This window comes from Sphaerimonospora cavernae, from assembly GCF_042435035.1.
Lineage (GTDB): Bacteria > Actinomycetota > Actinomycetes > Streptosporangiales > Streptosporangiaceae > Sphaerimonospora > Sphaerimonospora cavernae.
On sequence record NZ_JBHMQT010000011.1, the window covers coordinates 1 to 54,429 of the forward strand.

58 protein-coding genes, 1 tRNA gene and 2 pseudogenes (1 of these 61 only partly in view) are annotated in these 54,429 nt (G+C 68.5%); 28 read left to right on the forward strand and 33 right to left on the reverse strand.

Annotation, left to right across the window (positions count from 1 at the left end; translation table 11 throughout):
* Window positions 1-58: 58 nt before the first annotated feature.
* From ACFHYQ_RS07570 to ACFHYQ_RS07590, 5 genes are all read right to left on the reverse strand, one after another.
* Window positions 59-850: an MBL fold metallo-hydrolase gene (locus ACFHYQ_RS07570; RefSeq protein WP_394300369.1), complete on the reverse strand. Its 792-nt coding sequence runs from the start codon at window positions 848-850 to the stop codon at window positions 59-61.
* Window positions 847-1,737 (reverse strand): NUDIX hydrolase, encoded by an 891-nt coding sequence (locus tag ACFHYQ_RS07575; RefSeq protein ID WP_394300370.1) that lies wholly within the window; start codon window positions 1,735-1,737, stop codon window positions 847-849. Before ACFHYQ_RS07575 ends, ACFHYQ_RS07570 begins: the two co-directional genes overlap by 4 nt.
* A 143-nt stretch (window positions 1,738-1,880) precedes the next feature.
* Window positions 1,881-2,348, reverse strand: a complete 468-nt coding sequence (locus ACFHYQ_RS07580; RefSeq protein WP_394300371.1) for a RidA family protein — start codon at window positions 2,346-2,348, stop codon at window positions 1,881-1,883.
* On the reverse strand, window positions 2,345-2,500 hold the full coding sequence (sp36, locus tag ACFHYQ_RS07585; protein WP_152990300.1) for a Sp36 family protein: 156 nt from the start codon (window positions 2,498-2,500) through the stop codon (window positions 2,345-2,347). The genes ACFHYQ_RS07580 and sp36 overlap by 4 nt, the downstream gene beginning before the upstream one ends.
* A gap of 67 nt (window positions 2,501-2,567) precedes the next feature.
* Window positions 2,568-3,542, reverse strand: a complete 975-nt coding sequence (locus ACFHYQ_RS07590; RefSeq protein ID WP_394300372.1) for a slipin family protein — start codon at window positions 3,540-3,542, stop codon at window positions 2,568-2,570.
* Window positions 3,543-3,705: 163 nt separating this feature from the next.
* Here ACFHYQ_RS07590 and bagA point away from each other — a divergent pair, with 163 nt between their 5' ends.
* Both bagA and bagB read left to right on the forward strand, forming a co-directional pair.
* Window positions 3,706-4,716, forward strand: coding sequence for an ATPase BagA (gene bagA / locus ACFHYQ_RS07595; RefSeq protein WP_394300373.1), 1,011 nt, complete (start codon window positions 3,706-3,708; stop codon window positions 4,714-4,716).
* Between the two features lie 37 nt (window positions 4,717-4,753).
* Window positions 4,754-5,902: an ATPase BagB gene (gene bagB, locus ACFHYQ_RS07600; protein WP_394300374.1), complete on the forward strand. Its 1,149-nt coding sequence runs from the start codon at window positions 4,754-4,756 to the stop codon at window positions 5,900-5,902.
* A 60-nt stretch (window positions 5,903-5,962) separates the two neighbouring features.
* On the opposite strand, the gene ACFHYQ_RS07605 is transcribed toward bagB, so the two are convergent.
* The gene (locus ACFHYQ_RS07605) at window positions 5,963-6,259 is read right to left on the reverse strand and encodes a WhiB family transcriptional regulator (RefSeq protein WP_394300375.1); all 297 of its coding nucleotides are present in this window, start codon (window positions 6,257-6,259) and stop codon (window positions 5,963-5,965) included.
* Window positions 6,260-6,517: 258 nt separating this feature from the next.
* On the opposite strand from ACFHYQ_RS07605, the gene ACFHYQ_RS07610 reads away from it, so the two are divergent.
* Window positions 6,518-8,728, forward strand: a complete 2,211-nt coding sequence (locus ACFHYQ_RS07610; protein WP_394300376.1) for a transglycosylase domain-containing protein — start codon at window positions 6,518-6,520, stop codon at window positions 8,726-8,728.
* A 138-nt stretch (window positions 8,729-8,866) separates the two neighbouring features.
* Here the strand turns inward: ACFHYQ_RS07610 and ACFHYQ_RS07615 are convergent, their stop codons facing one another.
* Window positions 8,867-9,322, reverse strand: a complete 456-nt coding sequence (locus tag ACFHYQ_RS07615) for a GatB/YqeY domain-containing protein (protein WP_394300377.1) — start codon at window positions 9,320-9,322, stop codon at window positions 8,867-8,869.
* 80 nt (window positions 9,323-9,402) lie between these two features.
* On the opposite strand from ACFHYQ_RS07615, the gene ACFHYQ_RS07620 reads away from it, so the two are divergent.
* The 4 genes from ACFHYQ_RS07620 to ACFHYQ_RS07635 all read left to right on the forward strand — a co-directional run bounded on the left by ACFHYQ_RS07620 (window position 9,403) and on the right by ACFHYQ_RS07635 (window position 12,831).
* Window positions 9,403-10,335, forward strand: coding sequence for a metallophosphoesterase (locus ACFHYQ_RS07620; RefSeq protein WP_394300378.1), 933 nt, complete (start codon window positions 9,403-9,405; stop codon window positions 10,333-10,335).
* A gap of 37 nt (window positions 10,336-10,372) precedes the next feature.
* Window positions 10,373-10,446 (forward strand) — tRNA-Pro (locus ACFHYQ_RS07625).
* A 380-nt stretch (window positions 10,447-10,826) separates the two neighbouring features.
* On the forward strand, window positions 10,827-11,660 hold the full coding sequence (locus ACFHYQ_RS07630) for a hypothetical protein (protein WP_394300379.1): 834 nt from the start codon (window positions 10,827-10,829) through the stop codon (window positions 11,658-11,660).
* On the forward strand, window positions 11,647-12,831 hold the full coding sequence (locus tag ACFHYQ_RS07635) for a helix-turn-helix domain-containing protein (protein ID WP_394300380.1): 1,185 nt from the start codon (window positions 11,647-11,649) through the stop codon (window positions 12,829-12,831). Before ACFHYQ_RS07630 ends, ACFHYQ_RS07635 begins: the two co-directional genes overlap by 14 nt.
* 99 nt (window positions 12,832-12,930) lie before the next feature.
* Here ACFHYQ_RS07635 and ACFHYQ_RS07640 read toward each other — a convergent pair whose 3' ends face one another.
* From ACFHYQ_RS07640 to fxlM, 8 genes are all read right to left on the reverse strand, one after another.
* Complete coding sequence (locus tag ACFHYQ_RS07640) at window positions 12,931-13,206, reverse strand: hypothetical protein (protein WP_394300381.1); 276 nt, start codon at window positions 13,204-13,206, stop codon at window positions 12,931-12,933.
* Window positions 13,207-13,229: 23 nt separating this feature from the next.
* A complete protein-coding gene (locus ACFHYQ_RS07645; RefSeq protein ID WP_394300382.1) occupies window positions 13,230-13,571 on the reverse strand; it encodes a DUF397 domain-containing protein in 342 nt (113 codons plus the stop codon).
* A complete protein-coding gene (locus ACFHYQ_RS07650; RefSeq protein ID WP_394300383.1) occupies window positions 13,568-14,725 on the reverse strand; it encodes a hypothetical protein in 1,158 nt (385 codons plus the stop codon). Before ACFHYQ_RS07650 ends, ACFHYQ_RS07645 begins: the two co-directional genes overlap by 4 nt.
* Window positions 14,726-14,727: 2 nt before the next feature.
* Entirely contained in the window at window positions 14,728-15,708 is a 981-nt protein-coding gene (locus tag ACFHYQ_RS07655; RefSeq protein ID WP_394300384.1) for a thiopeptide-type bacteriocin biosynthesis protein, read from the reverse strand.
* Window positions 15,690-16,901, reverse strand: a complete 1,212-nt coding sequence (locus ACFHYQ_RS07660) for a lanthionine synthetase C family protein (RefSeq protein ID WP_394300385.1) — start codon at window positions 16,899-16,901, stop codon at window positions 15,690-15,692. The genes ACFHYQ_RS07655 and ACFHYQ_RS07660 overlap by 19 nt, the downstream gene beginning before the upstream one ends.
* Window positions 16,898-20,023 (reverse strand): lantibiotic dehydratase, encoded by a 3,126-nt coding sequence (locus ACFHYQ_RS07665; RefSeq protein ID WP_394300386.1) that lies wholly within the window; start codon window positions 20,021-20,023, stop codon window positions 16,898-16,900. Before ACFHYQ_RS07665 ends, ACFHYQ_RS07660 begins: the two co-directional genes overlap by 4 nt.
* Window positions 20,024-20,126: 103 nt before the next feature.
* Entirely contained in the window at window positions 20,127-20,324 is a 198-nt protein-coding gene (locus ACFHYQ_RS07670; protein WP_055483755.1) for an FxLD family lanthipeptide, read from the reverse strand.
* A gap of 68 nt (window positions 20,325-20,392) precedes the next feature.
* Window positions 20,393-21,637 (reverse strand): methyltransferase, FxLD system, encoded by a 1,245-nt coding sequence (fxlM, locus tag ACFHYQ_RS07675; protein WP_394300387.1) that lies wholly within the window; start codon window positions 21,635-21,637, stop codon window positions 20,393-20,395.
* Window positions 21,638-22,054: 417 nt separating this feature from the next.
* Here fxlM and ACFHYQ_RS07680 point away from each other — a divergent pair, with 417 nt between their 5' ends.
* From ACFHYQ_RS07680 to ACFHYQ_RS07705, 6 genes are all read left to right on the forward strand, one after another.
* Window positions 22,055-23,437, forward strand: a complete 1,383-nt coding sequence (locus ACFHYQ_RS07680) for an NsdA family TPR-like regulatory protein (protein ID WP_394300388.1) — start codon at window positions 22,055-22,057, stop codon at window positions 23,435-23,437.
* A 31-nt stretch (window positions 23,438-23,468) separates the two neighbouring features.
* Window positions 23,469-23,945 (forward strand): SAM-dependent methyltransferase, encoded by a 477-nt coding sequence (locus ACFHYQ_RS07685; RefSeq protein ID WP_394300389.1) that lies wholly within the window; start codon window positions 23,469-23,471, stop codon window positions 23,943-23,945.
* Window positions 23,946-24,245: 300 nt separating this feature from the next.
* Entirely contained in the window at window positions 24,246-24,806 is a 561-nt protein-coding gene (locus ACFHYQ_RS07690; RefSeq protein WP_394300390.1) for an NUDIX hydrolase, read from the forward strand.
* A 200-nt stretch (window positions 24,807-25,006) separates the two neighbouring features.
* Window positions 25,007-25,567, forward strand: a complete 561-nt coding sequence (locus ACFHYQ_RS07695; protein ID WP_394300391.1) for an AAA family ATPase — start codon at window positions 25,007-25,009, stop codon at window positions 25,565-25,567.
* Window positions 25,568-25,689: 122 nt separating this feature from the next.
* Window positions 25,690-25,923 carry a hypothetical protein gene (locus ACFHYQ_RS07700; RefSeq protein ID WP_394300392.1) on the forward strand — a complete coding sequence of 78 codons (234 nt, stop codon included), beginning with the start codon at window positions 25,690-25,692 and terminating at the stop codon, window positions 25,921-25,923.
* 48 nt (window positions 25,924-25,971) lie between these two features.
* The gene (locus ACFHYQ_RS07705) at window positions 25,972-26,265 is read left to right on the forward strand and encodes a transposase family protein (RefSeq protein ID WP_394300450.1); all 294 of its coding nucleotides are present in this window, start codon (window positions 25,972-25,974) and stop codon (window positions 26,263-26,265) included.
* 378 nt (window positions 26,266-26,643) lie between these two features.
* On the opposite strand, the gene ACFHYQ_RS07710 is transcribed toward ACFHYQ_RS07705, so the two are convergent.
* The 4 genes and pseudogenes from ACFHYQ_RS07710 to ACFHYQ_RS07725 all read right to left on the reverse strand — a co-directional run bounded on the left by ACFHYQ_RS07710 (window position 26,644) and on the right by ACFHYQ_RS07725 (window position 29,048).
* On the reverse strand, window positions 26,644-27,318 hold the full coding sequence (locus tag ACFHYQ_RS07710) for an HAD family hydrolase (protein WP_394300393.1): 675 nt from the start codon (window positions 27,316-27,318) through the stop codon (window positions 26,644-26,646).
* Window positions 27,315-27,689: a hypothetical protein gene (locus ACFHYQ_RS07715; RefSeq protein WP_394300394.1), complete on the reverse strand. Its 375-nt coding sequence runs from the start codon at window positions 27,687-27,689 to the stop codon at window positions 27,315-27,317. Before ACFHYQ_RS07715 ends, ACFHYQ_RS07710 begins: the two co-directional genes overlap by 4 nt.
* Before the next feature lie 32 nt (window positions 27,690-27,721).
* Window positions 27,722-27,964 (reverse strand): annotated as a pseudogene (locus ACFHYQ_RS07720) (IS701 family transposase); the annotation flags it as partial.
* 145 nt (window positions 27,965-28,109) lie between these two features.
* Window positions 28,110-29,048 carry a helix-turn-helix transcriptional regulator gene (locus ACFHYQ_RS07725; protein ID WP_394300396.1) on the reverse strand — a complete coding sequence of 313 codons (939 nt, stop codon included), beginning with the start codon at window positions 29,046-29,048 and terminating at the stop codon, window positions 28,110-28,112.
* A 153-nt stretch (window positions 29,049-29,201) separates the two neighbouring features.
* Between ACFHYQ_RS07725 and ACFHYQ_RS07730 the strand changes: the two genes are divergently transcribed.
* The 4 genes from ACFHYQ_RS07730 to ACFHYQ_RS07745 all read left to right on the forward strand — a co-directional run bounded on the left by ACFHYQ_RS07730 (window position 29,202) and on the right by ACFHYQ_RS07745 (window position 32,248).
* Window positions 29,202-30,650: an MFS transporter gene (locus ACFHYQ_RS07730; RefSeq protein WP_394300397.1), complete on the forward strand. Its 1,449-nt coding sequence runs from the start codon at window positions 29,202-29,204 to the stop codon at window positions 30,648-30,650.
* Window positions 30,650-31,165, forward strand: coding sequence for an alpha/beta hydrolase (locus ACFHYQ_RS07735; protein WP_394300398.1), 516 nt, complete (start codon window positions 30,650-30,652; stop codon window positions 31,163-31,165). Before ACFHYQ_RS07730 ends, ACFHYQ_RS07735 begins: the two co-directional genes overlap by 1 nt.
* A 9-nt stretch (window positions 31,166-31,174) precedes the next feature.
* Window positions 31,175-31,696 carry a hypothetical protein gene (locus ACFHYQ_RS07740; RefSeq protein ID WP_394300399.1) on the forward strand — a complete coding sequence of 174 codons (522 nt, stop codon included), beginning with the start codon at window positions 31,175-31,177 and terminating at the stop codon, window positions 31,694-31,696.
* A 216-nt stretch (window positions 31,697-31,912) separates the two neighbouring features.
* Window positions 31,913-32,248, forward strand: coding sequence for a hypothetical protein (locus ACFHYQ_RS07745; protein WP_394300400.1), 336 nt, complete (start codon window positions 31,913-31,915; stop codon window positions 32,246-32,248).
* Between the two features lie 18 nt (window positions 32,249-32,266).
* Here ACFHYQ_RS07745 and ACFHYQ_RS07750 read toward each other — a convergent pair whose 3' ends face one another.
* Window positions 32,267-33,232, reverse strand: a complete 966-nt coding sequence (locus tag ACFHYQ_RS07750; protein WP_394300401.1) for an Acg family FMN-binding oxidoreductase — start codon at window positions 33,230-33,232, stop codon at window positions 32,267-32,269.
* Window positions 33,233-33,547: 315 nt separating this feature from the next.
* Here ACFHYQ_RS07750 and ACFHYQ_RS07755 point away from each other — a divergent pair, with 315 nt between their 5' ends.
* Window positions 33,548-34,168, forward strand: coding sequence for a hypothetical protein (locus ACFHYQ_RS07755; protein ID WP_394300402.1), 621 nt, complete (start codon window positions 33,548-33,550; stop codon window positions 34,166-34,168).
* Window positions 34,169-34,350: 182 nt separating this feature from the next.
* Window positions 34,351-35,601 carry a PP2C family protein-serine/threonine phosphatase gene (locus ACFHYQ_RS07760; protein WP_394300403.1) on the forward strand — a complete coding sequence of 417 codons (1,251 nt, stop codon included), beginning with the start codon at window positions 34,351-34,353 and terminating at the stop codon, window positions 35,599-35,601.
* 50 nt (window positions 35,602-35,651) lie between these two features.
* Here the strand turns inward: ACFHYQ_RS07760 and ACFHYQ_RS07765 are convergent, their stop codons facing one another.
* The 5 genes and pseudogenes from ACFHYQ_RS07765 to ACFHYQ_RS07785 all read right to left on the reverse strand — a co-directional run bounded on the left by ACFHYQ_RS07765 (window position 35,652) and on the right by ACFHYQ_RS07785 (window position 39,575).
* Complete coding sequence (locus tag ACFHYQ_RS07765) at window positions 35,652-36,029, reverse strand: CBS domain-containing protein (protein WP_394300404.1); 378 nt, start codon at window positions 36,027-36,029, stop codon at window positions 35,652-35,654.
* A gap of 108 nt (window positions 36,030-36,137) precedes the next feature.
* Window positions 36,138-37,517, reverse strand: coding sequence for an MBL fold metallo-hydrolase (locus ACFHYQ_RS07770; protein ID WP_394300451.1), 1,380 nt, complete (start codon window positions 37,515-37,517; stop codon window positions 36,138-36,140).
* 270 nt (window positions 37,518-37,787) lie between these two features.
* Window positions 37,788-38,498 (reverse strand): annotated as a pseudogene (locus ACFHYQ_RS07775) (sulfite exporter TauE/SafE family protein); the annotation flags it as partial.
* Between the two features lie 77 nt (window positions 38,499-38,575).
* Window positions 38,576-39,166 (reverse strand): rhodanese-like domain-containing protein, encoded by a 591-nt coding sequence (locus tag ACFHYQ_RS07780; protein ID WP_394300405.1) that lies wholly within the window; start codon window positions 39,164-39,166, stop codon window positions 38,576-38,578.
* Window positions 39,167-39,305: 139 nt separating this feature from the next.
* The gene (locus ACFHYQ_RS07785; RefSeq protein ID WP_204018257.1) at window positions 39,306-39,575 is read right to left on the reverse strand and encodes a metal-sensitive transcriptional regulator; all 270 of its coding nucleotides are present in this window, start codon (window positions 39,573-39,575) and stop codon (window positions 39,306-39,308) included.
* A gap of 167 nt (window positions 39,576-39,742) precedes the next feature.
* Here ACFHYQ_RS07785 and ACFHYQ_RS07790 point away from each other — a divergent pair, with 167 nt between their 5' ends.
* Window positions 39,743-39,916, forward strand: coding sequence for a hypothetical protein (locus ACFHYQ_RS07790; RefSeq protein ID WP_394300406.1), 174 nt, complete (start codon window positions 39,743-39,745; stop codon window positions 39,914-39,916).
* Window positions 39,917-40,038: 122 nt separating this feature from the next.
* Here ACFHYQ_RS07790 and ACFHYQ_RS07795 read toward each other — a convergent pair whose 3' ends face one another.
* From ACFHYQ_RS07795 to ACFHYQ_RS07805, 3 genes are all read right to left on the reverse strand, one after another.
* The gene (locus ACFHYQ_RS07795) at window positions 40,039-40,464 is read right to left on the reverse strand and encodes an archease (RefSeq protein ID WP_394300407.1); all 426 of its coding nucleotides are present in this window, start codon (window positions 40,462-40,464) and stop codon (window positions 40,039-40,041) included.
* A 240-nt stretch (window positions 40,465-40,704) separates the two neighbouring features.
* The gene (locus ACFHYQ_RS07800) at window positions 40,705-40,887 is read right to left on the reverse strand and encodes a hypothetical protein (protein WP_394300408.1); all 183 of its coding nucleotides are present in this window, start codon (window positions 40,885-40,887) and stop codon (window positions 40,705-40,707) included.
* A gap of 56 nt (window positions 40,888-40,943) precedes the next feature.
* Complete coding sequence (locus ACFHYQ_RS07805) at window positions 40,944-41,615, reverse strand: rhomboid family intramembrane serine protease (protein WP_394300409.1); 672 nt, start codon at window positions 41,613-41,615, stop codon at window positions 40,944-40,946.
* 175 nt (window positions 41,616-41,790) lie between these two features.
* On the opposite strand from ACFHYQ_RS07805, the gene ACFHYQ_RS07810 reads away from it, so the two are divergent.
* Complete coding sequence (locus ACFHYQ_RS07810; RefSeq protein ID WP_394300410.1) at window positions 41,791-42,306, forward strand: DoxX family protein; 516 nt, start codon at window positions 41,791-41,793, stop codon at window positions 42,304-42,306.
* 51 nt (window positions 42,307-42,357) lie between these two features.
* On the forward strand, window positions 42,358-42,972 hold the full coding sequence (locus tag ACFHYQ_RS07815; RefSeq protein WP_394300411.1) for a trimeric intracellular cation channel family protein: 615 nt from the start codon (window positions 42,358-42,360) through the stop codon (window positions 42,970-42,972).
* Here the strand turns inward: ACFHYQ_RS07815 and ACFHYQ_RS07820 are convergent.
* Entirely contained in the window at window positions 42,956-43,921 is a 966-nt protein-coding gene (locus ACFHYQ_RS07820) for a LysR family transcriptional regulator (protein ID WP_394300412.1), read from the reverse strand. The genes ACFHYQ_RS07815 and ACFHYQ_RS07820 overlap by 17 nt on opposite strands.
* Before the next feature lie 112 nt (window positions 43,922-44,033).
* Between ACFHYQ_RS07820 and ACFHYQ_RS07825 the strand changes: the two genes are divergently transcribed.
* Both ACFHYQ_RS07825 and ACFHYQ_RS07830 read left to right on the forward strand, forming a co-directional pair.
* Entirely contained in the window at window positions 44,034-44,927 is an 894-nt protein-coding gene (locus ACFHYQ_RS07825; protein WP_394300413.1) for an NAD(P)H-binding protein, read from the forward strand.
* Between the two features lie 30 nt (window positions 44,928-44,957).
* Entirely contained in the window at window positions 44,958-45,323 is a 366-nt protein-coding gene (locus ACFHYQ_RS07830; RefSeq protein ID WP_394300414.1) for a darcynin family protein, read from the forward strand.
* Between the two features lie 69 nt (window positions 45,324-45,392).
* Here ACFHYQ_RS07830 and ACFHYQ_RS07835 read toward each other — a convergent pair whose 3' ends face one another.
* Window positions 45,393-45,527: a hypothetical protein gene (locus ACFHYQ_RS07835; RefSeq protein ID WP_394300415.1), complete on the reverse strand. Its 135-nt coding sequence runs from the start codon at window positions 45,525-45,527 to the stop codon at window positions 45,393-45,395.
* 106 nt (window positions 45,528-45,633) lie between these two features.
* Here ACFHYQ_RS07835 and ACFHYQ_RS07840 point away from each other — a divergent pair, with 106 nt between their 5' ends.
* Window positions 45,634-46,578, forward strand: coding sequence for a TIGR01777 family oxidoreductase (locus ACFHYQ_RS07840; protein WP_394300416.1), 945 nt, complete (start codon window positions 45,634-45,636; stop codon window positions 46,576-46,578).
* A 260-nt stretch (window positions 46,579-46,838) separates the two neighbouring features.
* On the opposite strand, the gene dnaE is transcribed toward ACFHYQ_RS07840, so the two are convergent.
* From dnaE to ACFHYQ_RS07855, 3 genes are all read right to left on the reverse strand, one after another.
* Window positions 46,839-50,423, reverse strand: a complete 3,585-nt coding sequence (gene dnaE / locus ACFHYQ_RS07845) for a DNA polymerase III subunit alpha (RefSeq protein ID WP_394300417.1) — start codon at window positions 50,421-50,423, stop codon at window positions 46,839-46,841.
* 486 nt (window positions 50,424-50,909) lie between these two features.
* The gene (locus ACFHYQ_RS07850; RefSeq protein ID WP_394300418.1) at window positions 50,910-51,440 is read right to left on the reverse strand and encodes a hypothetical protein; all 531 of its coding nucleotides are present in this window, start codon (window positions 51,438-51,440) and stop codon (window positions 50,910-50,912) included.
* A gap of 156 nt (window positions 51,441-51,596) precedes the next feature.
* Window positions 51,597-51,857, reverse strand: coding sequence for a lantibiotic dehydratase (locus ACFHYQ_RS07855; protein WP_394300452.1), 261 nt, complete (start codon window positions 51,855-51,857; stop codon window positions 51,597-51,599).
* A gap of 69 nt (window positions 51,858-51,926) precedes the next feature.
* Between ACFHYQ_RS07855 and ACFHYQ_RS07860 the strand changes: the two genes are divergently transcribed.
* The 3 genes in view from ACFHYQ_RS07860 to ACFHYQ_RS07870 are tightly spaced (each overlapping or abutting the next) and all read left to right on the forward strand, a layout consistent with a single transcriptional unit that may run on beyond the window.
* A complete protein-coding gene (locus tag ACFHYQ_RS07860; protein ID WP_394300419.1) occupies window positions 51,927-52,760 on the forward strand; it encodes a CPBP family intramembrane glutamic endopeptidase in 834 nt (277 codons plus the stop codon).
* Complete coding sequence (locus tag ACFHYQ_RS07865; protein ID WP_394300420.1) at window positions 52,757-53,911, forward strand: sensor histidine kinase; 1,155 nt, start codon at window positions 52,757-52,759, stop codon at window positions 53,909-53,911. The genes ACFHYQ_RS07860 and ACFHYQ_RS07865 overlap by 4 nt, the downstream gene beginning before the upstream one ends.
* Window positions 53,908-54,429, forward strand: partial view of a response regulator gene (locus ACFHYQ_RS07870; protein WP_394300421.1) — the 5' portion only. The gene runs 138 nt beyond the window's last position; only the first 522 of its 660 coding nucleotides appear in the window; the start codon lies at window positions 53,908-53,910; its stop codon lies beyond the right edge, outside the window. Before ACFHYQ_RS07865 ends, ACFHYQ_RS07870 begins: the two co-directional genes overlap by 4 nt.

A 54,429-nucleotide genomic window follows, 5' to 3' on the forward strand; every position in this document is an offset into this window, starting at 1 on the left:
GCGAACCCCCGCACCTCGGTGACGGGAAGAATCTCCAGCATTCATGCTGGAGAGGAGTTCAAAGGTTCTTGAGGTAGTCGAGCTGGGCCGCGACGGACGCCTCGGCGGCCGCCCGCAGCGATTCGCCGACGTCCGCGTAGACGATCTCGACGATCTCCCCGGCATCCCTCGCCCCATGCCGGATGGCCTGGCGGATCTGGTCCAGGCGCTGCCGCCGGTGGGCGATGTACTCGTCGATCTTCCCGATCGGGTCGGGCAGCATCGGCCCGTGCCCGGGCAACAGCGCCTCGGCCTCCAGCATCTCGGCGCTCCACCTCAGCTTGTCGAGGCTGCGCAGATAGTCGGCGAGGTTCCCGTCGGGAGCGATCACCGTGGTGCCCCGGCCGAGGATGGTGTCCCCGGTGAGCATCGCCCGATCCTGCGCCAGCCAGAAGCAGAGCGAGTCGAACGAGTGGCCGGGGGTGCCGACCACCCGGACCTCCAGGCCGTCGACGGCGAGGACGTCGCCGTCGTTCAGGCCCTCGTCTCCCAGCCGGTGCCGGGGATCGAGGGCCCGGACCGGGGCGCCGACCATCTCCGCGAACCTCGCGGCGCCGCCGCTGTGATCGGGGTGGCCGTGCGTGAGCAGGACGGCTGCCACCCGTCGCTCGCCGAGGTGGTCGGCCACCCGCCTGAGGTGGGCGTCGTCGTCCGGCCCCGGGTCCACGACGAGCACGCTCTCTCCCCGGCCGAGAACCCAGGTGTTCGTGCCGTCGAGCGTCATCGGCGACGCGTTGGGCGCCAGGACGTTGGTCGCCCGGGCCGTACCCGAGCCGTCCGGCCCGTCCACGGGTATGCGCAGGCCGCTCATGGCCTCGTCTCCTCCTCGTCCGCTGAGCCCTCTGGCCCGTCAAAGCCGTCAGAGACCTCAGAGACCTCAGAGTCCTCAGAGTCCTCAGAGACGTCCAGGACGACCTGTCCGTCCACCTCCACGGCGGCGGGCTGCACGGTGCTGATGCTCCGCTCGGCCGCGAACACCCCGTCGATCGCGTCGAATGCCGATATCTCCTGCAACGTGCGATGGGTCGGCGGCAGGAGGAACACCTCGCCCGCCGCGGCGCCGGCCAGGGCGGACCGTGGGCTCAGCCAGGCGACCTTGTCCGCCTCGCCGCCCACGTCACGGGTCCGCTGGCCGGGCGGGAGCGCCGCCACGAAGAACCGCGTGTCGTACCGCCTGGGCTCGATCTCCGGGGTGATCCAGTGCGCCCACGCCTTGAGCAGGTCGGACCTGAGCACGAGCCCGCGGCGGTCGAGGAACTCGGCGAACGAGAGCGTCCGCCCGATCAAGGCCAGGCGGTCGGCCTCCCAGTCGTCCCCGGTCGTGTCGGCCACGACCGTCGCGGCGTCGGGCCCGGCGAGCAGGACCCCGGACTCCTCGAAGGTCTCCCGTACGGCGGCGCACACCAGGCCGCGGGCCACGGCCTCGTCGGCGCGGAGGATCTCTCCCCACTCGGCCGGTGCGGGCCCCGCCCACGCCACGGCGTGATCGGAGTCGCGGGGGTCCACCGAGCCCCCGGGGAACACGTACGCCCCCGCGGCGAAGGCCATCGTCGCCGTGCGGCGCAGCAGGTACGCCTCCAGGGGGGCGTCGCGGAGCAGGACGACGGTGGCGGCGTCACGGGCGCGGACGGGGGCGACACGGCCGGCGAGGACATCGCGAGCCCGCTCCCCGAGCTCGCCCGGCAGCGGGATCCTCATACGGTCCCCATCTCCCAGCAGAACGAGATTCGGTTAACCGTCCCGATATTTCCGCATATGTCCCGACTGACGCAATGCCAGTCCCGCCCGCGCCCCCTCTCGAACCCTGAAGGTGGAAGTCCGTGAAGTCCAGCCCGTCCGGGTCAGCGGACCTCGGCGATGACCTCCACCTCGACGGAGGCGTCGAGGGGCAGGGAGGCCACCCCCACCGCGCTTCTCGCGTGCCGGCCCGCGTCACCGAGGACTTCTCCGAGCAGTTCGCTCGCGCCGTTCACGACCACCGGCTGCCCGGTGAAGTCGGGTGCGCTCGCCACGAAGCCGACGACCTTCACGATCCGTACGACCTTGGACAGGTCGCCGACCACGGACTTCACGGCCGCCAGCGCGTTGAGCGCGCAGATGCGGGCCAGTTCCTTGGCGTCCTCGGCCGAGACCTCGGCCCCGACCTTGCCGGTGACGGCGAGCTTGCCGTCGACCACGGGAAGCTGGCCGGAGGTGTACACGTAGTCGCCCGTCCTCAGCGCGGGCACGTACGCGGCCAGCGGGGTCGCGACCTCGGGCAGGGTCAGCCCGAGCTCGGCGAGGCGCTCTTCCGGGGTCGGCGCGCTCATGACTTGGCCCGCTTCATGTAGGCGACCAGCTGCTCAGGGTTGGGACCGGGGATGACCGAGACCAGCTCCCAGCCGTCCTCACCCCAGTTATCCAATATCTGCTTCGTGGCGTGCACGAGCAGCGGCACCGTGACGTACTCCCATTTGGTCATGGGGCCAAGAGTATCGAGCGCGGGCCCCGCGGAATTCCGAGCCTGCGAGGAATTTGCGTGGGTGGGATCACGCCCCTCCGCCGTCGGCCGTACGGTGCCACGCGGGCGGCTCGATCCGCGGGCCGGCGAGCGAGATGTCCGGCGACTCGATGGAGGGAAGCTCCTGGATCGCCTCCTCCACCGGCTCCGGCTCCTGCTCCTGCTCCTGCGGTGTCGACCCGTCGCCGGTGGAGTCGACAGTGGAGTCCGCGGCGGCCGACGGGGTCGCGCCCGCCGGGGCGGCGGCCAGCCGGTCGAAGAAACGCAGCATCTCGACGGGCAGCGGCATGACGAGTGTGCTGTTCTTCTCGGCGGCCACCTCCACCACCGTCTGCAGCATGCGCAGCTGCAGCGCGGCCGGATCGGACGACATCTGCCGCGCCGCGGCGGCGAGCCGCTTGGATGCCTGGAACTCGCCGTCGGCGGTGATGATGCGGGCCCGCCGCTCCCGCTCGGCCTCGGCCTGGCGCGACATCGAGCGCTTCATGCCTTCCGGCAGCGCCACATCCTTGATCTCCACCCGTTCGATGCGGATGCCCCACGGGCCCTCGGTCGGCTCGTCGATCACCGCCCTGAGCCTGGCGTTGAGCGCGTCGCGGTCGGACAGGAGATGGTCGAGCTCAGACTGGCCGATCACCGAACGCAGCGACGTCTGGGCCACCTGCGAAACGGCGAACAGGTAGTTCTGCACGTTGACGACCGCTTTGATCGGGTCGATCACGCGGAAGTAGACCACCGCGTCGACCCGGACCGAGACGTTGTCACGGGTGATGCCGTCCTGCGCCGGCACCCCCATCGCGACGATCTGCATGTTCACCTTCTGCATCCGATCGACGATCGGCACGATCAGGTGCAGGCCGGGGCCGCGTACGTTGGACTGGATCCGGCCGAGCCGGAAGACGATGCCCGTCTCGTACTGCTGGACCACGCGTACGCCACGGGCCACGGCGACGAGCAGGGCGACGCCCAGGATGACGATTAACGCTGACAGCACCGACTCCATGGCCGGTACCTCCTTCACCGAATGCCGAATGCCGGATGAGCGGTGGTGGTAGTAAGGCACTCCATACCCAATCGGGGGCCGGGCCGTACCGCAACCCGCGCCTTGACACGTACGGCGGTGACCGCCGCGAATCTCCGCATGACGCTTGGGTAGCCTTCCAAGCATGGGCACTCGGGACGCTCGGGACACCGACTGGGACGGCGTGCGACTGCACGTCGTGAGCGGGAAGGGCGGGACGGGTAAGACCACCATCGCGGCCGCGTTCGCGCTCGCCCTGGCCGCCGGGGGGCGCAAGGTCCTGCTGGTGGAGGTGGAGGGCCGTCAGGGCATCGCCCAGGTCTTCGATCTGCCGCCGCTGCCGTACGAGGAGCGGAAGATCGCGGTGGCTCCGGACGGCGGGGACGTCTACGCGCTGGCGATCGATCCCGAAGCGGCCATGCTCGACTACCTCGAGATGTTCTACGGCATGAAGCGCATGGGCAAGGCGCTGACCCGGATCGGCGTGGTCGACTTCGCCACGACCATCGCGCCCGGCCTGCGCGACGTCCTGGTCACCGGCAAGACCAGCGAGGCCGTACGGCGACGCGATCCCCGGACCGGCAGGCGGGTGTACGACGCCGTGGTGATGGACGCGCCGCCGACCGGACGGATCGTGCGCTTCCTCAACGTCACCCAGGAGGTCGCGGGGCTGGCCAGGGTCGGTCCCATCCGTCACCACGCCGACCTGGTGCGGGGCGTCTTCACCTCGCCGGAGACCGCGGTGCACTTCGTGACGTTATTAGAGGAGATGCCGGTCCAGGAGACCCTCGACGGCATCGCCGAACTGCGCGAGACCAAGCTGCCGGTGGGCGGGATCTTCATCAACATGGTCCGGCCCGCGGGCCTGCCCGACCCGGTGCTGGAGGCCGCCTTCCACAAGCGGTTCGACACGGCGGAGCTCGCGGTCGGGCTGAAGGCGACCGGGCTGGCGGAACGCGACGCCGGGCCGCTGGCCGAGGCCCTGGCCAGGGAGATCGCCGAGCACGCCCAGCGCGTCGAGTTGGAGAACCGCGAGCGTCGGACGCTCGCCTCCGTCGGGACGCCGTGCTACGACCTGCCGCTGCTGCCCGACGGGGCCGACCTGGCCGGGCTGTACGAGCTCGCCGACGCCCTGCGCACGCGGGGCGCGGCATGAGTGCTCATGAGAGCGGGCGCATGGGAGAGGTTGGGCTGTGACCAGGACGGCTCCGTCGCTGGACATCGACGCGATTCTGGATGATTCCGGCACCCGGATCATCGTGTGCTGCGGGGCGGGCGGCGTCGGCAAGACCACGACGGCGGCGGCTCTGGGGCTTCGGGCCGCCGAGCGCGGGCGATCCGTGGTCGTGCTGACGGTGGACCCCGCCAAGCGGCTGGCCCAGGCCATGGGCCTCAGCGAGCTCGACAACACCCCGCGCCGGGTCGACGGCTGCGATCTGGACGGTGCCGGCCGGGAAGGGGGTGAGCTGCACGCGATGATGCTCGACATGAAGCGGACCTTCGATGAGATCATCGAGGCGCACGCCGACCCCGAACGGGCCCAGCAGATCCTGACAAATCCCTTTTATCAGTCGCTGTCATCCAGCTTCTCCGGCACTCAGGAATACATGGCGATGGAGAAGCTCGGCCAGCTCCGCCGCTCCGGCGACTGGGATCTGATCGTGGTGGACACGCCGCCCTCGCGGTCGGCGCTCGACTTCCTCGACGCTCCCGAAAGGCTCGGCCGGTTTCTCGACGGGCGGCTGATCCGCATCCTCATGGCCCCGGCCAAGGTCGGCGGCCGCAGCGCGTTCAAACTGCTCAACGCGGGCTTCGGCATGGTCGCCGGAATATTGACCAAGGTCCTGGGGGCCCAGGTGCTCAAGGACATCCAGATGTTCGTGTCCGCGCTCGACGCCGTCTTCGGCGGCTTCCGCCAGCGAGCCGAGCAGACGTACCGGCTGCTGCAGGCACCGGGCACGGCCTTCCTGGTGGTGGCCGCGCCGGAGCGCGACGCGATGCGCGAGGCGTCCTACTTCGTGGAACGACTGGCCGAGGAGGGCATGCCGCTCGCCGGGTTGGTCGTCAACCGGGTGCACCGCACGTCGGCGGCCTCGCTGTCGGCGGCCCGCAGCTGCGCGGCGGCCGAAGAGCTGGAAGCCAGAGGCGAGCATGCGCTGACCTCTGCCGTGCTGCGACTGCACGCGGGACGGATGCAGCTCGCCGCCCGCGAGGAGCGGGAGCAGGAGCACTTCACCTCGGCCCACCCGATGGTCCCGGTGACCCGGGTTCCCGCGATGCCGGAGGACGTGCACGATCTGGCGGGTCTCCGCCAGATCGGGCAGCTTCTGTCATCGAACTGATCGGGCGCGAACCGCGCGGCCTGTTCGGCCTTCTCGGCTGTCCGGCCCGATCGCGGCGGGTCAGCCGGCGATGAGTTCGTTGGCTCGCTCGTACTCTTCCTTGGCCGCCTCGAGCAGTTCGCGCCAGGAAGTCACCTCAGGCCGGCGCCTCAGCAGCGCGCGGCGTTCCCGTTCCGTCATCCCGCCCCAGACGCCGAACTCGATGCGGTGGTCCAGCGCGTCGGCGAGGCACTCCGTACGGACAGGGCATCCCCGGCAGATCATCTTCGCGCGGTTCTGAGCGGCGCCTTGCACGAAGAGCGCGTCAGGATCCACTCCTCGGCAGGCAGCACGGGAGGTCCAATCCGTGATCCACATGTTCGACCCCACTCCCCTTAGGTGGTCAGTCGTCGTTTCGGCCGACGGGCGCGGGCGTCGAGCCTCCTGGTTTGCAGTTGCCGCAGAGGAGAACGTACGCAACGAGACGATTGAGCCGACAGTCCCCGGGGGGACCAAATTCCCACATGGTCAAGTCAGGCCATGTGGCCGGGAATGACTAGTCCCCCAGTGAAAGTGTGGTGGACGTCCGTTGAGCCGATGCCGGGAGACGCTTGACTTCGACGTAGGCTTGGACCCGTGCAAGCTCAAGGTAAAGGCGTAGGGTCCGCCGCAGGCAACGTCCTCAAACTCGCCGCCGCAGCCGCGGTGGCGGGCGTGCTGACGGCCGCGATCGCGTTGCCCGCCGTCGGCGGGGCCGGCATGACGGCCAAGTCCGGCATCGACGCTCTGCACATCGGGCCGGAGAAGCTCGACGAGCCTCCGCTGCCCGAGAAGACCACCCTGCTCGACTCGGACGGCAAGCCGATCGCCCAGTTCTACTACGAGAACCGGGAGTCCGTCACCCTGGACAAGATCGCGCCGATCATGCGAGAGGCCATCGTGGCCATCGAGGACTTCCGCTTCTACAAGCACGGCCCGCTGGACATCGAGGGCACGACCCGAGCCATGGTCAAGAACTTCACGACCGGCGGGGTCACCCAGGGCGGCTCCTCCATCACCCAGCAGTACGTCAAGCAGGTCCTGTACAACAAGGCCGAGACCGACGAGGAGAAGGCGGCCGCGGTCGCCCCGACAGTCGGCCGCAAGCTCAACGAGATCCGGTACGCGATCGCGATCGAGCAGAAGTACTCCAAGGACGAGATCCTCAACCGGTACCTCAACATCGCGTACTTCGGCGCCAGCGCCTACGGCGTCGAGGCCGCGTCCAAGCGCTTCTTCGGCAAGCACGCCTCCCAGTTGACCCTCTCCGAGGCGGCGACGCTGGCCGGAGCCGTACAGGATCCCAACGCCACCGACCCCAACCGGGGCAAGTCGTTCCGCGACCGCCTCATCGCCCGGCGCAACGTCGTCCTCGACCGGATGGCCGAACTGGACATCATCACTAAGCAGGAGGCCGCGGAGGCCAAGGCGAAGAAGCTGGGCTACAAGGACAAGCCGATCCCCGGCGGCTGCGAGGAGAGCGAGTTCCCCTACTTCTGCCTGTACGTGCGCAACGAGATCCTGCACGACACGCAGTTCGGCAAGACGCAGAAGGCGCGGGAGCAGTTCCTCGCCCGGGGCGGCCTCACCATCAGGACCACCCTCGACCGGAAGATGCAGAAGGCCGCCGAGAAGGCGATCAGGAAGTACGTCCACCCGTCCGACAAGCCGGTCGCCTCCGAGGCCCTGGTCGAACCCGGCACCGGCGCGATCAAGGCGATGGCGGCCAGCCGGAAGTTCGGGACGAACCGCAAGAAGAACGAAATGTCGATCAACGTGGTCGCCGACTCCCTGCACGGCGGCGGCACCGGCTTCCAGGCCGGATCGACCATGAAGGTGTTCACCCTGGTCACCGCCCTCAAGGAGGGCATGAAGTTCGGCGACGGCTTCAGCGTGGGCGGCACCTTCGCGGCCAACGCCTACTCCGACTTCAAGAACTGCAAGGGTCAGAACGTCGGCGAGCCGAGCGCGGTCCTGCACAACGCCGAGGGCGGCGGCGGGTTCAAGAGCCTGCAGACCGGCACGTGGGGTTCGGTGAACACGTTCTTCCTCACGCTCGAACGGAAGGTCGGCCTCTGTGACGTGGTCAAGACGGCCAAGGACCTCGGCATCAAGCGCTCCGACGGCCAACCGCTCCACGAAGTCCAGACCTTCACCCTCGGCGCCAACGAACTGGACCCGGTGACTCTCGCCTCCGCATACGCGGCGCTCGGGGCGCGCGGCAAGTTCTGCGCGCCGATGGCGATCACCGAGATCGTCGACCGGTTCGGCAAGGCCACCTCGTTCAAGCCCAAGTGCAAGCAGGTGCTCGAGCCGGAGATCGCCGACGCGACCAGCAACATCCTCGAGGGCGTGTTCACCAGGGGAACGATGACCGGAGTCGGCGGCATCGGCCGGGACGCGGCGGGCAAGACCGGAACCGGCGACGTGTCGCGGACCGTGTGGTTCGCCGGATACACGCCGGACCTGGCCGGCGCGGTCAGCCTCGGCGACCCCCGCGGACCGGTCCGCTACCCGCTCAGCGGCCGCGTGATCGGCGGACGGCAGTACGGCTCGGTCTTCGGGGCGTCGATCCCCGGCCCGATCTGGAAGGAGACGTTCCTGGCCGCGCTCAAGGGCGTCCCGGCCACGGACTTCGTCAAGCCGGACATGTCGAGGTTCGGCGGCTGCACCCAGTCGTGTGCGCCCAAGCCGAAGAAGGAACACCGGCCCGGCCACGGAGACGACGACGGCCACGACCGCGGTCGTGGTCCCGGCGACGGCCCGATCGACATCTACACCCCTGACGGCTCGCCCTTCGGCGACTGATCGCGTAAAGGGTCTCGCGGGCCGCGGGCCCTCCCTCGGCCGGAGGCCGGGGAGAGGGCCCGTCGGCACGTCAGGAGGTAAGGCCGTCCAGGCGGTTAGGCGGTTCAGGCGGTTAGGCGGTTCAGGCGGTTAGGCGGTTCAGGCGGTTAGGCGGGCGCGGACCGCCTGGGCGACGCGGCCGCCCTCCGCCCGTCCGGCGACCTTCGGAGTGAGGACCTTCATGACCTGGCCCATCGCCTTGGGACCGGCGGCGCCGCTCTCCGCGATCGCCTCCTCCACGAGCCGGTTCAGCTCCTCGTCGGAAAGCTGAGCGGGAAGGTAGTCCTCCAGCACGGCCTGCTCGTCCAGCTCCGCCTGTGCCTTCTCCGCCCGTCCGGCGTCAGCGAAGGCCTCGGCCGCCTCACGACGCTTCTTCGCCTCGCGGGTCAGCACCTTGATGACCTCGTCGTCGGAGAGTTCGCGGGCCTCCTTGCCCGAGACCTCCTCCATGTTTATGGCGGCAAGGGCCATCCGGATCGTGCGGAGGCGCACCTCGTCCCGGGCCTTCATCGAGGCCGTGAGGTCGCCCTTCAGCTTGTCCTTCAACGCACTCATGCGATCCATCTTGCCGTGCCGCCGGTGCGATTCTCGCCAGGTTAGCCGGAGGAGGAGCGGGCGTCGGGCATGATGACTGTGTGAGAAAAGCCGCCACTGTTCCGCTGTCCCTCCTCGGTCTCGGCATCGCCGGCCTCGGCTATGCCTCCGTCGTGGAACGGAACTGGTTCCGGCTGCGCCGGTTCGACGTGCCCGTGCTCGCGCGCGGCCAGCGTCCGATCCGGATCCTGCACATCTCCGACCTCCATCTCACGCCCGGCCGTACCAGACTGCTCAGGTGGGTGCGGTCGCTCGCCGCGCTCAATCCCGACCTCGTGGTCAACACCGGCGACACGCTGGCCCACCCCGACGCGATCGAGCCGTACCTGCACGCCGTGGCCCCCCTGCTCGACCGGCCCGGCATGTTCGTCTACGGGTCGAACGACCTCTACGCGCCGAAGCCGAAGAACCCCGCCCGCTACCTGTGGCGTACGTCGAAGGGGGAAGTGCGCCAGAAGGTGCCGAACCTGCCGTGGGAGGAGCTCGGAGCCGCGATGACGGCGGGGGGCTGGCTGGACATGAACAACGCCACCGCCCGCCTGAAGGTCGCCGATCTCGACATCCATGTGGGCGGCATCCATGACTCCCACATCGACCGCGACCGCTACGACACGATCGCGGGCCCGGCACCCGTCGACGCCGACCTGCGGCTGGGCATCATGCACTCACCCGAGCCCCGTAACATGTCACGCTTCGCCGAGGACGGATATCAGCTGCTGCTCGCCGGCCACACGCACGGCGGCCAGCTCTGCATCCCGTTCTACGGCGCCCTCGTGACGAACTGCGGCATCGACCGGGCCCGGGTGAAGGGGCTGAGCCGACACGAGGCCGCGTGGCTGCACGTCTCCGCCGGCCTCGGCACCTCGCCGTACGCCCCGGTGCGCTTCTCGTGCCCGCCCGAGGCGACCCTGCTCACCCTGGTGCCACGCCGCCCGGTCGCGCCTGATGGCACATCCATCCGCAAAGTCCGCTAGACTTGCCGAGGCACAGGGCGGAAACGCTTTGGTCCACCGGGGTGTAGCGCAGCTTGGCAGCGCGCTTCGTTCGGGACGAAGAGGTCGTGGGTTCAAATCCCGCCACCCCGACTCGGAAACCACAGGTCAAGGGCCTGATCACTGGAGACAGTGATCAGGCCCTTGATCGTTCGTTAGCATGGCGTTAGTGGTTTGAACCCGATCAAGTAACCGTTAGCAACCCCAGGCAACCCTAAAAATCACCCGCCCCGGCACCCGCTTGAACCTCGGAACCCGAGGTCCAGCGAGCGATCGGCCCTCCCCTAGCCCGGCCAGGACCCCCGCCCCCGCCTGCACGGTCTTGCAGGCCCTGGGCTCTTAGGGCCGCTCTACGCAGCAGCACCAAAAGCGCCGGAAGTTGCCCCATGAAGCGTTGATGGGATTATGGTGTTGGAAAATGAAGCGCCTCCGGCCATCGGCGGCTGCTAGGCAAAGCGCGTTGGAGGTAGTCGATGTCGGTCGAGCCACCGCTGTCGAACTGGGCCCGAGACACGTTCGGTACACGTGCCGCTCTGGTACGTCAGGGCGTCGCCGAGGCCCTCCAGGTCGCGATGGAGAACGCCCAGGACGCACAGAAAGTGGCGCAGACCGGGCATCTTCACCCATTCGGGTTCACGCTCATGTCTCGGAAGTTCGAGGCTCTCGCCAGAACCTTCGAAGACATGAGCGACGTGCAGATCGTCAGGCCCATCGGTTCTCAGCACGAGCTCGTCGTGCTGAGCGGCAAGCTGCTGTTCCCCTTCCGCTATGCCAAAGACCGTTCGGTCAACGTGATGGACGCTCGCATCAGCGATGACAAGCCCTCGGCGCTGATCCAGGCACTCTTCGGCCGATTCGGCCCCGAACCGACCCTCCAGCAGCTCGCCCTCGACGTCCTCGACGATGCCGAAGCCTCCAACCAGACAGCAGCACCCGTTGCCGATGCGCTTTCTCACCTGCCTGAGGGAACCAAGCTGGTACTGGTCGGTTATGCCTGCAACGCCAAGGCCGGCCTACTGGACGCATGGTGGGGCGAGGCCGAACTACTCGACAGAGCGGGCTACCTGCGCTGGCACCACTGCGAGGAAATTCCGCTCGCCAAGGGTCTTCCACCAGGCGGCCGGCTCCCTGGTTCTCTTGCAGGCCCGATTGCGCCATCGGACGCTCCCGCGTTCGACCAGGGCGCGATGCCGTCCCCGTCGTTGACCCCTCGTTCTCCAGTCGAGCGGAAACACGCGGAATCGTACCCGCCGGTAAGCGAAGCCCAGACACTCACCCCGGACACAGCCAACAATGAAGGACAGTAAGCAACTCCGCCTCCTACAAGGCTTCGACACTTCCACAGGGCGGACGCCAAGCCCACAGGCTGTAGCCGAAGTTTTCGACGGAACGCGGCTAACCCAGGCACGCCAACTGGCCGCACTAACCAAGAAGGAAGTAGCCGAACGCATCGGAGTCTCCCCGGCAGCGGTCGGCCAGTACGAGGCAGGCGTGACCAGACCACGCCCCGACCTGATACCCCTCATCTCCGAGGTACTTGCCGTCCCCGCGGCCTTCTTCCTCCCTGGCCGCCCGCACGGCAAGCTGGACGGCTCGATGGCACACTTCCGCAGCCTCCGTTCCACCCGCGCCTACCAGCGAGCCAAAGCGGTGGCGTTCGTCGAGCAAGTCTGGGAACTCACATACGCACTGGAAAAGCGAGTTCAGCTGCCCTTCATCGACCTCCCCGGGTTCTCTGGAGGGGAAGTCCACCCAGGCAGTGCCTTGCCCCGTGATCCAGTCAGCGCCGCTCAGGCATTGCGTGCTCATTGGGGGCTCGGCAACGGTCCGATCAGTCACTTGGTGCGCCGCATGGAGTCCAGAGGGATCATTGTCACGTTCCCCAAAGCAGACGAAGATGCCGTGACCGTGGATGCTTTCTCCACCTCCAGCCTGCCCCGCCCGATCGTGGTGTTGACGCCGAACCGGTTCAATGACATCTACCGCCACCGGTTCACAGCGGCTCATGAGCTGGGCCACCTCGTTCTTCACGGCGACACTGCCGCGGGAGACACGCAGCAGGAACGCGAAGCCGATGCCTTCGCTGCGGAGTTCCTCACTCCTCGTGACAGCATCCTCACTGACCTACCTGTAAGGGTCGACCTCAGGCGTCTTGCGCAACTCCGGCAGGTCTGGGGAGTTTCCGTCGAGTCGTTGCTGTACAGGTGCCGGGAAATCGGCCTGCTTTCGGACTCTGCAGCCAGCCGCGCTTACCAGAGACTGAACGTGCTCCGTGGACAACCTGGCTTCAACAACGAACCTGTCTCCGGATATCCAGGTGAGCAACCCGTACTGCTCGCCCAAGCTTTTGAACTAGCGACGACCGCCACCGACCTCACCGCTTCAGCGCTTGCGCAAGAGCTAGCCTGGCCGATTTCCCGCGTTAGGGAACTCATCGGCCTACCGGATCACCGGCCAGAGCTTAAGCTCGTGCCGTAGCGCCAGCGAATACGCGGTCAGAGAGCGGATGCCAGCTAACCGCTGACAAGACACCCAAGGAGCGCACCCAAGCCGAAAGGCATGGACACGCCCCCGATTTCAGATCGCTCGTCCGCCCGTGTCCACCCCGAGAACCTTCATGAGGTCGGCAGTGCAGACCCGGTAGAGGTCGCCGATGCGGATGATGCGGACGGGGAACTCGCCGTCACGGGCGAGTTGGTACGCCTTGGAGCGGCCGGCCGTGACCAGCCCTTGCGGACACCGGTTCTCGCACACCACCACCCCGGCGACGGCCTCCTGCAGACACACGAGCGTCTGACACATGTCCCGCAGGTCATCAGCCGTCAGTTCCGGCACGTCATCAACGTCCCGCATCGCGGCCAACAGACCCCCCAAGATCATTGGATGCCAAGTTGATCGAATTCACGATTCTTCACGGCCTTTACGAAGACCTCCCAGGTGTGCCGACTGGTCGTCACGAAACTCGGGCGCTGCACCACCCCGGTGTGCGACAGATCGCCGATCGTGATCGTGACCACGTCGCCTTCCTGCTGCGGGACGAACTGGCCCACCTTGACGGAGGCGACGAACCGGCTCCACCGCGCCGGGCTCACTCGCACCGACGCCTGGTCCTCGTCATCCGGGTCACGGACGTAGACCACCGCTGCGCGCGCCTGGTACTCCGCCTCCAGCCCGCTGCGAACGCCCACGCCCAGCAGGGTGTTTCTCGGCTTGCTCATGACACGTTTCCTCCATCCGTAACGAAGCGATCAAGCCGCCCGGGACAGGTCGAAACAGTCAGTGTCTCTTCGGCGACCTTCACCGAGTTCTCCAGCGAATCAAGCAGGGGCTCCGGCAGCGTCCTGGACCCCAGACCAGAGCCGGTCACCAGCGCGGACAGCGCCTCGCGGTGCTCACCCGTCAGTCCTGTCAGCGTGCTGCGGTAGCCGAGCACGTCGCGGGCGGCGTATCCGTCGCCGGCCTCGATGGCTTCAGCAGCGACCTGGGCGAGCACGTGCGCAGCCGCATTCGGTTCGGTGGCGCTGGCGAGGGTGACCACGGTGAGCCCGAGCCGTACCCGGAAGACCGCGTAGCCGGCCATCGGCGTGTGCTCGGCGAAGCGTTCGAGCATCGCCGCGATTCCCTGACCCGCCGATGCTCTGTTCAGGTCGGCGCAGATCACGTTCAGGCAGGAGGCGACCTGTCGCTCCCACGGTTGGGTGGGTGTGCTGTCCGCGAGGACCGCCCGGGCCAGCGGCAGTTCTCCATGGAGCAGGTGGGCGATGATCACGACTTGCCGTCCCTCCATAAGGTGCAGGCCGATCCCCTTGTTCGTCCTGGCATGGGCGACCGCGTCATCCCATCGGCCGGCGAGGGTCAGGGCGCGGATCCCATCCCCGAGATATTGCAGCCAGACCCACTCGCGGAGTTTGTGGTGCTCCTGCCGGGTGCCGATGAGGTTGGCCAGCGGCAGCGTGTTCCCGTCGACGAGCAGATCGGCGCCGACGGTGACGGCCTGGTACACCGCGCCGAGCAGCCGTAGGGCCTGCTGTCCGGCGTCGGCGCGGATCTGGAGCCGGGCGAGGTTGATGACGGGTTCGAGCATGTACCTGGCCTGGAGCACGGTGAGAGGTGCTCCGGCCGTGCGGTAGACGTCGATGTGCCGCCAGCACAGGTCGCGGGCGTAGTCGGCCATGCCGCAGTCGCTGGCCAGCAGCGCGGCCTTGTTCAGAGCGTGCGCGGCTTCGGCCATGCCCTCGGAGCCTTGGCACTCGGCGGTTTGGGCGATCTCGGCGATCTCGGTAATCCGTTCGGGGAGGGACGGACAGGCGGGCCGAGGGCGGCCGAGGAGCGGGAAGCGGCGCACGGCAGCGTTCAGCGTGATGGTGTCCATGGTCAGCTCCGAGGCAGGAGGGCTGTGCCGGCTGCGCGGGCGAGGATTGCCTGAGTGGTGGCCGACAGGCCGAGCCGGTTCCAGTGGAAGATCAGGACGTGGGTGAGGATGGCGCGCAGCCCGCGCTCAAGCCTGCCCTGTGCCGCCGCCTCGCCGAGTCGGCGGCCGGTTGCCGTGAACGCCGCCAGCCAGGGTGCGGCGAACGCGGCCGGCCCACCGGGGGCGAACAGCGCGCTGCCCGACTGCGCGGCTACGGCCAGCAGGGTGCGCATGTTCCCTGCCAGCGCGTCGATGTGCACGGCATCGGCGTCGGAGGGTGCGGGACGCAGGTGGGCCACCCGGGTGAAGACGTCGCCGCGTTCGAACCCGTCCAGCCCCGCCGCGTGCAGGAGAGCATTGATCAGCAGGAGGGACAGTTCGCGACGGCCGAGACCCGGGGCGTCTCGACGCGCGTAATCGAGGACGCCGCGGCTGTCGGCGCAGAACAGGTCATGGGCAGCGTGCATCCCGACGGGTCCGCCGAAGGCTGCGGTCTCCGGCTCGTATACCGTCGGCCACCATCGGGAGAGCGCCCCGGCTGTGGTCAGCTCGTCCAGTACGTGGTCCACTGCCGCGGTGTCCGCTGCGCGTAGGCGCAGCCGCCAGCATGGGTGCTTGCGCAGGAACCACCAGCCGATCACGGCTCCGTCGGCTTCGAGCTGGTCCAGTCGCGGCCCGAGCCATGTCGCGGCGCCCGCCTCTGCGGTGTTCCACTCGGGGAATTGGACGCGTACCTGGTACCACTGCTTTTCCGCGCGCTGTTCCAGCGCGGCGAGTCCGGTGGCTTGATACGCCTGGAGAGCGTCGTGGAGGTCGGCGGGCTCCATGCCGCTGTCGGCCGCGGTGGTCTCAAGGTCGGAGCCGGCGAGCACGGCGAGCACGGCGGATGCTGCCTGGTACGGCGAGGCCGGGCAAGAGGTAGTGGTCAGGTGATCAGTAGGCATGCGTCCCATCCCGAGCGTGGCGGCGTGGATTGCCGCATGGTTTCCAGTGCCAGCGCCACCCCGGCGTCTCCGGTCAGCAGTCCGCTCTGGCCGGCTCTGCCGTCCTGGGCCGTCTTGCTGTGCTGGCCTGTCTTGCAGTGCTGGGCCGCGGCCTGCCGGGTCAGCGCCTCGGCGACCGCGGGGAGTCGCTGCCCGATGGCGGGGTTGTGCGCGTCGAGAGCGGCGCGGTAGGCGGTCTGATACACCCCGGCCATTCCGTGGCACAGTCCCGCCTCGGTGATCCGGTCGAGCTGCCGATCGGTCAGGCAGGCGGCCATGGCGTCCTCCGCGGCCATCCGTCGCCGCGGGTCACCGGTGGCGATGCCCGCGAGTTGCAGGGCGCGGGAGATCCCGACCGCGCCGTAGCACCAGGACGGCCTAACGGGGCTGGTGCAGGCCAGGCGGCCCGTGCGCAGTTCCTCTCGGGTGACCCACTGCGGCCACCACGGGCCCTCCGGCGAGTGCTGCTGCCAGCGGTCGAACCAGGCGCACAGGTCCTTGATCGCCTCGCGCTGGCCGTCAACCACACAGCCGCGTGAGGCGGCCAGACCAAGCAAAGCGAGCAGCCCTGCCGCGCCGTGCGCGACCCCGAAGTTCGTGTGCCCTCCGGGGGTCGGCAGGATCGGGTCCGGGTCGTGGTCCACCCACCATCCCGGCAGCTCAAGCCCATCCTCATCACGCGGACGGGACAAGCGGATCAGATAGCACAAGATGTCGGCGAGCGTGTCGCTGCCCGGCATGCGGCGCAGCAGCAGCGCACCGATGCCCGTCAGCCCGTAGAACAGGTCGTACTCGCCGAACGCGGCACTCTCGCCGCGCTCCATCCGGGCTACCGCCGCAGCCAGGCGCCGGTGGGCCAGCCGTAGCACGGATGCGTCCAAAGCCGTGGCGGCCGAGCGGTAGCGGGAACGACCGGCCACGCTGGCGGCGTGCAGCAGGAAACCGATGGCCGGTGCCCCGTAGTACAGCCCGGCGTGCGCGCCGGCGTCGATCGGCCCGGCCACCACCTTCCGGATGTGCGCGTGCGCACTCCCCCAGCCCGCCGAGCCGGTCAGGGCTTTCTCGATGTGGAGGAGCGCAGCCCCGGCCGTACCCGTGGCCAGGGATTGACGCGTCGCTTCCTCGGCGGTGAGCGTCGCCGTGCTGGTGCTCACAGGGCACCTACCAGGGCCAGGTGGCGTAGCGCCGCCGCACGGGCGAGGCGGCCGGTCGTCTTCTCGAAGGCCGGGTCGACGCCGAGGGCCCGTACGTGGTGCTCGTGCAGCAGAGCGGGCAGCACCGTGACGGGGTCACGCTGCTCGGCGAGAGCTCGGTGGTAGGCGGCCAGGGCGATATCCCGGGCTTGCCATGCGGCGGCCACCGCCTCGCCGCCCGGCAGGGAGCGCAGCGCGTGGAAGTCACCGGCGGGGTCGGCCAGGTGGAGCGCGTGGTCGCGGAGGGTGCGATCCAGCGTCCCGGTCTCCTGTTTCAGGCACCCGAGCAGCGCCCGGCATCCGGACTCCGCGCTCGGGGCGAACGATGCGGCCAGTTGTGCCATCGACGCGGCGGCCAGAGCCTGGGCGGGAATATCGGCAGCCTCGGCCATGGCGAGCTGTGCGATGGCCGCTGGGGTGTCGGCGGCGAACACCTGCTCGACCAGCGTCAGCGCCGGGCCCTCGCCGTACCGGGCGGAATGCTCCGGGTAGGAAGCCAAGCTGATCTGCGCGGGCAGACCGCAGACTTGGAGTCTGGCGGCGAAGGCTGCCAAGCGTGCCGCGACGGGCCCGTACTGTTCCACAGCGGTAAGGCGCAGGAATACGGCGAGGTGCTGATCGGCTTCGAGCCGGATCAGGTCGCGATGCCGTCGTATCCACCAGCGCTCGACCATGCCGGCGAGGTCGCCGATAAAGGCGGGCAGGTGGCGGGTCAGGATCTCATCGAACCGCGCGGGATTGCCCACCAGCTGTGCGTACACCATGGCCGAATCGCACGGTCGAAGGACGGCACCCGGTGGTGCGGTCACCGGGAGCCGGCGCGACGGCGGGGCGATCAGGGTCATTGGGATCAGCAGCTCAGCCGGGCGGCCGATCCATCCCTGATCCTCCGGCGTGCCGTCCTCGTGCAGTTCGATCCGTCCGCCTCGCTCCAGTCGCGTCCGCAGCAGGGTGCGGTCCAGTTGCTGGTCCAGGTCGAGCGGCAGGCGCAGCTCCCCCTCACACAGCACGACCCGCGCCGGCACCCGCCACCGCTGCCGCCAGGACCCCAGCCCCGCATCCCACTCAGCGCTGCCCGCAGCACTCGGGAGGTCATCCAGGGTGAGGATCCAGCGGGCAGGGGCCAGCACCGTACGGCGGTAACGGATACGCGGGGTGTACGGCAGGGTGCGGGCGGCCCCGAGATCGAAGGGTCCGAAGACCGCGCTGCGTGCGTCGGCGACCTCGGCGAGGAACCGTGCCAGCGGCGGGCTCTGGATGGAGGTGTCCAGCGCGTGCGGGATCCGAGGGATCACCCGTCGGCCGGTGGAGCGCTGAACCAGGTACATCTGCTCGGCGTCGGCGGTGACAGCCAGGTCATCCACGCTGATCACACCGATGCCAGGACGTTCAGACCCTGCGGCAGGGTGCTCCGACAGGGACAGCACGTCGGGGACGAGCCGCGGGACGCGTACCACGTTCTCGTTGTGCGGGCGACGAGGCGGAAACGACAGCTGCACCACTACGGCGTCCTGGCCTGCGTCTTCGTCGCCGTCATGGCCGGCAGTGGTGTAGGTCGCGGCCAGCCGGGCGCGGTCGGTGTCGCCGAGCAGGTAGGCGAAGCGTCCGGCCATGCTGGTGTACGCGCGGGGCGTGGCGGTGACCCGCAGCTCGAACTCGCCGCGGTCGACCGCCTCGGTTGAGGTGGCGTGCAGTGTGACGCCGAGCTCGATGCACTGCGGGGGCACGATGTCGGCGTACTCGCCCACGGCCAGCGCCTGGATGTCGACCTCGGTCAGCTCAATCTCCTCGGCCCGGTCCAGGACGGCCTTCTGGATCAGCGACAGCAGGGCGGCATCGCGCTGGGTCAGCATCCGCCAGGCGGGCCGGGCACGCGGCGCGCCGAGATAGCCGCCGGGGTAGCCGAGCCCGGAGTCGGCGACCAGTTCCCGGACCGGCACCAGGGTGCCGGGGCCGTAGCGGGCGCGGAACCGCTGGTGGTAGTCCATCCAGGCCGCGGAACCGAAAGGTTGCGTGGTCAGGCGCAGCAGCACGCCGGCGGCAAGCGCGGCCTCCTGGAGCACCCCCTCGGGAATGTCGATCCGGCCGTCGAGCCGTACGTCGGTGGCCAGCACGTGCCCGGTCCCGGGGGCGAGCGCGGTCATCCGCGCGGCCACCGAGGTACGGATCACCGCGGCCTGCCGTGGGTCGGGCTCGCTGTTGTGGCGGGCGAGTTGCTCGCCGATCTCCTCAAGGCGGCGCAGCAGCGTCGCGATCTCGGGTATCCGGTGTCCGTCCGCCGCGTGGAGCGCGCCGATCAGGTGGGTCAGCCCGTCGACGGCCGTCATCGGCGGACGCAGGCTGGTGATCAGAATGCCCTGGTCGACCAGAGCGTGCAGCAGAGTGTGGATCGTCTCCGGTGCGGCGCCCGGGAAACGGGCGCTCAACTGGGCGGCCAGCACCCCGAACCGGATCGGTGACGCGGCTGCGGCCAGCGCGAACCGCACCGGCCGGCTGTGCCGTACCGAGATCTCCCGCATCGGGCCGGGAGTCCGGACGCCCAGTGCCGCGCGGGCGGTCACGATGAAGCGCCCGTCCCGCACGACCCCCGCGTTGTCGGCCACCACCATCAGCCGGGAGCGCAGCTCCGGATGCCGTTCAAGCTGATCGATCAGCATCGTGAGCCATTCGGCATCCGTACGCGCCAGCGCGCGATGCCCGGTGCCGATCTTCGCCATGGCGGGCCCGACACCGGCCGTGGTCACCCCGGCGAAGAGCCCGAACGGGGTGGCGCGTCGCTGCCAGCGCAGCAGGTAGGAGGCCATCGACACGATCGCGCGGCGCAAGTGACCCGTGGCGGGCAGGTCGGTGTCAGGCGGGCCGAGGATGTGGTCGATGCGCGCCGCGAGGACGGGGCTGGCCACGGCCAGCGCCTCCCGGACATCATCACGGGACCATGCCTTCGCAAGCCAGGCCCGGCCTTCGCACTCGATCGCGGCCAGATCGGACGGGTCAAGGTGCGCTGGCACGTCCAGGTCACCTGGGTCGGTCGTCGCACGCACCATAACCAGGCCGGTGTGTCGATAGCGCGGGGGAACGCTCACGTGATCCGCCTCCTCGGGGTGAGGGGACCGTGCCGCAGGCGTCCACGGCAGGGCACGGACGCCGACGGCACGGGATTGGGCCGACTCGTTCAGGCCTGCTGGTTCAGGCCGGGTCGTTGGAACTGGTGGCGCACGCGCTGGTGCTGCAGCTGTTGCCGCACCCGTCACTGGTGTCGCACATCATGATCACGAGTGGGGTGGTGGCCTCCACCACGCGCATGTCCAGCTCGAACTCCTCATCCGCCGTGACGTCCCCCACGTTCAGGGTCTCGGGGGCGTCAAGGGTCAGCGATGGAGCCATCGGATCACTCTCCTTTGTTCGGGTGGGTGTGAGGGTGGTGCACCTGGCCCGCGCAGGCCGCGTGGCGCTTAGCCCAGCGCGGGCCAGGAGGTTGTGGCCAGGCCGTGGGTCTTGGGGAAGACCGCCGTACCTGGGGGAAGGTGGGTGTGGTCGCTGCCGGACGGCCAGAAGGCGAACGTGGGGGCCGGACCGCCGCGGGCTTGGCGGTCCCACGCCTGGATCTGCTCGACCATCGCGGTCGCGGCCTGGATGCCGTGCATCCCGTAGGCGCGCGCTCCGAACTCCACGCCCGCGCCCTCCAGCGCACGGCGCACGGCCAGGTAGGCGAAGGAGTCACCACGCACGACCCCGAACGGGAACCAGCTGCCGCGCTCGTCGGCCAGGTCGGTCCCCTCGTCCACGGCCAGCTTGCAAAAACCCGGCAGGAAGCCGGCGAACCACAGGTGCAGGTCGGCGAACGACACCCCGCTTTTGATCGTGACGCCGGACCACACCTCGGTCCGCTCGGTCGCCAGCACCCCGTCCAGCAGGCTCGGATCATCCGGAGCCCCGTCATCGAACCGCAGCTTGACGGCCCGGCCGTGCGCGTCGGGTAGCAGGAAGACCCGCTCAGCATGCTCGCCCTCGCCCTGCATCGCGACGAACCCGCACACCTCCGCGGAGGTGCTCACCAGGTGGTCCGCCTCGCGGCGGAAGGCGATCGAACGGCTGATGCCGTTCATTAGCAGCGGCGCGACGAGGGTCCCGCTGTCGCCCAACTGTCGCAGCCAAGCCGGTGGGATGTCCCACGCCCCGACCGTCACGATGATCGCGTCGAACGGCCCAGCCTCGGGCACCCCCTGCTCGGCGTCGCCCAGCACGACCGTGACCGCGTCCCCGTACCCTGTCGACTCCAGCAGAGCGCGGGCCCGCTCCGTCACCTCCGGGTCGATGTCCACGCTGACCACGCGGCCGGTCGGGCCGACGACCTCGGCCAGCAGCGCCGCGTTGTAGCCGCCGGATCCGATCTCCAGCACGCTCATACCCGGGCCGAGCCGCGCCTGCTCGATCATCCGGGCCTGGATGAACGGCGCGCTGACCGAGGAGATGATCACACCGTGCTCGTCGGTCTTGGTCGCCACCGAATCATCCGCGTTGTAGGCCACCTCCAACGACGTGCCCGCCGGGACGAACAGATGCCGCGGCACCGTGCGGAAGGCCCGCTCCACGACCTCAGAGGTGATCATGCCGTCGGCGCGAAGCTTGTCCGTGAGGGCGTTACGGATCTCCACCGCCCGCTCGGAGTCTTCGGACATGTCTACCGTCTCGGTCATGCGGCGCTCCCTGTCTGTTATCTGCCGGTTATTGCTGAACTGACGGATTTCCCGGTCAGCTTTTCGGCCGCCACCGGTTATGCCCGGCAACGCGGGCGGACCGATGTCGCGATGGAGTCCTGCACAGCTCAGCCCCTCGCCTTTCAACCGGCTTCGTAGGTGGACGCCTCCAGAGAACCGCAATCGAAGCGCGCTGGGTATGAGATCAAGGCTTGCGAGGTGGTCAAAGTGATCAAAGATCGCCAGCGGTTACGTCCGGCCACTCAGGCAGGGAAATAGCTTCTGGCTATTCGCCTGGAGACCGCCGATGCTGGCGACTACGGTGACCTGCACGAAGCGATGACCAGCCCTGCCGCAGAGCGGGTCGAGCAAATTGGGTCAAAGTGGCCAAAACTACTTGGCATGCGGAGGCGCATCATGGCACGCGAACGAAATGAACAGCTCGCCGCGCTCCTGCAGGAGGCGGGCTGGTCACGGGCGCAGGCGGCGAGCGCGTTCAATCGCATCGCCCAGGAGAACAACCTGCTCGACTATGCGCATATTGGTCGATCCCATGTCAGCATGTGGGTCGCGGGGACAAAACCGTCCGGCGTGGCACCCGTAATCTTGTCCCAGGCGCTGTCTCGTCGCCTGAGGCGTGCCGTCACGCCAGAGGAGCTCGGGTTCGCAGTGCCCCACGCCCCGGCGGAGGAGGCGCTGGAGTGGCACACCGACCCATTGACCACGCTGACAGACCTGGGGAGAACGGACGTGGACGCGGACCGCAGAAGCCTGCTGAGTGGCGCGGTGTACTCAGTTGCTGCCCTCGCACTCCCGGGCCACGCCTGGTGGGAGACCATGGCCGGGCAACCGTCCGTGCCGGCCAAGCCCCAGCGCGTCGGACGCGGTGACGTGGTAGCCGTCCAGGAGCTCACCGCTGCCTTCTCCCGGATCGACCAGCGGCGCGGCGGCGGCCACGGCAGAAAGGCGCTGGTGCAGTACCTGCAGTCGGACGTCGCCGCCTTCCTGCAGGGGACGTTCCCGAACGAGCAGGTACGGCGCGACATGTTCTCCGCCGCCGCGGAGCTGGCCTATCTGTCAGGGTGGATGGGATTTGACAACGGCGAGCACGCCTTGGCCCAGCGGTACCTCATCCTGGCCCTGAAGCTGACCGCACGCGCCGGAAACCCGCCGCTGGCCGGTCACATCCTGCGCGCCATGGCGCATCAGGCCATCGACCTCGGGTTCTTCCCCCAGGGTCTTGAACTGTCCACCGCTTCCATGCAGGGCCAGCGCTACGCCTCGGCAACCCCGCGTGAGCGGGCGCTGCTCGGCGTCGTCCACGCCCGCGCCCTGGCCGCCAACGGCGACAAGCAGTCCGCGTCCAAGGCCCTGCTCAAGGCCGAAGACGACCTCGCATCGGCTAGCGAGGGCATCGAGGAACCACAGCGCACGTTCTTCTTCGGCGAAGCCTCCCTCGCCCACGAGACCGCGTGCACGTTACGGGACTGTGGCGACCACAGGGGAGCCATCCGCCAGTTCAGGCGCAGCGTACGGACCCGGGGAGAGGCCTTCCGGCGCACGCACGTGGTGACGCTCGGATACCTGGGCGCCACGCAGATCGCGAACGGCGGGGTGGAAGAGGCGTGCGCCACCTGGAGCACCGCTCTGGACGTGCTGGAGGAGGGCATCTCTTCCGGACGGGGCCGGCAAGCGGCTCTCGACATGCGCACCCTGCTCTCCCCCTACCGGCGCCGCAAGATCCCGGCCATCACCGAGCTGGACGCCCGGGCCGCCGCCTACCTGGCCCGCGTACATTGATCACCTCAACGGCGAAGAGACGAGGACGACCATGGCTCAATCTCTGACGATCCAACCCATCGGCGTCGTGGTCGGCGGACGCGTCGACCCCACTGACGACCACTGGAGTGGCACGGCGATCATTCGCCTGAACCCCGATTTCCCTCCCGAGGTCGTCCAGGGCCTTGAGGAGTTCTCCCACCTGCTGGTCGTCTGGCACTTCCACAAGGCCTCCCCCGGCGACGTCGCCCTGCACGCCCGAAGCCCCCGCAACAACCCCGCATGGTCGGCCACCGGCACCTTCGTCCACCGCAACCACCGCCGCCCCAACCAGCTCGCCCAGTCCTTCCCCAGGTTGTTGAAGGTCGACGGCCTCGACCTCCACGTGACCGACCTGGACGCCATCGACGGCAGCCCCGTCTACGACCTCGCGCCGTACTTCAAGGAGATGGGCCCCCGCGGCGACGTACACCAGCCCGACTGGCCAGGCGAGATGCTCAAGGACTACTGGGCCGACCCGCATGCCTGAGAGAGGGTGTTTTGAGAGTATTCGTCTACCCGAGTCCACTTGTGTCGCTTGGCGACTTCAAAGGTCGAAGCAGCCTTTCCGACGGCTGACAAGCCCTGTCTCGATCACGCCGTGGACGGAGTGTGGGTACCTGCCGTGAGTCTCCTCTGCGTGGCACGCGCGCTGGGCCCAACCTGTAAGGACCGAACCCTTTCGTACGCCACGCGCTTTCGAAGGAGCTGACCGTGTCAGTGCTCGTCGCTCGCATCCGGACAGTCGGTCACGGAGAGTTTCGCTCTCGGGCTGGTGTGGAGGCGCCCCATGGCGATCAATGACTCGGACATCTCGAGCGTGCTTTCCGCCTACCTCGAGCACTACCCAGACGAGGCCGCGCTGCTGTCCGAGCCGGTGCGGCTGCTGTCACAGGGAAGGGATTTCGCCTCGCGGCGGAATTTCCCGATGCACGTGACCGCCAGTGCGCTGCTGGTTCGCGACGCCGCCGAGATCCTGCTTGTCGAGCACCGCGGGTACGGAATCACATTGCAGCCCGGAGGTCACCTCGAGCCGACAGACACCACCCTGATCGACGCGGCGGTGCGCGAACTGGCGGAGGAGACCGGCGTTGACCCCGGCAAGGTCTTCCCCGCGTCGCAGACCCCCGTCTACATCGAGTACGGCAGGGTCCCGGCACGACCGGAGAAGGACGGACCGGATCACTACCACCTCGACATCGGGTACTCCTTCGTGACAGCCCATGCGGACGTGGGACGCATCCAGGAGTCCGAGGTGACTGGTGCTGGCTGGTACCCCCTCGCCGTGGCCGAGCGCCTTGTCGGGCACCGCATCGCGCGAGCGGCCAGCGCACCGGCCCGGATCGATTGACCGGGCACCATTGAACGCTCCCGGTCGGCAGCAGCACCGGATCACGGTGCGTACCGGCCGAGGCTCCATGATCGTTGTCCGCCTCCTTGCCGAACTGAACGCGGGACGCCATCGACGGTCACAGTTCAGCTCGGCCGGTCCTTCCCCGCCTGCGATGCTGACGCGCGGGTGACATCACCATGAGCACACGAGGAGCCACGATGATCGTTCTTCTCAACGGGCCCTTCGGCGGAGGCAAGACCTCCGTCGCCGACAAACTCCTGCCGCGAATCCCGGGCAGCACGCTCTTCGACCCCGAAGAAGTCGGCTTCATGCTCCGGACGATCCTGCCCGGACGAGAGAAGGACTTCCAGGACCTCCCGCCCTGGCGGCCCCTGGTCGCCGCGACAGCCGCCGAGATCCTCGCCTACACCGGCGGTACGCTCATCGCCCCCATGAGCCTGCTCCGCAGGGACTACGCTCACGAGATCTTCTCCGCGCTCGACAAACGCGGCATCACCGTCTGCCACATCGTCCTGCACGCCGACACCGCCACCGTACGCGACCGCATCACAGGCCATTCGATGTTCCCGGACGACCCCGTTCGATCGCAGAGGGTAATCGACTTCCGGCTGGAGAACCTGCCCCGCTACGACGAGGCGTACGTCCAATGGCTCACCGAGGAAGCGCATGTCATAGACACCACCACGCTCGCCCCGGCCCAGGCCGCCGATCTCGCAGTACAGATCATCGGTGACGCATCCGGCCATGAACCTCGCTGACGGACCGGGCCGCGCGGCACCGAGCAGCCGTCACCTCCTGGGATCCGGCCGCCTTTCCACGGAGGGAGGCAGCCGACGTGTCTACCTACCGGTCCTCCTCCTTGGCCTCTACTCTCACCCGAATGGAGACCGCCGTGACCCCGGCCACCGGCCCCGCCGAGCTGCGCGAAGCGCTCGTGACCCGCCTCATCGACAGCGGTCACCTGCGCACCCCCAAAGCCATCGCTGCCTTCCGGAACACCGAACGCCACCTGTTCCTGCCCGGCGTCGACCTTCAGACCGCGTACGTCGACGACGCCGTGCCCATCAAGCACGACGAGACGGGCGAGATGATCTCCTGCATCTCCGCACCCTAGCCCGTCATCCGTGTTCCCCTCGGCGAAGCATGCGACGACCTGCTCGAACTGTTCAAGAAAGTGACCGATGGGCGCTCTGATCAAGGACGGGACCATCCGGTGGCGGCGGTGCTCGCCCTGGCCGCGGCGGCGACCGTGGCCGGGATGACGGGCTACCGCGCGATCACCGGCTGGATCGCGGACGTCCTCCTCAAGGCTGACCCGGAGGAGTACGAGGAGACCATCCGCATCGCCGAGCGCGCCATGGCCTACCTGGAGCGCGGCGAGTCCCCGCCCGGCGCAGTGCGGGTGGACGAGGCGTACAAGGCGCGCCTGCGTGAGCAGATCGAGCGCGGCGCCTAGCCGGTGTACGAGGTCCGGCACGACCCCCTCGCCGAGCACCAACGCGACGCCTTACCAGCCGAGGCGCGGCCCCACTACATGGAGCTGCTCACCATGCTGGAGATCGCCACGTGGGCCGGCCGATCCCTTCAAGGAGGACAGGCCCGAAGGCAACATGCGCAAGCAGGTCTTCGGCGGCCGCGGGATCGCCGCCCACTTCATCCTCGAGGAGCAGCGCCTGGTCTACGTCGTCCGAATCATCTGGCTCAGCTGACGACCAGTGCAGGCCTGCAGAAGTTCCTGATGGGTTCACCTGGCTACCGCCACCTGAAGGTGTTGGTGACGGTCGGGGTGAGCCTGCTCTCGGGACCCTGTCCGCACAGGCACACCAGCGGATTGTCATGTCCCGGCCTGACGCCCCAGACCCGACGCCCAGAGCACCAGCTCCGCGTCGTCGAGCGAGGTCGCAAGCCAATCGTGGTCGAGCGAGGAGTGTCCGAGGGACGGCACGGTCACCACGTACATCCCCGCGGCGCGCGCGGCGGCAATGCCTGTGGCGGAGTCCTCGAAGGCCACCGCCTCGCGGGGGTCGGCTCCCAGCGCGGAGCAGGCCGCCAGGTACAGGTCCGGAGCGGGCTTGGCCTCGGCCACCTCGTCGGCCGCGAACGAGACGGGCAGGTACTGCGCGAGTCCGGACGACTCCAGTGCGGTTTCGAGGAGTTCGCGGGGACTGTTGCTGGCGACGGCGACCGGGATCGCCGCGGCGCATGCCTTGACCAGTTCCAGCGCGCCGGGAAGGGCGTCCGCTCCGCCCGCCAGTTCCTCGCGCACCAGACCGAGGAGTTCGGCGGCGAGTTCCGGCCCGGCACCGGGCCGACCGAAGTACTCCGCCATGGAATCCCCCGCCGCCCCCAGCGTCCTGCCGATCACGAGCGCCTTCTGCTCGGGCCCGAAGTCATGGCCGTGGGCGGCGAACAGCTTGGTCTCGGCCCTGGTCCAGCAGACCTCGGTGTCGACCAGCAGTCCGTCGCAGTCGAACACCACAGCATGGGGGGCCTGGGGTAACCGCTTCACCTGTCGTTCCTCCAGTCGTCCGGGTTCACCGGGGCCAGAATCGGCGAGACACCCGGCGCGTTACACTCGATCCAGTCCGTCACCACGGACAGTACGTCCCAGCGCGCGGACCCCGCAGGCAGCTCCCCGCTCTCCAACGCGCCCAGCCACTCGGCGATCCGCCCAGGCGAACCCCCTTCCCGGGCCAGAGCGCCCCAGCGGTCGGCGCGTCCGGCCAATCGGCCGAGGCTTCGCGCCGAGTCCAGATCGTGAGCAGGAATCGCCCGTTCCAGCTCCGGCAGCAGCAGCCGGGCCGGACACTCGTCCTGCCCCGCGGGAAGCCCGCGGACAAGCGCCTCGCGCAGCCACGCGGTACCGGTCCGGTAGCTCATGAGGCGCAACTCCCGTACCACGTCCGCGGGTTCTGTAAACGCTCGTTCATGCAGTTCACCGTCACCTTTGAGCTTGCGTGCATGACGACGAGTTCGAGGAGTTCGAGGAGTTCCTCCAGCCGTCTTTCTGTGAGATTCGTCAGCCAGATGGGGCTCTGCTCGGGAACATCGTCGCCCGGCTCGGCGAACAACCGATAGACATGCCGGGGGCTGGCGGGCAGGCGGATCAATGCTGACAGGATCTGCGTTTGGCGGAAGTCACCGTTGTCACCCACAGGGAAGCGAAGACCTCATCGGCCAAGGCATCCACTGCGTGTACGTCGACCGGTGCCGTATCTCGTGTGCTGCCGAGTAACAAGAGCACCCCTTTCGTACACCAAAATACGCTGGGGACCATAACACTCCGAATTCGGCTGCAGATTACAGCCCCATTTCGGAACGCGGATTCGCGTCCTGCCGCTGGGCATCCGCCTGCTCGCTGGCTGTCATCACCGGTTCAAACTCCTGGGCGGAAAGACTGAGAAGACGCAGTGCGGTCTCAGAGGGCGAACCTGATGCGGCGCTGTAGGCGGTGATGCGCTGTCCCGAACTGCCGGGGATGAGGAGGTTCTCGAAGTAGAGCTCCATCGAGCCCACGATTGGGTGACAGAATTGCTTGATGCCTGAGGTGCACGTTCGTACCGGATGCCGGGCCCAGCGTGCGGCGAATTCCTCGCTCTGGATGACAAGCTGGCCGATGAGCTCGGCCAGCCTGCGGTCATCCGGATGACGTCCAGCCACCAGGCGCAGGGAGGCGACGGCGAGCGTGGCTTCCTCAGGCCAGTTCGGGTAGAGCTCGCGGAAATGCTCATCAAGAAAGACCATTCGGGTCAGGTTGGGCCGTACAGACGCGTTGTCGGGGGCCGCGGGGTCTATGTGGCCGGCGAGCAGCGCGTGGCCGAGTCGGTTCCAGGCCAGGATGTCGTTCCTGCGGTCCAGCACCAGAGCGGGCACCTCTGCCATCGCTTCCAGCAGTTGCCGGGCCGAGCGACTCGCGTGTTCGGGCCGCGGCGGGACCGGCCGCGCGGGCGCCGAGGGCCGGGCGAGATGCTTGAGATAGGCCGTTTCGTCCTCCGTCAACTGGAGGGCGCGGGCCAGCGCGTCGAGCACGGCATCGGAGGCGCCCGCCGCTCGGCCCTGCTCCAGGCGGGTGTAGTGGGTCACGCTCACGCCAGCGAGGATCGCCAGTTCCTCGCGGCGCAGCCCCGACACCCGCCGGCGCGTGCCGTACGCCTTCAGCCCCAGCTCCTCGGGATTCAGTTCGGCCCGCCGGCTCTTGAGAAAGTCTCCCAGTTCCTTCGCTCTGTCCACGGGTTTCATGATGCGTGCTGAGAACAGCGGAGTGCCAGCGGAACCCTGGTCATGAAATGACTACCTTCCCGGATGCCAGCCTGATCCCGGTTCTGGTTGACCACTGGGAAACGGATGAACCTTTTCTCGTCATAGTTACCGAGAGGAAAGGCTCTCACGATCATGTCGACCGCCGACATCGCCGCCAAGGCCGCGTCCCAGAGCGCGCCCCAACGGCTGACTCCCCGGCTGCTGCTGGTGCTGGTCATCCTGCTGGCTGCCCAGTTCATGCTGGCCGTGGACTTCTCCATCCTCAACGTTGCCCTGCCGGTCATCGGTGAAGGGCTGGGCTTCTCGTTGGCGCATCTGCAGTGGATCGCCACCGCCTTCGCGCTCTGCGCCGCCGGGTTCACCTTGCTGTTCGGCAGACTGGCGGACCTCCTCGGCCGCCGCAGTGTCTTTCTGGGCGGGCTTGTCGTCCTGGGTGCCGCCTCGCTGGTTGGCGGCCTGGCGCAGAGTCCAGAAGCATTGATCATCGCTCGGATCTTCCAGGGACTGGCCACCGCGGCGGTCACCCCGGCCGGGCTTTCCCTGCTGACCACGTCGTTCCCGGAGGGTCCCCTGCGGGAACGGGCACTCGGCCTCAACGGCGCGTTGATGTCTGCCGGTTTCACCACCGGCGCCATCCTGGGTGGACTGTTGACCGACCTGCTCTCCTGGCGGTGGGCGTTCTTCATCAACGTACCGGTGTCCGCGCTCGTGCTCATCGTGGCACCTACCGTGATCAAAGAGTCCAGGCCAGCGAGCAGGCCGAAACTGGACGTTCCCGGCGCGCTCAGTGTCACCCTCGGACTGCTCGCCATCGTCTTCGGCCTCACCCAGGCCGGAGAACACGGCTGGGGCGCGACCAGCGCCCTCGGCCCGCTGGCCGTCGGCGGGCTGCTGCTGGTGGTGTTCTACCTCGTCGAACGGCGGGCCGTCGCACCGCTGGTGCCGCTGGGAGTGCTGGGCAAGCGCACAGTCGCTTGGGGGAACATCGCAGGATTTATCGCGTTCCTGACCGAGACCTCCCTGGTCTTCCTGCTGACGCTCTACCTGCAGAACGTGCTGGGCTTCTCGCCACTGGCAGCCGGGCTCTCCTTAGGTGTGCTCGGTCTCGGCACCGTGGTCGGCGGTTCGATCGCGCCGAAGGTGATCGGCAGGATCGGTGCCCGCTCCACGCTCATCACCGGTGGTCTGGTGCAGACCGTCTTCACTGCCGCCCTGCTCGGGCTGGGAGACGACCGTTCTTCGATGTGGCTGCTCCTTGTGGCCACCTTCGTCGGCGGTGTCGGGAACATGCTGGTCATTGTCGGGTTCATGGTCACCGCCACCTCCGGCCTGCCCAACCGTGAGCAGGGCCTGGCGACCGGCCTGGCCACCATGACCCAGCAGATCGGCATCACCATGGGCACCCCGATCATGAGTGCCATCTCCACGTCGGCGATCGTCGGCACCGGTGCGGCGGCCATGCTCGGCGGCCTGAAGGTGGCCATCGCGGTGAACGCCGCCATCGTGCTGGTGGGCGTCCTCACCAGTCTGGCCTTCCTGCACAAGCCCACTTCTGCGCGTGCCGCGCATCAGGAGGTCTGATGGGGGGCGACGGAGTGCGGTGCGCGGACCTCGACATCGATGCGGGGACCCACTTCATACCCATCCGGATCTTCCAGCCCGAGGCCGGCTCTGGCGGCCTACGGGTCTGGGCCCACGGCGGCAGCTGGATCACGGGTTCCTTGGACCAGTGGCACGGGGCGACGACAGAGTTCGCCTGCGTGTCCGACTGGACAGTGATCAGCGTCGGCTACCGGCTGGCACCGCAGCACCGTCACCCCGCCCAGTTCGACGACGTGTTGGCCGCGCTGGCCTGGGCCGAGGCCAACGACGTCGACGACCTCCCCCCGGCCATCATCGCGGTCGGCGAACTCGATCCGGTCATCGACGACGTCACCGCCTATGCGCGAGCGCTACATGAGGCCGGGAACGACGTCACCCTCCAGGTCTTCCCGGACACTTTCCACGCGGCGTTCCTCTCTCCCTACTCCGATATGCGCCGCTGGCTCGGGAACGCACTGCATGACCACATCAGTCACCAGAGCTCACCGCAGTAAGGAATCGTCATGGACACCGCACTACCCCACATCGAAGCTCTGCGGCGGCACTTCGCCGACCTCCGTGACGGAACCCACGGAACGGAAGGCGACACCGTGACCCGCGAGGGCAAGGAAAATCACTTCAGGCGCGCCGTGGAACTGCTCCACCCCTATGCCGATCAGGTGCTGGAGGAGGTCAACGCGACCCTGCTCCTGGGCACGGGAGAGGCGCACGCCAGCGGATTGCTGGCGGCCCTGGACGGAGGGCTGGTCGCCACGTGGACTCTGTCCTGGCCGGAGCAACGCGAAACGGAGATCAGCCCGATCACTCTCATCGCCTACTTCGGCCGCGGCTTCCACCATCCCCACCTACGTGGAGCCACGGTCCACGACTGGCCGCTGAACGTGTTCACGCCCGAGCAGGCCGCCGCCGAGGTGCCGGTGCTGCGAGCCATCGCCACGGCAGACCTGCACAATCTGGTCTTCCAGCGTGACTACCGGATCGTGCCTGAGATCTCCGTACCTCAGCGCCAGGGCGGAGCACGATGAACCGCGCTTCTCCGTGCTCGATCAATCCCCTATGGGTGACGGTTTCTCGACCGCCGACGCACTGCACTGCACAGTGGATCTCGCCCAGGCCGCCGAGGCTGGCGCGGATCGTCCTTCCGTCCGAAAGCCGGGCGAGCGGTGGGAGGGGCCTACCGTCGTGCGGGCGGGGGACCTTCGGCTCTCCCTGCCGTAGACGGACGGCGTCATGGTTGGATCATGAGGATTCTGAGCACCGAACCCAGCCCCATCCCCCAGCGGCAGGACCGCGAAGCGGACCGAGAACAGGTCGCCGACCCGGCCGCACGGCTCGCGGTGCGGGACGCCCTGGACGAGGCGTTCGCCTACATGGTGGACGACGTGCGTCTGGCGGAGGTCGACGGCACCCTGCACATCTACGTCTCCGTCAGCCCCGACGCCTTCGCGGGCCCGGAGCACATCCGCGCCGCCGCCCGCGAGGCGTACCGCGAGGCCGTTTCCGGCGGGCCGACTGTTGTGGCCCCGGTTGTCGTGGCTCATGTGGCCGTCGCCGGAAAGGGCCGCACGCACAGCTGAGGGATCCCGTGCACCTGGTCAGTGGGTGGGCATCAGCTCGGCCGGTGGGCGTCGGGGTGCGCGGGGTACGGCCGGGCCGTACCCGAACCTGATGATCATTTGAGCGTGTCCGCGCCGGTGGTACGGATCCGTGCGGTGTCGCATGTCGCGCAGGTCCAGCGGCTGGTTGAGGTACGACGCTGACACGCCGTGCATGGTCGCGACGAGCAGCATCCGCTGGAGGGCCTGCCCGGCACGCAGCCAGTCCACCCGCCTGTCGCCGGGCGTCGTCAGCACGGCGAGCTGGGGATGCGGCTCGAAACGGGCGGACGGCCGCCCCGGGTGCGCCGCACCGAGGTCCCGGACGGGGGACGGGTCAGCCGCCGAACGCGGGCCGAGCGTGTAGGCGGGAATCCCGTCGGCGTGCGCGCCCCGCATCGTCCAGGCGGCGAGCTCGGCGAGATAGCCGTGGTCCGCCAGCAACCCGTCCTCGGCGATCGTGACGTAGTCCAGCAGGTCGGCCGTGTCGGCACGATCGAGCGGCACCAGCCGGGCGCCTTCCCGTGCGGCGGCCCTGCGCAGCTCGGACGTCACCCAGTGGGGGACATGCCGCTCGCTGAAGGGCTCTCGGTTCGTGCGCCGGCGGCCGATCTGCTCGTACAAGTCACGCTCGGCGGCCGTGGGCGCGCCCAGCTCGGCCATATGAACGGCCGCCAGCAGGTCCCGCTCCCCGTCCGGCGTCGGAAGCAGCCGCACCCGTGGCCGGTAACCCGCGACCCGCACCGCGAGCCGCAGGTTGAACAGGGCGGCCCCGCAGCTCACGTGCAGTGAGCGGCCGCGCGGATCGCTGACCGTCAGCTTGCGGTCCCGGTCGCCGTACAGCTCAACGTGCTCTCTCCCGGCGACCCGGAAGCGCCACGGCTGAGTGTTGAGCACCGAAGGCGCCTGGCCGGCGGCGGTGAGCAGCCTGCGGACACCGAAGTTCGTGGCAACAGGAGAGGGCATGGCACGCCTCCATCGTCGAAGCTCCTCCATCCCGAGGTTTCCCCGGGCGGACCGCCCCGGGCAGGGACGAAAGGCCCGCGGTCACGCGCCGATCGACCCTCGGTCATGATCCGTCCGTCCCTCCCCCGCGGGTCCCGTCGCGGCCGGACGCCGGAAACCGCCACGCGGAGCCGTCAGGGGACCGAAGGTCCCATGGAGACCGGGACGTCAGGGCCGTGAGGCGGTGCCGTACGGCCCTGCGATCGCGATGCCGGAAGCGATGTGATTGAGGCGTCCCGAGCAAAGGGATCGTAAAGCGAAGGGAAGGGGCCGGTCATGGCCACCATCGAAGGACGCCACCAGCGCAATCATCTCCCCGCGGCCGACCGGCGTGACCTGGACCGGACCATCGCCCCGCACACCGTCATCGCCCCGCACACCGTCGACATCACTCCACACGCCGAGACGGCCCGGCCGCCCGCCGCCTACGCCTGGGCGCTGGCCCGGATCGCCATCGGCTGGGTGTTCCTGTGGGCCTTCCTCGACAAGACCTTCGGCTGGGGATTCGCCACCCCCGCCGACAAGGCCTGGATCCAGGGCGGCAGCCCCACCACCGGCTTTCTGAAGGGCACGGCCGACAACGCGCTCGGCGGGTTCTTCGCCGGGCTGGCCGGACAGGGCTGGGTCGACCTGCTGTTCATGCTCGGCCTGCTCGGCATCGGCGCGGCGCTCATCCTGGGCGCGGGCCTGCGGATCGCGGCCGTCGCCGGCGGCCTGATGCTGGTGCTGATGTGGGCCGCCGAGCTGCCCCTGACCACCAACCCCTTCATGGACGAGCACATCGTCTACGCGATCGTCCTGGCCGGCCTGGCCATGGCGAACGCCGGCGACACCCTGGGCATCGGCACCCGGTGGGGTCGCACGGCCCTGGTCAAGCGCCTCCCGATCCTCAAGTAGATGCCCGCGGCATACTGGCGCCCACCCCGACCCCCCGGGGTGGGCGCTTCGCCGTTATGAACGCGCGCCGGCTGTTCAGGCGACGGCGGGCATTTGCCAACCATGCCACCGGCGCTGTCTGCGCCTGAACCGTGGCCGGGTAGTCAGCGGGGTAGGCGGCGAGACGACGGGGAGAACGGCACGTGAACGGCTATGACGCTGGGCGGCTCCTGGGTGGTCTGGTACGCGCCCACCCCTTGACCCCGCTGGGTGATCTGGCGGCGTCGGTCATCGAGCATGCCCGGCCGCTCGGCTTCTCCGAGATCATGATTTATGTGGCCAGCCTGCGGCCGCTCTATCTCGTGCCGCTGCCCGGCCAGCGCGACGTGCACGGCCAGTCGCTCAAACCGATTCCCATCGACACCACGATCGCCGGGCGGGCCTTCCGCAACCTGGAGGTCGTTCAGGCCCGTCCCACCACCGACCCTTCCGTCGCCGATGCCGCCGAGCCGCTCGGCGGTGAAGGCCCGCGGCGGCTGTGGGTGCCGATGCTCGACAGCACCGAACGGATCGGCGTGCTCGGGGTGACCGTACCCGTGGCCGATGCGGACACCGCGCAGGTCGCGGCCGAGTTGGGCGGGCTGATCGCCCTGATGGTGGTGAGCAAGCGCGGTTCCAGCGACGCGTACACCCGGCTGGTGCGCATGGAGGAAATGCGTCTGTCGGCGGAGGTGCTGTGGCGGCTGATGCCGGTCAGGACCTTCGCCACCGACACGTTCATCGTCAGCGTCACGCTCGAGCCGGCCTACTCCGTCGGCGGGGACGCCTTCGACTACGCTCTCGACGGCGACACCCTCCGTCTCGGGATATTCGATGCCATGGGCCATGACCTCTCCGCCGGGCTGACCGCCACCATCGCGCTGGGGTCCTACCGCAACAACCGCCGCCGGGACATCGGGCTGCTCGCGACCAGCGACGCGGTCGACGAGGCGATCGCCGGTCAGTTCGACGGGTCCCACTTCGCCACCGGCATTCTTGCCGATCTGAACATCCGTACCGGCTTGCTGACCTGGGTGAACCGGGGGCATCCCCCGCCGCTGCTCCTCCGGCACGGGCGGTTGGCCGCCGTGCTGGAAAGCCCGCCGGACACCCCGATGGGCCTCGCCCTCGGCCCGGCCGCCGTGCTCGCCCGCCGCCAGCTCGAGCCCGGCGACCGGCTGTTGCTGTACACCGACGGCGTGGTCGAGGCGCAGACCCCTGAGGGAGAGATGTTCGGTCTGGAACGCTTCACCGACTTCATCATCCGGCGGGAGGCCGACGGCGTCTCCGCGCCGGAGACCCTGCGGCGACTGATCCACTCCATCCTGCTGCACCAGCGCGGCCAACTCCAGGACGACGCCACCGTAATGCTCGTCGAGTGGCGTACCGAGCGCCATTACCAGCTCATGATGTGACGGCCGGCGGCCGGGAGCCGCCCCCGCCATCGCCGGTGGCCGGCGAGAAGTCAGTCACGGTCCCTCGTGAGCACGGCCATGAGGTCCCGGCGCGTGACGATGCCGACGAGTTCGACATCGCGGAGCACCGGCACGGTCTTGATTCTCTTGTGCACCATCAGGTCGATCAGCGTGGCCGCTTCGGTGGTCTCCGCGACGGTGACCAGGGTGCGTGACATGACGTCCCCGACCCGTTTCGGGGAGGCGCCGGCGTCGAACTCCCCGCAGAGCAGGTCGATCTCGCTCACCATTCCGACCAGTTCGCCATGGTCGCCCAGCACGGGGGCGGCCGTGATGTGGTTGTCGTACAGCGCGTGGATCGCCTGACGCACCGCGTCGCCGGGGCGGAAGGTGACCGCCGGACTGCTCATGACCTCACAGACGAGCATGTCCGTCACCTCCCACGAAACGTCCCGGTGAAACTCCCTGCCGCTCTCATTTCCCCTGGTCGTCCCCCACTCCCCCGGGGTGGGCCCCGGGGGATGTGATCACGGGACCTATGCGGGGGCGAGGGCGCGCTGCCAGGCGTCATAGCCGCCGAGCAGGTCCGACACCCCCTCCCGCCCGCGGTGCGTGAGCAGGCTGGCGGCGATGGCCGAGCGGGCGCCGCCGGCGCAGTAGACCACGACCGGGTGGTCGGCCGGGACCTCCGCCAGGCGCCCGGCCAGTTCGGCGAGCGGGATGTGCAGCGAGGGTTCGATTGCCCCGTCCGCGACCTCCCCGGCGTTGCGCACGTCGAGCAGCACGGGCGGCTCGTCCCCGTCCAGGGCCTGCCGCAGCCCGGCGACGGTCACCCTGGTGGAGTGGGCGATCTCTCCGGGGACGGTGAGGAAGACGGCCTCCGGGTCGCGTAGATAGCCGGTGACGGTGTCGAAGCCGATCCTGGCCAGGCGGGTGACGACCTCGTCCTCCCGGCCCTGCGGCGCGACCATGATGATCTCGCTGCCGGGTTCGACGACCATGCCTGCCCGTTCCGCGAATCGGCCGTCGGCGGAGACGTTGATCGAGCCCTTCAGGTGGGCGAGCGCGAACTCCTGGGCGTCCCGGGCGTCGACCACGACCGCGCCGGCCGCCCGCCTGGCCAGGACCTCCTCCACCGACAGTGGCCGGGCGTCCGCGCCGGTGCCGAACAGTTCTCGGTTCTTCCGGTTGAGCACGGCGTCGTAGACGAAGTAGCCGGGCGCGGACGGCTGTCCCTCGGTGACGATGGCCAGGAACTCCTCCTCGCTCATCGGCGCGCACGCGTAGTTGCTCAGGCGCTGCCGGCCGATCGTCGACCACCGGTCGGTGGACAGGTTCTTGCCGCAGGCCGAGCCGGCGCCGTGTGCGGGGAAGATCCGCACTTCGTCGTCCAGTGCCATCAGCTTGCGCTGGACGCTGTCGTACAGCATCCGGCCGAGCTGCTCGGCGGTGACGCCGAATGAGGCCAGCAGGTCCGGGCGTCCCACATCGCCGATGAACAGTGCGTCGCCGGTCAGCACGCCGTACGGCACGGCGTCGTCGGCGTGCTCGTACACGACGACGCTGATCGATTCGGGGGTGTGGCCCGGTGTCTCCATGATCTCCAGCACGACGTCGCCGAGTTCGACGCGCTCACCGTCGGTGAGCTTGCGGATGGGGTATTCGGACTCGGCGCGGTGGCCGTAGCCGATCCAGGCGCCGGTGCGGGCGGCCAGTTCCAGGTGTCCGGCGACGAAGTCGGCGTGGAAGTGGGTGTTGATCACTCCCTCGATCCGCAGTCCGTGCGCCTCGGCGTCGGCGACGTACTCCGACACGTCGCGCCTGGGGTCGACCACGACGGCGCGGCCGCTGGTCTCGTCGCCGATCAGGTACGACGCCTGGGACAGGCAGTCCAGATAGTACTGAGTGAAGATCATTCCATTTCCTCCTGTATCGGGTGAACCGCATACCCCAGGGGGTATATTCCACAGATGGTCATCGCAGGTGCCGTCCGTCCTCAGCCGAACGCCGGCCATCGGGCGAGATGGCGGCGGGCCCTCGTACGTCCGACGGCGCCCCCAGGGCGCGAAGCGCAGGTGCACGGCGACGGCCACCGCCAGCAGGCCGACGGCGACCAGCGCGGCCGGGCCGTACGCCGAGTGGAGCAGCGACGGTGGCACCTGCTGAATCAGCACGAAAGCACCCATTACTAGGACAAACCAGCCGAAGGCCATACGCAAGCGGTCGGCCTGGATCCACCCGGCGAGCTGCCCGCCGATGAGTCCGCCGACGACCGCGGCAGCGGTGACGGACAGCGCGAGCGACCAGTCGATGGAAACGCTTTGCAGATAACCGGCGAAGCCGGCGAACGACTTCATGGCGATGACGATCAGCGAGGTGCCGACGGCGACGCTCATCGGCAGGCCGCCGAACAGCACCAGCGCGGGGACCACCAGGAAGCCGCCGCCGGCGCCGACCAGTCCGGTGACCACGCCGACGACCACGCCCTCGACCACCACGTGCGGGATCGGCAGATCCACGCGGTCCGAGGCATGCTCCGGCGTCCCGCGGCCACGGATCATCGCGATCGCGGTGGCCACCATCATCAGCGCGAACGCGGCCAGCAGCAGCGCCTCGGGCAGGTGCGGGCCGAGCAGGCCGCCGCCGTAGGCGCCCGCCATGCCGGCGGCACCGAAGATCAGCCCGGTCTTCCACCGGATCCGCCCTGCCCTGGCATGCCCGACGGCGCTGACCGCGCTGGTCACCCCCACCACGAACAGGGACATGGCGATCGCCGACCTGGCCGGGACGCCCGCGACGTAGACGAGCAGCGGCACGGTGAGGATCGACCCGCCGCCGCCGAACAGCCCGAGCGTCAGGCCGACCACCACGGCGCCGGCGAGGGTCACGGTGAGCATGTCATTGCCTTTCCTTCTTACCCCCGGGGGTATATGGGAGACAGACTTCTCCGCCGTACGGCACGGCGGAGCGAGGGTCAGGTCCGGGAGCGGGCGGGCTTGACGATGCAGGCCAGCGCCTCGGCGGCATCGGCCCTGCCGCGGTTGTAGGGCAACCTGGACAGCATCATGCCCATCGCACAGGTGTCCGTCAGCGAGGCGAAGACCAGGCCCGCGCCGATGAAGGCGCCGACGAACCGTGCCCCCGGCAGCCACAGGTCGGCCACGATGGACGCCAGCACGATGCCGCCCGCGACCAGGCGCACCTGACGCTCCAGGCTCCACTTCTGCCTGCCGCGGATGACCGGCGCTCCGGAGGCGATCCAGGAGTTCATCCCGCCGGACAACACGACCGTGCCGGGCAACCCCGCCTCGCAGAGGCTCTTCTGCGCCTGGGTGGCACGGTTGCCCGACTGACAGATCAGCAACAACCGGCCGCCGGCGTCGGCGACGATTCGGCGCAGGTGCGCGTCCACCTGGTCGAGCGGCAGGTTGATCGCGCCGTCGATGTGCGCGGTCTCGAACTCGGCGGCAGTCCGTACGTCGACGACGAGCACATCGGGGTTGGACGCGATCAGCGCACGGGCCGTGGTGACGCCAACCGCGGAGGACCCGGCATTTGTGGCCATCGATTATCTCACTCTCCTTCATATACCCCGGGGGGTATCTTTATCGCATGAAGTGACCAGGACGACTGCAAGAGCAGTGGAAAATACCCCCGGGGGTATATTGGAGTCATAGAAAAGCGGGATTGCCGGGCAGATCCGCTTATGCGAGTGCCAAGAACAGCTTCTCCAGCTCCGCCACGCTCATCGGGGCCTGCTCGCCGCGCTCCTGCGCGGCCTGGCAGTGCCGCAGGCCGGTGGCGACCAGCTTGAAGCCCGCCCGATCGAGCGCCTTGGAGACCGCGGCGAGCTGGGTCAGCACCTTCGCGCAGTCCTCCCCCGCCTCGATCATCCCGATTACGCCGGCGAGCTGACCATGCGCGCGCCGCAGACGCGTCAGCGCATCGCCGACCATGGCCTCATTCAACTCCATGTCCGTAATATACCCCCGGGGGTATCTTCCTGGCAACCTCCCACACCCCACCGCCTGACGGCGACGGTCCCTGCCGAGGTTCTGATGGCGCCGGGTGTGCATGGCCCCTCGCCTTCCGGGTACGCGCAGGAGGCGAAAACGCCCGGATAACAGAAGGAGTAAAGCGGATGACCATCCCCGAGGAGAACGCACCCAAGACCGACCAGAACGACCTGGCCCTGTCGAAGCAGGCGACAGGCACCCGGCCCGAGGACGTGGAACGACGGCAGGACACCGAGATGGCCGCCAGGCTCAAGGAGGCGATGTCGAAGGCCGATGTGGACCGCGACGACTTCGCGTAGGCCCGGCCGACTCGCCGGAAACGCCCGGACTCGCCAGAAACACCGCATCGCCGGAAACATGGCCAAGCTGACGCCGATCGGCGTGGTCAAGGGCTGGATTCGTACGTTTCACGGCACAGCGGTCAGACGTCGACCACGACGTGGGCGCGCCACATCCCGGCCTCCCGCCCGAACCGGAACCCGTTCACCGCGACGGCCTTCGGCATGACGCCCACCTGATCGACCGCTCCCATCGGGATCGTGGCCAGCCGCACCTCGATCTGCCCCTCCGTCGCGCCCGTCCACTCGTCGACCGACACGTCCACCGCGACCCTGCCGTACACCTCGACCTGGTAGATCACCTCATCCAGCACCGTGAGGAGGAGATCTTCGTCGGTCTCCTCGGCCAAGGCGAACTCGACGCTGCCGTCCGGCACCACCTCGCCGATGTCGGCGAAGGCCTCCACCAGCGCCCGTACCGCCTCGGCCAGGCACTCCTCCCGGGTGTCCGCCCACGCCTCAATCACCGTGTCGACGGTATGAGGGACCGTCCGATGCCCCCTGCTCACACCCTGTTCTCCTCACCGGCCATCCGGGCCCCTCCCTCGTCGCGATCGGAAGTGGTCGTACGGGCGAGCCCACGCATCCGCGGCGAGACGACGTTCCTGCCCCGAACCCATCATCCGATTCATGATGTCCACACCTCACGGGAGGGCCCGCGCAGGGCAGCGGTCGCCGAGAACAGGCATCGCCTCGCCGCCGACGGTTCATGCTCCGCGGCGCGGTTCCGGGTCGTTCACCGGCCCGGCTCAGCGGCCGAGCAGGGCGGCGATCGCGCCCGTCGTGGCCGGATGACGGGTGAGCAGCTCCCGGACCTCGACCGGCGCCGGCCTCTCGGCCGCGGGCCATCCCGCCGACCATTCCGCGGGGTAACCGAGCAGGGCCGCCACGGCGTCGCACGCCTGCGGGTGCCGGACCAGCAGGGCGGCCACCGGCTATTACCGGGCGAACAAGCTGTGGTCGGGCTCCTACTTCGCCGGGAGCGTAGTCACAACCCCAGGTCCTCGATCTCCTTGTGCAGGGCCGACCTGGAGTCGGCCGGGGGCGTCTTCGCGGGCACCTCGCCGACTGGCCCGGGCTTCGCTCCGCGCTCGCGGAACAGGTATCCGCCCAGGATGCCGCCGACAAACCCGAACGCGTGTGCCTGCCAGAGAACGCCCTCCGCGGGCAGCAGCCCGACGAACTGGTAGGCGAAGCACAGGCCCATGACCACGCCGATCACTATGTCGATCAGATGCCGGTCGAAGGCGCCGCGCACGAGCACGTACCCGAAGTAGCCGAACACCAGTCCGCTCGCGCCCGCGCCGACCGTGGCGGGGGAGGCGGTGAGCCACGGGCCGAGCCCGGCGGCGAAGATGATCAGTGCGGTCACCCCGAGGAACTTCTTCACCCCGCGGTAGGCGGCGAGGAACCCGAAGATGAACAGGGGTCCGGAGTTGCCCTCGATGTGTGCCCAGCTCCAGTGCAGGAGGGGCGAGCTGACGATGGCGGGCAGTCGGCCGGGATCCCACGGTCTGATCCCGTAGCTGTAGCTGAGGCCGTAGTCGCTGACCCAGTTGGCCACCTGCACGACCCAGATCAGCGCGAGGAAGCCGACCATGACCCAGAAGGCCTTCCTGGCCTCGGCGATCATGATCTCCGCGGTGCGTCCGTCGCTCACGGAACCTCCCCATCCCGACGATCACAGGACCTACCGGGAAAGATACCGCCGACCGCCGCCCCCAGCCAGACCGCGCCCGGCCCGTACGGGTGGACGGCCGCCAGGGGCCTCCCATTTATTGGGTAGCTTCACTGTCCAATATTGGATAGCATGGTTATCCAAAGGAGGGGATTCCATGACCTTGATTGTTCTCGTCGTGGCCACGCTGTGCTTCCGCCTGTCGGGCGCGCTGTTCGGTCTGGCCCGCTTCACCACCTGGCGAGTGAGTGCCGCGCACGGCCTGGCCGTCATGCTCGTGATGACGGCCAGCGCCCACTTCGTCCCGTCAGATGTGACCGTCATGCCGAACCACGCCGACATGGTGGCCATGGTCCCGCCGTTCGTCCCGTTCCCCGCCTTCGTGGTCTACCTGACCGGCGTCCTGGAGTTGGCCGGGGCGGTGGGCCTGGTGCTCCCGGCCACCCGGCGGGCGGCCGGGATCTGCCTGGCGCTGCTGTTCGTGCTCATGCTTCCCGCCAACATCCACGCCGCGCTGGCCGGGGTGACCCTGGCGGGCGAGGCGGCGACCCCGCTGTGGCAGCGCATCCCCGAGCAGATCCTCTACATCGGCGTAGCCCTCTGGGCCGCGGGCGTCACAGGGGGACGCTCAGCCCGTACGGCCTCCGCGAGCAGCACACCTCCCGTCCTTTAGGGAGTCGGCGGCCACGTCGCGGGGACACGACTTATGGGAGAATGAGCAGCCGTGTCCCCCCTGCTCGACCTTGCCGGAATCTTCGTTTTCGCCCTGTCCGGCGCACTACAGGGCGTGCGCAAACGGCTCGACGTGGTCGGCATGGCGGTGCTCGCGTTCTTCACCGCGGTCGGCGGCGGCGTCATGCGCGATCTGTTCATCGGCGTGCAGCCCGCCGCGTTCCGGGACATGGGCTATCTCCTCGTGCCGATCGCGGCCACCGCCATCGCCTTCTTCTGGCACCCGCACGTCGAGCGGGCGATGCCCGGCGTGCTGATCTTCGACGCGGCGGGCCTCGGCCTGTTCTGCGCCGTCGGCACCGCCAAGGCGCTGCACCACGGCCTCGCGCCGCCGCACGCCGTGTTCCTCGGGGTCTGTACGGCGGTCGGCGGCGGCGTCATCCGAGACGTCCTGTCCGGCGAACGCCCCACCCTGCTCTACGACCGCCAGCTCTACGCCGTGCCGGCCATGCTCGGCTCGACGGCGATGGCCGTGCTGTACGCCCTGGACGTGCGGGGATTCGTCGCCACCCTGTCCGCGGCCGTGCTCGCCTTCACCTTCCGCATCCTCGCCATGCGCTACGGCTGGCGCGCACCCCTGGCCAGAGGCATCAGCGGCCCGAGGTGAACGGCCAGGCGGCCGAGCCCTCGGGTGCGTGAAGAGCCCGGCGGACGGCGTCGCGGAGCCAGCGGTGGGCTCCGTCGGCGGCGTGGCGGGGGTGCCAGGCCATGCCGATGGTCAGTGACGGCAGCGGCAGCGGGATGTCGAGCAGGTGCAGGCCAAGAGTGGTGGCGGCGTCGGTGAGGGGCGAGGGGCCGGTGCCGGGGGGTGCGGCGGGAACGAGGCAGACGACGTCACTGCGGGCGGCGAGGGACATCGCGGCGAGATGGCTGGGGAGGACGACGGCGACCCGCCGGTGGAGGTTGTGCGCGGCCAGGGCGGTGTCGAGCGGTCCGGTGAACCGGCCGCGGCGGCTGACCACGACGTGTTCGGCGGCGGCGAGCCGGGCCGGCGTGAGGATTTCTTCGGTGAGGGGGTGACCGGGCCGGACGGCCGCCGCCATCTGGAGGGTGACCAGTTCTTCGACCCGGGTTTCGGGGTCGACGTGGTCGATGGAACCGATCTCCAGATCGATCCGGCCGTCGCGGAGGGCCGGTCCGTCCTCCATCTCCTCGGCCCGGAACCGCAACGAAACCCCCGGAGCCTCCCGCCGGGCCAGTCGCAGCAGTCCGGGGGCCAGTGCCGCGCCGACCAGGTCGGCGGCCTGGAGAGTGAAGGTGCCGCGGAGGGTGGCGAGGTCGACGTCACCGCCGGGAGTGAGCAGCGCTCCGAGGCGGCGCACCACGGTGGCGGCTTCGTCGCGCAGTGCCTGGGCCCGGGGGGTGGGGACCATGGTCTGCCCGGCCCGGACCAGAAGGGGGTCCTGGAGGATGCGGCGGAGGCGGGCGAGGGTGCGGCTCATGGCGGCGGGGGAGGTGCGCAGGCGGGCGGCGGCGCGGGTGACGCTCTGCTCGGCCAGCAGGGCGTCCAGCGCGACGGCGAGGTTGGCGTCGATGACCGGATCTGAGCTGCTCATCAGGGTAATTCCATTTCTGGCAATGAACCTGTGCTGAAGTTCCCATTGTGGCAACACCGTGATCCTCCACAGGATGGGGGCGTACCGAACCGGAACGACCCACGAGGTTCTCATGATCGTCATTACCGCTCCCACCGGGAACATCGGCCGCCACCTGCTCTCTCTGCTCCTGGAGTCCGCCCCCGCCCACGGCGAGGAACTACGCGTGATCGTGCGCGACCCCGCCCGGCTCCCCGACGCGGTACGCGAACGCGTCGAGGTGATCACCGGCTCGCACGGCGACGCCGAGGTCGTCGACCGGGCCTTCGAAAGTGCGGACGCCGTCTTCTGGCTCGTCCCCCCGGACGCCTCCCTGACCCCGATGGACGCCTACCGCGGCTTCACCCGCCCCGCGGCGAAGGCGCTCGCCGCCCACGGCGTCGGCCACGTCGTCGGCGTCTCCGCGCTCGGCCGCGGCACCCCGGTCGCCGGACACGCCGGACTCGTCACCGCGTCCCTCGCCATGGACGACCTCATCGCAGGCACCGGCGTCGCCTACCGGGCCCTGGCCAACCCCTCCTTCTTCGAGAACCTCCTGGAGGAGGCCGACTCGATCCGCGAGAAGGGCGTCTTCACCGACGCCGTCGACGCCGACCGCAAGGCCCCCATCGTCGCCGTCGCCGACATCGCCGCCGTCGCCTCCGGCCTGCTGCTGGGCCGCTCCTGGACCGGCGTCGGCAGCGTCCCGGTGCTCGGGCCGCGGGACCTGTCCCCCAACGACCTGGCCCGCATCATGACCGAGCAGTTCGGCCGCCCCGTCCGCTACGAACGCCAGCCGCTCGACGACCTGTACGCCACCCTCGTCGGCTACGGCCTCAACGAGGCGTTCGTCCAGGGCATCGTCGACATGAAGCAGGCCAAGGACAACGGCCTCGACTCCGGCGTCACCCCCACCCCGGACACCGCCTCCCCCACCACCTTCGAGCAGTGGTGCGCCCAGACCCTCAAGCCCGCCGTCCTCTCCTGACGGCCGCCAACACCGCGAGAGGACCCATCAATGTCCACTGAGCAGGCAGAAGCGACAGTGACCGCGTTCATGCTCGTCAAGACCACGCCCGAGTGGCTCGCCATGACCGTCCAGGAACGGGTGGACGCCTTCGCCACCCAGGTCGTCCCCGCGATCGAGGCCAGGACCGCCGGCGTCCGGTCGCGCTTCTACGACACGGAGTTCTACTCCGCGCGCGTCACCGACGTCTGGGTCTGGGAAGCGGACGACCATCACGCCTACCGGCTCCTCGTCGACGCGCTGCGCGAAACCCCCTTCTGGGACCGCTACTTCGAGGTCGTCGACCTCCTCGTCGGCACCGAGAACGGCTACGCCCGCACCTACGGCGTCGCTCCCGTCGCCACCATCACCACCTGACACCGCCCGCGCCTCGAAAGGCTCATCGCATCGACTCCCCGCGCTCCCCCGTCGGCAGATCGATCACCCTCAGGGCGGGCCCTGCCACGGCGAGGGTGTCCGCGGCGGTGCCCGCGGTACTGCCACCGTGTAGGCGGGGCCGATCACCATGGGCGGCCCGAACAGTCGCCGCAGGCCGTTGACCGGCAGCAGGGCCAGGTCCACCGGTGGGTGCTCGGCGCGACCCGACGACGCAGCCGAAATGATTATGATCTACGATCTGGTCTGGGTCGGTTAGCCAGGCTCGTCCCACTCACCCGGGGGAAGTCTGATGAAGATAGCGATACCCGGTGGAACCGGTCAGGTAGGCACGATCTTGAATCGCGCGCTGACCGCCGCAGGCCATGACGTCGTAGTCCTGACCAGACGGCCGGCGGGCGACCGTGAAGTTCGCTGGGACGGCGAGACCCTGGGCCCCTGGGCGGAGGAGATCGACGGCAGCGACATCGTGATCAACCTGGCCGGACGCAGCGTCAACTGCCGCTACACCCCAAGCAACCTGCGGGCCATGATGGATTCGCGCGTGCACTCCGCCCGGGTCGTGGGCGAGGCGATCGCAGCCGCCGTGCGGCCTCCCCGGGTCTGGTTGCAGATGAGCACCGCCACTGTCTACGCCCACCGCTTCGACGCGCCCAACGACGAGGCGACCGGCGTGCTCGGCGGCACCGAATCCGGCGTCCCGGGCTACTGGGCCTACAGCGTCGAGATCGCGAAAGCGTGGGAACGGGCGCAGGAGCGAGCCGAAACCCCGGACACGCGCAAGGTCGCCATGCGCGCCGCCATGGTGATGAGCCCCGACCGCGGCGGCGTCTTCGACATCTTGCTGCGGCTGACGCGGCTCGGCCTCGGCGGCCCGATCGCCGGTGGCGCGCAGTACGTCTCCTGGATCCACGACCGCGATTTCGTCCGCGCCGTCGAGTTCCTGGCCGACCGGGACGACCTCGCCGGGCCGGTGAACCTCGCTGCTCCCATTCCTTTGCCCCAGCGCACGTTCATGCGCGTGCTGCGCACCGCGTGGGGTGTCCCGGTGGGCCTGCCCGCAACGAAGTGGATGGCCGAGCTTGGCGCGTTCGCGCTGCGCTCGGACACCGAACTCCTACTGAAAAGCCGCCGGGTCGTCCCCAGCCGCCTGCTCGAAGCGGGCTTCGCTTTCAACCACTCCCAGTGGCCGGAGGCCGCCGACGACCTTGTGCGGCGCGTACGCGGCCCCGCGTAACCGGCGAGCAGGGCAGCACTGCTGCTCGGCGGCGGCGAGTATACCGACCGCCGCACTTCACGCCTGTTGTCAAATACTAATAGAACGCGGGATCGTCGCGCGCCATCCAACCCGCGGCCAGTCAAGCGGAGATAAGATAATTCGACTTGCCCCCGAAGAGCCAGCACGGATGGACCCTTCCCTACCGCATCGTCCGCACTCAGGTGGTTCCTCTGACGGAACGACTTCGACTCGGTCCTGGGGGAACGTCAAGACGCCTGTCATGGCACGACCAACGCGTTGGCGCCCAGAAGAACCTTGATGTCGCCGGCGAACGCCCCGTTGTGGATGTTCACGGCGTAATCGGGGAGTTCGACGAGGCGGATCCTCCGGTTGAGGCACTCTACTCGTAGGCGGACCGGCGTTTCCCCGGGATGCGTGGTCAAAATACGCTTGAGCTCATTGACGAACTCCTTGTCGATGCGCTCCTCCCGGAGAGAGATCACGATTGGTTCGCGGCCGTCGTCCTGTATGCCGGAGACGTCAAGGAATGTTATGTCGGTGGCGTTGAAGGAGATGGTGGCATCCTCACCGTCGCCGCGTGAACGGATCCGGCCGGTGACGGAGACGACCAGATCGGGGGCCAGGTTGGTGCCGTAAAGCTGGTAGGTCTGAGGGAAGCAGGGCACTTCGATAGATGCGTCGTGGTCTTCGATCTTGAGGATGGCCCAGACGTCACCCTTCTTGGTGACCTTCTTGTCGATGCCGGAGATGATGCCGGCGATGCGGACGTTGCCTGCTCCGGCCTGGCCATCGAGGATTTGGGCAATGGTCAGGTCCCGGTTGCGCTGGAGGATGCGTTCGGCCCCGTTGAGCGGGTGGTCGGAGACGTAAAGGCCAAGCATTTCCCGCTCGAAAGAGAGTTTGGTCTTCTTGTCCCACTCCCTTTCGGGGACGGAGATGTGAAATACGCTTTCCCCCTCACTGGCATCCTCGAACGCGCCGAAAAGCGAGTCTTGGCCGAGAGCTTCCTTGCGCTTGACGTCGATTACTGCATCAACGGCTTGGTCGTGAACCTCTATCAGGCCTCGGCGGGTGTGGCCAAGCCCGTCGAACGCACCGGCTTTGATCAGCGATTCGATCGTCCTCTTGTTGCAGACGACCTGGGGAACCTTGGCCAGGAATTCATTGAAGTCGGTGTAGGCACCCTTGCGCGTGCGGGCCGTAATAATGCCGTTGATGGCGTTTTCTCCGACGTTCTGGATCGCCCCCAGGCCGAAGCGGACGTCCGTTCCGACGGCGCTGAAACGGAGTCCGGATTCATTGACGTCAGGCGGCAGGACCTTGAGCTTCATCCGTCGGCACTCGGCAAGGTAGAGCGCCATGCGGTCCTTGTTGGTGCCGACAGAGGTGAGCAGGGCGGCCATGTACTCCGCCGGATAGTTGGCCTTGAGGTAGGCGGTCCAATAAGAGACGAGCCCGTAGCCGGCGGTGTGGGACTTGTTGAAGCCGTAGGAGCTGAACGGTTCCAGAACGTCCCAGACGGCCTTTGCCGCTGCCTCTGTATATCCCTTGCCGGTCATGCCCGAGGAGAAGGTGGCCCACTGCTTGTCCATCTCCTCTTTCTTCTTCTTACCCATCGCCCGGCGCAGGATGTCGGCGCCACCGAGGGTGTAGCCGGCCAGTTGCTGGGCGATGGCCATGACTTGCTCCTGGTAGACCACCAGGTGGTAGGTCGTGCCGAGGATCGGGTCGAGAACTTCCTCGAGCGAGGGATGGATCGGGCTGATCTCCTGCTGTCCGGCCTTCCGCAGCGCATAGTTGGTGTGGGCGTTCGCCCCCATGGGGCCGGGACGTCCCAAGGCCAGGATGGACGAGATGTCTTCGAACCGGGCCGGAGCAATCAGCTTGGTGAGGTCCCGCATCATCGAACTGTCGAGTTGGAACACGCCGAGTGTTTCGCCGCGGGCCAGTAGTTCGTAGGTCTTCTTGTCATCCAGCGACAGGCTGTGCATGTCGAGGTCGATGCCGCGGTTGTCCTTCACGTTCTGCACCGCGTCGCCGATGACGGTCAGGTTGCGCAGGCCGAGGAAGTCCATCTTCAGCGCGCCCATGGACTCGGAACTGGGCCCGTCGAAGCCGGTGATGCGAGCGCCGTCGTCAGGCCGCATGAAGATCGGCATGACGTCGAGCAACGGCTGGGAAGACAAGATGACGCCTGCGGCATGAACGCCGGTGCCGCGGGTCAGCCCTTCAAGGCCGAGCGCGTGGTCGATGACCTGTTTGACGTCCTGGTCTTCCTCGTACAGTTTCCGCAGTTCGGTCGCCTCAGCGTACCGGGGATGCTTCTCATCGAAGATGCCGGTAAGGGGGATTTCCTTGCCCATGACGGCCGGCGGAAACGCTTTGGTGATCTTTTCGCCTACCGGGAAGGGGTAGCCCAGGACACGAGCCGCGTCCTTGACCGCCGCCTTCGACTTGATCGTCATGTAGGTGATGATCAGTGAGACGTTGTCCTCGCCGTACTTCTCCGTGACATACCGGATCATGTCGCCGCGCCGACGCTCGTCGAAGTCGAGGTCGACATCGGGCATGGAGATGCGTTCGGGGTTCAGGAACCGCTCGAAGAGCAGAGAATGCTCAATCGGGTCGAGCTCGGTGATGCCGGTGACGTAGGCCACCATCGATCCGGTGGCCGATCCTCGGCCGGGGCCGAGCCAGATGCCGTTGTCGCGAGCGTACTGGCAGATGTCGGCGACGACGAGGAAGTATCCGGGGAAACCCATGCTCTCGATGACGCCGAGCTCGTATTCGATCCGCTCCGTGACATGGGCCGGTACGGAAACGCCGTAGCGCCGCACCGCGCCGCGCTGGGCTTCCTTGCGGAGCCAGCTCATCTCGGTCTCCCCTTCGGGAACCGGGAACTTGGCTGCCAGGTCACGATGGGCGAACACCTCGTCGTAGGGTTCGACCCGTTCCGCGATCAGCAGGGTGTTCTTACAGCCCTCGGCCCACACATCAGAGCTCGGGTCCAGAGCCCACATCTCCTCAGCGGAGCGCACATAGTAGCCGTTGCCGGAGAAGCGGAACCGGTTGGGGTCGCTGAGCTGGGAGTTGGTGCCGACGCAGAGCAACGCGTCGTGGGCGGTGGCCTGGTCTTCGGTCACGTAGTGGGAGTCGTTGGTGACGAGGGGCGGAATGCCGAGAGCCTTGCCGATACGCAGGAGATCACCACGGACCCCTGTCTCGATCGGGATCCCGCCGTGATCCATCAGTTCCAGGAAGTAGTTGTCCCGCCCGAAGATCTCTTGATACTTGGCGGCGTGTTCCAGCGCCTTGTCGTACTGTCCGAGCCTGAGCCGGGTCTGAACGGCGCCGGACGGGCAGCCCGTGGTGGCGACGATCCCTTCGTGGTACCGCTCGAACAACTCGTCGTCCATGCGCGGGTACTTCTTCATGTGGCCCTCAAGGGAGGCCAGGGAAGAGATCTTGAATAGGTTGCGCAGGCCCTGTGGGTTGACCGCCCACATCGTCTTGTGAAGGTAGGTGCCGCTGGCCGACACATCGCCACCCAGACCGGTACGTTCGTCAGACTTGCGCTGGTGGGGCTCCCCCCAGAACACCGGCTTCTTGTGGAGGCGGGATTCCGGGCTGACGTAGCCCTCGATCCCGATGATCGGCGTCACGCCGGCGGCCTTCATCTTCGCCTGGAACTCATAGGCGCCGAACATGTTGCCGTGGTCGCTCATAGCGATCGCCGGCATCCCCAACTCGGCCACCCGCTCGGCCAATTTACCGATCTTCGCCGCCCCGTCCAGCATCGAGTACTCGGTATGAACATGCAGGTGAACGAACGAATCAGCCACGGGTGATCGTTGACCTTCCCTTGTGAAGCGAGCGAGATGCAACTCTACCTAGCGGCTGCTGTGATCGCCCGAGCCCTACAGGAAAGGTGTGATCCATTCGGCTGGCACCGCCGGCCATGAGGCCGGGCTCCACAGCCGAGAGGCCAGGAGCCCGGTGATGCGCAACGGATTGTCAGGCGGTGGAGGCGACCAGGGACACCGTGGCGGCGGTCCGCAGGGCGAAGCTGTCCTGCATCCCTTTGTCGCACGCGGTCTCGGGGGCGATGAGGCCCTTGCGCGTAGCGTCCAGGAGTGCATGAACGGCGATGCGAAGCCCGCAGCGGGACCCGGCCGAAAACCGGTGAACATGTCGTCAGCCGCGTCTCGCGAGGAAACTCATCCCCGGCCTGATGCTCGAAGAACCGGCTGAAATACGGGTCGCTCGCCAGGGGGAAGGAACCCCTGCGGGGTCGCCGGTGCGTACAGCGTGGAATCAGTACCCCGGCGTCAGGTGATGGTGAGCGTCGTCACCCCGGTCGCGCTCGTGAAGCCGGTGGTAAGGCACTGCAGCAGCCCTGGTTGCGGAAGCGTGCTGACGTGCAGCGTGCTCCGGCCCTGGAATCGGCCCTGGACGACCTTGCCGGTGGTCGTGGTGATGACCTGGCCGGCCACGGCGGTGCTGCTGCCGCTCTCCTCGATCACGCTGGTGTCTCCTGTGCTCCAGGTGACGGTGCGCTTGCCCTCGAACCCGCCGAGGAGCTCGTTGCAGCCGACGAAGACGGTGGCCTGATTCCCGTAGGAGCCGCTCGTCACCTCGCCCGCACCGTCGATGCAGGAGTTGAACTGGGCATCGATGGTCATGTCGATGTCCCGCTGCTGAAAGGTCACCCCCGGGTTGTAGGTGACGGTCTCGATGCCCTGGCACTGCAGCAGCGTGAGCGGCTGCGCATGGGCGGTCCCCGTCGACAGCGAACTCGCGCCGAGTACGGCGACGGCCGCCAGTGCCAGGGAACGCATGAGTGATCTACTGCCGGTCATGAGCGGTCTCCTCTGTGTGAGCCTGCTGAACCTGCTTGATCTGTTCATGAGACGCGCAGCAGGAGCGACGCGGTTACCGGACGTGAGGAAGTGGCCGAGAACGGCCAAGGCGACAACTGGGCCAAGAAACGATCATGAGTGACCCAGTAGCTGGCCCTAACCTTCGACGACAACCACCGATGGCAGGTTGTTGGCCAACGCCGTCAGGCACGGCCGAAGCCGCGGTTCGGCTTCCAGACGTTCGATCACTCCGGTGAGCCACCCGGTGTCGACCTTGGCGACGGCCTGGTGGCCGGTGCCGACGTGCACTCTGGGCGCGGCGGCGAGCTGCGCGGGCGGTTCGTGAACGAGCTTCGCGGCGTACTTGTCCCCCGTGCGAGCTACCTGCGAATGTCCACTGCGCGGTGACGATTCCAGGCCGTCGAATCCCTAGCGTTCTCGACGTAGCCGCGGTGCTCTGTCGCGGAATCTCGCAAAGGAGTCGTCATGCGACTGTTGAAGCAACTCGTGGCCGTCGCGGCGGTCGCCTTCGTCGGCAGCATGGGCGTGGGTGCGGTGCAGGAGAACACGTTCCTCACCCTGGTCCTCGGTGTCGCGACAGCCGTGCTCTCTGTGTTCGTGTACGCCTGGGTGGTGCAGTGGTCCGAGCGCCGCGCGCCGGTGGAGGTGGCCGCGAAAAGCGCCGCCGCCGGTGTGGGCCGTGGGCTGCTGATCGGTGTCGGGATGTTCACGGCCGTCATCGTGAACCTCGCCTTCCTGGGCTACTACCGGGTCGACGGCCTCGGCTCGGTGACGGGAGCGATCGGGCTGCTCGGCGTCATGGCCGCCGCCGCCGTGACCGAGGAGCTGATCTTCCGCGGCGTCCTGTTCCGGATCGTCGAGGAATGGGCCGGCACGTGGATCGCACTGGTGCTGACCGGCCTGGTGTTCGGCCTGATGCACCTGGCCAACCAGCACGCCAGTCTGTGGGGCGCGATCGCCATCGCGATCGAGGCAGGCGGCATGCTCGGCGCCGCCTACGTCGCCACCCGCAAGCTGTGGCTGCCGATCGGCCTGCACTTCGGCTGGAACTTCGCCGCGGCCGGCGTCTTCAGCACCGAGGTCTCCGGCAACGGTGCGACGCAGGGGCTGCTGCACGGCGTGACGTCAGGCCCGGCCCTGCTCACGGGCGGCGACTTCGGCCCGGAGGCGAGCCCGTACGCGGTCGTGTTCGGCCTGCTGCTGACGATCGTGTTCCTGCGGCTGGCCCGCCGGCGCGGCAACCTGGTCCCCCGGCGGCGCGGCGCCCGGGCCGACGCGACCGCTACGCTCACCCAGTGATCGACTTTCGGCGAGTCCCGGACCTGTGGCGGCGGTCTGACGTCGCGGTCCGGGATTTCCCGTTCGCGCTGCTGCTGGCCGTCGCATCGCTCCTGCCGGCGTTGCGCGGCCACGGGACGCAGCTCGGCGACCTGCCGGCCCGCCCTTTCGACACGCTGGCCGTCCTGGCCATCGCCCTCGAGTGTCTCCCCCTCGCCGTCCGCCGGCGGTGGCCGGCCATCTGTCTCGTCCTGGTGTCACTCGGCTTCGCCCTCGACCAGCTCCGCGCCTACCACACGGTGTCGGGCACCGCACTGCCCATCGCGCTCATCAGCGCGGGCGCCCACCTCGGACGTCACCGGCGCACCGCTGTGGCCCTGCTCTCCGCGACGTACCTGCCGCTGGCGGTCGCGCTCGACCGGGCCGGCTCGGACGAGGGGCTGGAAGGGTACGTGACGTTCTACCTGGCGCTGGTCCTCGCGTGGGGCATCGGGGCCTGGCTGCGCTCCACCCGCACCGCCGAGGCCGAACGCCGCCGCCACATCGCCGAGGCCACCCGCGCCGCCGAACGCACCCGCATCGCCCGCGAGCTCCACGACGTCGTGACCCACCACGTGACGGCGATGGTCGTGCAGGCCGAGGCGGCACGCTACCTGACCGCCGCACCCGAACGCCTCGACGCGGCGCTGAACGCCGTCACCGACACCGGCCGGCGGGCCATCACCGACCTGCGGCACCTGCTCGACCTGCTCAACCCCGACCATCACCCCGACGTCAGGACGCCGTCCGTCCGTGAACTTCAGACACTGGTGGATCAGACGCGCCGAGCCGGGCAGCCGGTGGAGTTCACCGAGGAGGGCGAGCCGGCGGAGCCGGCCGGCAGCGCCGAGTACGTGGCCTATCGGATCGTGCAAGAGTCTCTGACAAACGCCCTCAAACACGCCCATGGCAGCCGTACCGTGGTGCGCGTGCGCTACGGCGAGAGGGAGATCTCCGTGGAGGTCGGCACCGATGGTTCCAGCTCGAGGACCGTCTCTCCCGGCGGAAGCGGGCGGGGACTGGCCGGGCTCCGCGAGCGGGTCGACGCCCTGGGCGGCGAGTTGAGCGCGGACCGGCGGGCGGACGGCGGATTCGTCGTACGGGCGCACATCCCAGCGGGGAGACCGTCGTGAACGCGCCGGTCCGGGTCGTGATCTGCGACGATCAGGCGCTGATCCGCACCGGGTTCGCGACGATCGTCGACGCGCAGCCCGACCTGGAGGTGGTGGGCGAGTGCGGGGACGGCCGCGCCGCGGTCGACCTCGCCCGCCGGCTGAACCCGGACGTGGTGGTGATGGACGTACGGATGCCGGTGCTCGACGGCATCGAGGCGACCCGCCTGCTCGCCGGTGCCGGGGTGGCGCATCCGGTGAAGGTGCTCGTGGTGACGACGTTCAACCTGGACGAGTACGTGTACGAGGCACTGCGCGCGGGGGCAAGCGGGTTCCTGCTCAAGGACGCCCCACCGGCACAACTCCTGCACGGCATCCGCACCGTCGCGACGGGTGCCGCACTGCTGGCACCGGAGGTCACGCGGCAGCTCGTCGGCAGGTACGCGGCGCGGATCCGTCCCGCCCAGGGCACACCGGACGACGTCCCGCTGACGCCGCGCGAGCTGGAGGTGCTGCGCCTCATCGCCGACGGCCTGTCC

Excerpts from the sequence above, each read along its gene's own strand:
- ACFHYQ_RS07715 (WP_394300394.1), bottom strand. The coding sequence starts at position 27,689 with ATGAGCTACCGGACCGGTACCGCGTGGCTGCGCGAGGCGCTTGTCCGC.
- ACFHYQ_RS07785 (WP_204018257.1), bottom strand. The coding sequence starts at position 39,575 with ATGGAGTTGAATGAGGCCATGGTCGGCGATGCGCTGACGCGTCTGCGG.
- ACFHYQ_RS07770 (WP_394300451.1), bottom strand. The coding sequence starts at position 37,517 with ATGATCTTCACTCAGTACTATCTGGACTGCCTGTCCCAGGCGTCGTAC.
- ACFHYQ_RS07860 (WP_394300419.1), top strand. The coding sequence starts at position 51,927 with ATGCGACTGTTGAAGCAACTCGTGGCCGTCGCGGCGGTCGCCTTCGTC.
- ACFHYQ_RS07820 (WP_394300412.1), bottom strand. The coding sequence starts at position 43,921 with ATGAGCAGCTCAGATCCGGTCATCGACGCCAACCTCGCCGTCGCGCTG.
- ACFHYQ_RS07615 (WP_394300377.1), bottom strand. The coding sequence starts at position 9,322 with ATGAGTGCGTTGAAGGACAAGCTGAAGGGCGACCTCACGGCCTCGATG.
- ACFHYQ_RS07695 (WP_394300391.1), top strand. The coding sequence starts at position 25,007 with ATGATCGTTCTTCTCAACGGGCCCTTCGGCGGAGGCAAGACCTCCGTC.
- ACFHYQ_RS07645 (WP_394300382.1), bottom strand. The coding sequence starts at position 13,571 with ATGAGCAAGCCGAGAAACACCCTGCTGGGCGTGGGCGTTCGCAGCGGG.
- ACFHYQ_RS07700 (WP_394300392.1), top strand. The coding sequence starts at position 25,690 with ATGGAGACCGCCGTGACCCCGGCCACCGGCCCCGCCGAGCTGCGCGAA.
- ACFHYQ_RS07690 (WP_394300390.1), top strand. The coding sequence starts at position 24,246 with ATGGCGATCAATGACTCGGACATCTCGAGCGTGCTTTCCGCCTACCTC.
- ACFHYQ_RS07745 (WP_394300400.1), top strand. The coding sequence starts at position 31,913 with ATGAGGATTCTGAGCACCGAACCCAGCCCCATCCCCCAGCGGCAGGAC.
- ACFHYQ_RS07680 (WP_394300388.1), top strand. The coding sequence starts at position 22,055 with ATGGCACGCGAACGAAATGAACAGCTCGCCGCGCTCCTGCAGGAGGCG.
- ACFHYQ_RS07730 (WP_394300397.1), top strand. The coding sequence starts at position 29,202 with ATGTCGACCGCCGACATCGCCGCCAAGGCCGCGTCCCAGAGCGCGCCC.
- ACFHYQ_RS07590 (WP_394300372.1), bottom strand. The coding sequence starts at position 3,542 with ATGGAGTCGGTGCTGTCAGCGTTAATCGTCATCCTGGGCGTCGCCCTG.
- ACFHYQ_RS07765 (WP_394300404.1), bottom strand. The coding sequence starts at position 36,029 with ATGCTCGTCTGTGAGGTCATGAGCAGTCCGGCGGTCACCTTCCGCCCC.
- ACFHYQ_RS07575 (WP_394300370.1), bottom strand. The coding sequence starts at position 1,737 with ATGAGGATCCCGCTGCCGGGCGAGCTCGGGGAGCGGGCTCGCGATGTC.
- ACFHYQ_RS07655 (WP_394300384.1), bottom strand. The coding sequence starts at position 15,708 with ATGCCTACTGATCACCTGACCACTACCTCTTGCCCGGCCTCGCCGTAC.
- ACFHYQ_RS07840 (WP_394300416.1), top strand. The coding sequence starts at position 45,634 with ATGAAGATAGCGATACCCGGTGGAACCGGTCAGGTAGGCACGATCTTG.
- sp36 (WP_152990300.1), bottom strand. The coding sequence starts at position 2,500 with ATGACCAAATGGGAGTACGTCACGGTGCCGCTGCTCGTGCACGCCACG.
- ACFHYQ_RS07570 (WP_394300369.1), bottom strand. The coding sequence starts at position 850 with ATGAGCGGCCTGCGCATACCCGTGGACGGGCCGGACGGCTCGGGTACG.
- ACFHYQ_RS07830 (WP_394300414.1), top strand. The coding sequence starts at position 44,958 with ATGTCCACTGAGCAGGCAGAAGCGACAGTGACCGCGTTCATGCTCGTC.
- ACFHYQ_RS07810 (WP_394300410.1), top strand. The coding sequence starts at position 41,791 with ATGACCTTGATTGTTCTCGTCGTGGCCACGCTGTGCTTCCGCCTGTCG.
- ACFHYQ_RS07605 (WP_394300375.1), bottom strand. The coding sequence starts at position 6,259 with ATGTGGATCACGGATTGGACCTCCCGTGCTGCCTGCCGAGGAGTGGAT.
- bagA (WP_394300373.1), top strand. The coding sequence starts at position 3,706 with ATGGGCACTCGGGACGCTCGGGACACCGACTGGGACGGCGTGCGACTG.
- ACFHYQ_RS07780 (WP_394300405.1), bottom strand. The coding sequence starts at position 39,166 with ATGGCCACAAATGCCGGGTCCTCCGCGGTTGGCGTCACCACGGCCCGT.
- ACFHYQ_RS07850 (WP_394300418.1), bottom strand. The coding sequence starts at position 51,440 with ATGACCGGCAGTAGATCACTCATGCGTTCCCTGGCACTGGCGGCCGTC.
- ACFHYQ_RS07740 (WP_394300399.1), top strand. The coding sequence starts at position 31,175 with ATGGACACCGCACTACCCCACATCGAAGCTCTGCGGCGGCACTTCGCC.
- ACFHYQ_RS07685 (WP_394300389.1), top strand. The coding sequence starts at position 23,469 with ATGGCTCAATCTCTGACGATCCAACCCATCGGCGTCGTGGTCGGCGGA.
- ACFHYQ_RS07630 (WP_394300379.1), top strand. The coding sequence starts at position 10,827 with ATGTCGGTCGAGCCACCGCTGTCGAACTGGGCCCGAGACACGTTCGGT.
- ACFHYQ_RS07725 (WP_394300396.1), bottom strand. The coding sequence starts at position 29,048 with ATGAAACCCGTGGACAGAGCGAAGGAACTGGGAGACTTTCTCAAGAGC.
- ACFHYQ_RS07670 (WP_055483755.1), bottom strand. The coding sequence starts at position 20,324 with ATGGCTCCATCGCTGACCCTTGACGCCCCCGAGACCCTGAACGTGGGG.
- ACFHYQ_RS07755 (WP_394300402.1), top strand. The coding sequence starts at position 33,548 with ATGGCCACCATCGAAGGACGCCACCAGCGCAATCATCTCCCCGCGGCC.
- ACFHYQ_RS07750 (WP_394300401.1), bottom strand. The coding sequence starts at position 33,232 with ATGCCCTCTCCTGTTGCCACGAACTTCGGTGTCCGCAGGCTGCTCACC.
- ACFHYQ_RS07790 (WP_394300406.1), top strand. The coding sequence starts at position 39,743 with ATGACCATCCCCGAGGAGAACGCACCCAAGACCGACCAGAACGACCTG.
- ACFHYQ_RS07580 (WP_394300371.1), bottom strand. The coding sequence starts at position 2,348 with ATGAGCGCGCCGACCCCGGAAGAGCGCCTCGCCGAGCTCGGGCTGACC.
- ACFHYQ_RS07825 (WP_394300413.1), top strand. The coding sequence starts at position 44,034 with ATGATCGTCATTACCGCTCCCACCGGGAACATCGGCCGCCACCTGCTC.
- ACFHYQ_RS07650 (WP_394300383.1), bottom strand. The coding sequence starts at position 14,725 with ATGGACACCATCACGCTGAACGCTGCCGTGCGCCGCTTCCCGCTCCTC.
- fxlM (WP_394300387.1), bottom strand. The coding sequence starts at position 21,637 with ATGACCGAGACGGTAGACATGTCCGAAGACTCCGAGCGGGCGGTGGAG.
- ACFHYQ_RS07640 (WP_394300381.1), bottom strand. The coding sequence starts at position 13,206 with ATGCGGGACGTTGATGACGTGCCGGAACTGACGGCTGATGACCTGCGG.
- ACFHYQ_RS07735 (WP_394300398.1), top strand. The coding sequence starts at position 30,650 with ATGGGGGGCGACGGAGTGCGGTGCGCGGACCTCGACATCGATGCGGGG.
- ACFHYQ_RS07635 (WP_394300380.1), top strand. The coding sequence starts at position 11,647 with ATGAAGGACAGTAAGCAACTCCGCCTCCTACAAGGCTTCGACACTTCC.